Consider the following 54,143-nt stretch of genomic DNA (forward strand, 5'->3'; position numbering starts at 1 on the left):
GAAGTCCCTCGCCGTGACCTCGGGGGATGTGCTGGTGTTCGTGGACGCCGACATCCGGAAATTTCGTGCTTCTCTGGTATTCGGCCTGCTCGGGCCGCTGCTCGCGGACCCCAGCGTGGTCTACACGAAGGGTTGCTATGACCGCCCCTTGCACGGCACCGCCAACGGCGGCGGCCGCGTCACGGAGCTGGTTGCCCGCCCGCTCATCAACCTCCACTGGCCGCAACTGGCCGGTTTCGTCCAGCCCCTGGCCGGGGAGTACGCCGGCCGCCGCTCGGCCCTGGAACGCGTGCCGTTCCTGACCGGTTACGGCGTGGAGCTGGGGCTGCTGATCGACCTGCTCGACCTGGCCGGGCTGGACGCGTTCGCCCAGGTGGACCTGGGCTCGCGCGAGCACGCCCCGCAGTCGACCGAGGCGCTCGGGAGGATGGCGTCCCAGATCATGCTGGCCGCCTGGTCACGTCTGCTGCGTCAGGGCAAGATCGAGACCAGCCACGAACCGTCCGTCCGGCTGGCACAGTTCCGGAGGGGGGTGGACGGGCACGACATCCTGCTGCGCGACATCGGGATCGGCGAACGCCCGCCCATGATCACCGTGGCTCCTTGAAGCCGGACGCGACGAAGGCGGCGACCTGGTCGCGCATGGCCTCGTGGTCGTCCGCCGCGTCGCCCAGGATGATGCGCCCGAGCTGGCGCATCATCGAGGGGAACAGCGCCAGCCCGGTCATCATGAACACCATCCGGGCCACCTCCGGCGACGGCTCCACGCCCAGGCCCTCCGCCAGCGAGGCCGTCTTGCGGCGGCAGCGCTCCACCCGTACCTCCTGCCCGGCCGGCAGGCCCTCCTGGTCCCGGTAGTTGAGCGCCTCCCACATCAGCAGCCGCACCAGCTCGGGATGTGAGTGGTAGTAGTCCGTCAGCCGGGCCACGTAGTCGGCGGGATCGGCGCCAGGGAGGGCGATCTGCGTCGTCAGGTCGTCGAGCGCCTCCTTGATGACCTCGTCGAACAGCTTCTCCTTGCTGCCGAAGTGCCCGTAGATGCGCTCTTTGTTGACGCCGGCGCGCTCGGCGATGCGATCCACGCGGGCGCCCGCCACGCCGTACGCGGCGAACTCCTCCCGCGCGGCCTCCAGCAGGGCGGCGCGCGTGGCGGCGGTCGAGACCTTGGGTGCCATGCCGCCCATGATAGCCACCAACCAGTTGGTTGCAATCCAACTGAGTAGTTGACATCCAACTAGTTGGTTGGCTACCGTCCCGACACATGACGACCACCTTTTCCCTCGCGCCGCACCACCTCGCGGCGACCTCGCCGGCGCGCCTGCCGTTCGGGCGCACGCTGGCGGCCTTCACCCTCACCGCCGTGCTGGTCAGCGGCCAGCTGTACATCGTGATCCCGCTCCTGCACGACATGGCCACCGGCTGGGGCGCCTCGGCCGGCGGGCTGACCTGGCTGGTGACCGCGTTCGGCATCGGGTACGGGGCCGGTTTCCTGATCTTCGGCCCGCTGTCCGACCGGTACGGGCGTCGCAGGCTGCTGATGATCGGACTGCCCCTGGCCGCGCTCACCTCGGCGGCGGTGGCGTTGAGCCCGAACCCCGAGGTGGCGATGGCGTTGCGGGCGGTGCAGGGGCTGGCGGTGGCGATGTTCCCGCCCGCGGCCCTGGCGTACCTGGCCGAACGGGTCGAACCGCGCCGCCGCGTGGGCGCGATCGCGGCGATCACCGGCGCGTTCCTCGCCTCGGCCGTGCTGCTCCAGGTCGCCGCCCAGTTGCTGGTGGACGTGATCGGCTGGCGTGGGCTGTTCCTGCTGTCGGCGGCCGGGTTCGTGCTGGCGTTCCTGGGCGTGCGGGCCGTCGCGCTGCCCGACCTGCCGCGCGAGGGCGGCGGCTCGGCCCTGTCGGTCTACCGGGCGGTGCCGGGCCTGCTGTTCCACCGCGTCCTCGGCCTCCGGTACGTGGCCACGGTCATGCTGATGGCGGGATTCGTGGCCGTTTACACCGGTCTGCAGATCTACGGCGTGGCCTCGTCCTCCGAACTTCTCGCACTCCGCGCGGCCGGGCTCCCGTCGATCGTGCTGGTGCCGCTGCTCATGCCCTGGCTGGCCCGGATCCACGCGACGATCAGGGCGGCGGCGTTCCTGGCGGCCGGAGCCCTCGCCCTCGCCGCCGTCGGCCTCACCGGTACGGCCGTGCTGGTGCTGCTGCTGGCCGTCTACGTCGCCGCCATCACCGGCGGCCTGCCCAGCCTGAACGAGGCGATCTCCGCCGGCGCCGGACCGGCGCGGGGGACGGCGCTGTCGCTGTTCTCCTTCGCGCTCGCGGTCGGCGGCAGCGTCGGCCCGCAGCTGGCCGCCGCGTTCGGAGGATTCACCCCGCTCCTGTACGGCCTCGCGATCGGCATGGCGCTGGCGGCCCTCGCCGCACTGCTCTCCGGGGTATTCCATCGTGTAGCTACTGACCGGTAAGGTGTCCTGTTACCACTGGTAACATCGGGTCGAGGAGAGTGCGCACATGACCGGCTTCTGCCCGGAGCCCAGCGACGACGTGGTCGAGGTACGCGACTGGGTGCACGCGTTCGCCCGCGACGTGATCCGCCCGGCGGGCGCCGAATGGGATGAACGCGAGGAAACCCCCTGGCCGGTCATCCAGGAGGCCGCCAAGATAGGCCTCTACTCCCTCGACTTCTTCGCCACCCAGTGGTTCGAGGAGAGCGGGCTCGCGCTGCCCGTGGCGTTCGAGGAGATCTTCTGGGGCGACGCGGGCATCGGCCTGGCCATCGTCGGCACCGGCCTGGCCGCCGCCGCCCTCGCCGCGAACGGCACCCCCGACCAGATGGGGGAGTGGCTGCCGCAGATGTTCGGCACGGAGAACGACGTCAAGCTGGGCGCCTTCTGCGCCTCCGAGCCCGACGCCGGCTCCGACGTCGGCGCCATCCGCACCCGCGCCGTCCACGACGGCGGCGACTGGGTGCTGGACGGCGTCAAGACCTGGGCCACGAACGGCGGCATCGCGAACGTCCACGTGGTCGTCGCCTCGGTCGACCCCTCACTCGGCACCCGGGGCCAGGCATCGTTCGTCATCCCGCCCGGCACTCCCGGGCTGTCCATGGGCCAGAAGTTCCGCAAGCACGGGATCCGCGCCTCCCACACGGCCGAGGTGATCCTGGACGGCGTCCGCGTACCGGGCTCCTGCCTGCTCGGCGGCAAGGAGAAGCTGGACGCCCGGCTGTCCCGCGTACGCAACGGGGAGCGGGCGGGGGAGCAAGCGGCGATGCGCACGTTCGAGACCACCCGCCCGTCGGTCGCCGCCATGGCCGTCGGCATCGCGCGCGCGGCCTTCGAGTACGCCAGGGACTACGCCCGCGAGCGCGAGCAGTTCGGCCGCAAGATCGGCGAGAACCAGGCGATCGCCTTCCTCCTCGCCGAGATGGCGACCCGGGTGGACATGGCCCGCCTGCTGACCTGGCGGGCCGCCTGGATGGCCCGCAACGGCAGGCAGTTCTCGCAGGCGGAGGGCTCGATGTCGAAGCTGGTGGCGGGGGAGACGGCGGTGTGGGTGACGGAACAGGCGATCCAGATCCTGGGCGGCGCCGGATACACCAGAGAGCACCCGGTGGAGCGCTTCCACCGGGACGCCAAGATTTACACCATCTTCGAAGGGACGTCGGAGATCCAGCGGTTGATCATCGGCCGCGCCGTGACCGGCCTGCAGGTTCGCTGAAGCGGTTTTTGGAGATCGATCAGCGCCCTGTTCTTCTGGCGTCGGAGCGCAAAGGCGACGGAACGTCAGGCAGGGCACTCACGGTCGCACCAGCCCTGAGGCGGGGGAGGCCATGCGGGAGAGCGCTCGGGGCCGGGCCTTCAGCGAGGTGATCCGCCATGGCATACACCGTGCCAGTGCCGTGTCCGCCGTGCCGGGCGGCCGTGACCCCGGCGCGGGCGTCGGGGTGGACCGTCCGGAGTTCGTGGGTGTTCGTCACCGGGTCGCCGGTCGTGGCGTCAGGTTCATGCGGATCCCGTCCGCGGCCCACAGCACGAACCGTTCGACGGGGACGACGTCGTGTCCGGAGGCCGGCTGGAAGCGGAATCTTCTCAGGAGGATCGCCAGCACCAGTTCGGCCTCCACCATGGCCAGGCTCGCGCCTTCGCAGCTGCGCGGCCCGAGGCCGAACGGGATGTAGGCGTAACGAGGCCGGCCGGCGACCTGGTCGGGGGTGAAACGGCCAGGGTCGAACGTCTCGGGATCGGGCCAGTGCCGCGGGTTCATGTGGACGGCCCAGAACGGATAGAAGATGGTCGTCCCGGCGGGGATCTCGTAGCCGGCTAAAACGAGATCTTCGGTGGTCTCGCGAGCCCCGTACGGACCCGGCGGATACAGGCGCATCGATTCCTTGAGCGCCATCTGAAGACGGGGCAGCCGTTTGAGGTCGGCGTACTCAGGTGCGACACGATCGGACAGGACCTCGTCGATCTCCGCCGTGACCCGCTCAGCCTCGGCGGGGTGCCGAGAGAGCAGGTAGAGGGTCCACGAGACCGCCACGCCGGTCGTGTGATGGGCGGCAAGCATGATCATCAATACGGTGTCCCGCACGCGGGCCGGGCTCATCCCCGCCGCTACCAACGCCGCGGCCAGGGCGTTGCCGTCCTGCTGGGCCGAAGCGAGCACGTCGTTCACGGTTGCGCGCAGGTAGGCCAGGGCCTCCTGGGCACGCTTCCGTCTCTGCTCCTCGGTTCCCGGGTCGGCCGGTTGGTACTGGCGGCCCAGGTACTCCGTGAGCACGATCTCGAAGGCCGTCACGACCTCGTCCGGGTCGTGGACGCCGTTGCCGAGGGCGTACTGGCAGATCATCCGGAGCGACAGCGCGCTCAGGTCTTTTTGCAACTCGACCGGTCCCTCGCCGGCCTGTGCCGCCCACCGGTCCGCCAGCCCGCCGGCAAGCGCGGTCAAGCCGGGGAAGTGGGCCTCGTGGGAGCGGCGGCCGGCCAGTACGGACAGGACCGCCCGGCGCCACGGCGTGTGCTCGTCCGCGGGCAGGGTCTGCAGGTTGCCGGCCTCGCACAGCGGGGCCAGGAACTCGAACAGCTCCTCCGGCCGTTTGTTGACCCCGGCGGTGGCCTCGAGCAGCACCGGGTCCGCGATGGAGATCGCTGAGTCCGTGCCGGGCAGCTCGAAGCGTACGACCGGCCCGTATTCGGCGTGCAGTCGCAGTTGGTAGGCGTGCAGGCCGCCCGCGGTAGCGATGTCATGCAGCCCGCCGTCACCTCGTACGGGTGGTCCTGGAATCACCGACACGTTCCCTCCATGGGCATACGGATCTCTTCCACGTATCTCTCGTGAGTGGCTGCTTGGCAAGGTGCCGAGCACCCGCGGCAGCCTCCGATGACCGTCACCGCCTCGGGTCTGACCCGCTCACCCGCAGGTGGAGGGACTCGTTCAGTGATCAAGGACGAGGGCGGAGGCTCACAGCGGCAGCTCCAGCGTGACGGTCGTCCCGTTGCCGACCGATGAGGCGATGTCGTACCGCCCTCCCAACGCGGCGGCCCGGGCGTGAAGCTCGCTCCGGTCGATGACCTCGTGCGAGCCGAGCCCCGGCCCGTCGTCGCAGACGGTCAGCCTCAACGTGACCCCCGCGGTCAGCGCCATCGAGACGTACGTGGCCTGCTCGACGGCCGAGAACGCGTCGACCAGTACCGCGAAGGCGAGGAGGGCCGCTTCGTGGGGAACCGCCCCCTCCGGCAACGCCCACACCTCCACCGGAATCCTCGCCTGCTTGCCCCAATCGGCCACGAACGCCTTCACCGACTCCCGCAGGCCTGTGACAGGCGATGGCCCAATGATCACATCCGGTACCACGATCATGACACCCCCTCCTTACGGCACCAGCGTCGTGGAGGGGTCTTGGAGCCACATGGTGATGGGATGAGAGTCCCATGAATTCGTGTCAGCGTCCTGCGGCCGGCCGAGGGCCTGATGGACGGCTTGCGACGTCCTCCGGCCGAGGTGGGCCGAAGCCGTCGGGCACGTCGCAAAGGCGGACCCGCCGCAGGGCTTGGGCGAGAGAACCCCGTCGCGACGGAGAAGCACCACGGGACGCACAGACGCCCGGCGGGCGCGGACCCCATACGTCCCGTGGAGCAAGACTTCCGCGCGGTCAGTCGTTGTCCAGCGGCTCCAGCACGAACACCGGGATCTCCCGGTCCGTCTTCTTCTGGTAGTCGGCGTACGGCGGATACGCCGCCACCGCACGCTCCCACCACTCCGCCTTCTCCGCGCCAGTCACCTCACGGGCCTTCATGTCCTGCCTGGCAGGGCCGTCCTGAAGTTCCACATGGGGGTGGGCCTTGACGTTGAAGTACCAGACGGGGTGCTCGGGAGCGCCGCCCTGCGAGGCGACCACGGCGTATCGCCCATCGTGCTCCACGCGCATCAGCGGCGTCTTGCGGATCTTGCTGCTCCTGGCACCCAGGGTGGTCAGCAAAATGACGGGCATTCCCGTATCTCTCAGGGTCGTTCCCTTGGTGCCGCCGGAGCTCTCGTACAGCTCCACTTGCTCGCGCACCCACGGCGTCGGGCTGGGTTCGTACTCACCCGCAAGAGGCATGGCATCCATCCCTTGATCGGCCAACTCACGTTCAGGACGCTCCAACACCCGGCCCGTGCGTTTTCATCCACGCCTCCGTCTCGCTTGCCAGGCGCTGGGGTGCGCGCTTTCACGTCCGGCCGAAGTAGGGTGTTCGGCTCCGCAGGGTCCTGGCGGTGGCGGGGCTGATCAATTCAGTTACGGAATCACGTCGGCCACTATCTTGGTGGCGGCCTTGCGGCACGTGGAGAGCCGGCCGCTGATGTTCGCCTGGGCGGCCGAGTTGCTGGTGCACAGCCATCCGCCGACGGTCGCGACTCCGGCGCTGCCCTGTTTGGGGGTGTCTCGCCGGTAGTAGGTGCGGAAGGTCCGCAGGGCGGTGCCGCAGTCGGCGCGGCCCTCGGCGACCGCGACCGCGGCCATGGGTCCGCCGCCGGCCGGCTGAATCTCGCCGCACACGGTGCCGGGCCGGGCGAGCGCGGGTCTGCGCGAGGGCCGAGGCGTCGACGCCTCGGTCTCGGAGGGCTGGGTCTCGGGTGCCTTGGACTCCGGCACCGGCCTCCCGGATGCCGGCGGTGGCGAGGTGGCGGGAGAGGACGGCGCCGTCAGGGGTTCGGGTCCGCCCCCGCAGGCAGTGAGGGACAGCAGCAGCGCCGAAACGCAGGCGGTGACAAGTGGACGCACCAGCACGACTCTCCGTGGCTCGACTCAAGATTCGTCCAGTCTTTCACTACACGAGGAACCGGCCGACCCGTACGAGCGGCGTGCGGGTTGACGGGCCGGCTCGATGTGTGCTCCTGCGTGGCACACCGGATATGAGCCCTGAGCCGGGAGTGTCGGCGATCAGGAGTGTCCGTATCCGGCAGCCAGGGCCACGCTGCGATCGTTGAGGTATCGACGTTGAGGGCGGGGATCGGACGGCGTGGCGTCAACGAGGTGGGCTCGCACGAAGTGCGCTAGGACGCGTCGGCTTTGACTCTGGGTTGGTTCACGCGAGCAGGAGGGTGGCCAGCGCCGGGCCGAAGGCGCCGCCGAGCTGGTAGCAGTGGTGTTCCAGCAGTCGGGGCACGGTGTAGAGCAGGGCGAAGTAGGAGGTGGACAGCGTGCCCGCCGTCGCCGCGGCGGTCACGAACGCCTGTGAACGCACCACCGGTCGAGGGATGAACCCGGCAGGCTTCTTGCGGACGTGGAGGGTCAGCAGCCCGCCTGCCACCGCCGCGGCGGCGATGGCCGCCGACTCCAGGTGCGGGATCAGGACGAACCGCCACGGGGTCTCCAACGTCTTCTACGTCTACCTCCGCGACCGCGACGGCCACCGGGTGGAGATCTACACCTCCGACGCCGCGACCCCTCACCGACACGGTGCTCGACGAGTCGGCCGTCACCGTGGGCGCCGACGGCCTCGGCTGACCGGACGGGTTACGCGACGGGGAAGGGAGGCTGGCTCGGGCCCATGCGGTAGATCATGAGCTGGGACTTGCCGCTGAACGACAGGCCCTTCGCGGTGGGCTCCACGGCGACGGCCAGCCACTGGCCGTCCGGTGACCAGGCCATGGCCTCGACCCAGGTGGTGAGCTGGCGACCCATGATGATCTTCATGTCGGAGGTCCGCCACACGCAGAGCTCGTGCGGCCGTCTGTCGTCGCGGATGTCCAGATAGGGCAGCTTGCGGCTGAAGCTGCCCACCGCCAAGTAGGCGCCGTCCGGGCCGGCGGCGAGCTGGAAGAGGCGTTTGGATGCCCCCATGACCTTGTCCACGACCTGGCCCGTCGCCGGGTCGAGGACGTAGAGGTTCTCCTGGGCCCCGAGGAACAGCCGGCTGCCGTCGCCCGCGAAGGACTCGCACTGGATCGGGTCCCAGCTGCCGCCCGCGACCGAGGACGGGATGGGTGGCCGGTCGGGAGCGCAGATGTCGGACCCGCCGTCGTTGTTGCCGTAGTTGCTGGTCCAGTAGCCACCGTCGCGCGAGCGTACGCGGCCGGCCTGGAACGGGGCTTCGACCTCGGCACGGGCGTCCACGTCGTAGGCCCACTGCGTCCGGTCGTCGTCGTCCGCTCTCGAGCAGTAGTTCTTGAGGGTGATGACGGGTTCGCCGGGCACCCACGCCATCAGGGGCACGATCCACTCATCCCCTGTCGAAAGGTGGACGACCCGCGACCAGTCGGCGGTGTCGTACACCCAGACCCGGCCCTCGTTGCTGCACAGGCCCAGGTAGCGGCCGTCGTCGGAGAACTCCACCCCGCTGACGTGGTCGTACTCGATCTCTCCCTTCGTCACGTCGAACGGGCTCACCGTGACGACCGGCTCGCTGAGGTCCGGGATGTGCGGCGCGTCCTCGGTGGTCCACACGTCCGCGTTGTACGGGAACGCCGTCGTCCCCCAGGACTCTCCCTCGCTGAACGAATCGATCCAGCGCCGGTCGGTGACGTACACGTCGTAGTCGAACTGGACCAGCAGGTCCTCGTCCTGCCAGCCGCCGCCGCGCTCGTAGTAGAAGTCGTGCAGGTCCTTCCACTGCTCCGGGGTCGGGGGATGGTTGCGCGTGTCGAGTCGTTCGACGCGTGAGACGAAGCGCCGGGTGTTGGCGTCGACCCACTCGCCGTTGAGGCGCGTGTCGACGTCGATCAGGTCATGGAGGGGTCCTCGCTCCCAGAGGAGCGAGAAGAAGAAGCTGGGATCGTCCGGTTCGGGACCGTACATCTGGCTGCCGGTGTCGTAGTAGACGACGAAGATCCGGAACCTGATCCGCAGCTCCTCGGGATCAACGGCCAGGACGCGCGCGCCATAGATATCGGTCGACATCGGCCTCTTCCTCAGCAAAGCTTGATCAACAGAATGTGTCAGATGATCGCACAGGCCGAGGACATTTCCCGGGGAATGCGCTCGAAGCAGGCCGGAGGTAGAGCCCCCGGACACCGCCGCCGAACCGTGCGGCGAGTATTCGTTGCCGTGCCGCCGACGCCCATCGGCCGTTAAGCCGGGCGGGTCCGCCGCTATGGTGGAGCGAATCGGACAGCTATCCGGTATCGGGGCCCAAACGGTTGCCCGGTCGGCAAGGGGTCGGATGCGGGCCCGAAGGAGGACGAGTGGAGCCGAACAAGGACGCGCCTCAGCGCTCGGACGCGCAGCGCAACCGCGAGCGCATCCTGGAAGTGGCGCTGGCCGAGCTCACCCGCTCCGCGGACGTCCCGCTGAGCGTGATCGCCAAGAAGGCGGGCGTCGGGCAGGGCACGTTCTACCGCAACTTTCCCAGCCGTGAGGCGCTCGTCCTGGAGGTTCACCGCCACGAGGTGCAGCAGCTCACCGACAGCGCATCCGAACTGCTGAAGAGCCGCGAACCCGACCAGGCCCTGCGTGAGTGGATGGACCGCCTCGCCCACTTCGCCATGGCCAAGACCGGTCTGGCCGACGCGCTGCGCCAGGCCACCGGCGCGACGGGAGCCCCCGCGAAGCCGGGATATTCGCTGGTGATCGCCGCGATCGAACTCCTGCTCAATGCCAACCATGAGGCCGGCACCATCCGCCCGTGCGTGACCGCCGACGACTTCCTCCTCGCCATCGCCGGCCTCTGGCAGATCGACCCCCAGGGCGAGTGGCAGCCCCAGGCCACCCGGCTCCTGGATCTCATCATGGACGGTCTGCGCGCCCGTGCCCCCGGGCGGCGGTGAGGGCCGCCCGGAGCCGTCCTTGCTAAATGGACAGCTGTCCGATACGTTGACCCGGTAGTGGACAGCTGTCCATTTAGCTCTGTCGGTGGCGGCATGCATGCGCGAAAGGCGTTCCTCCGCACCTTGCCTGCCGCATGCACACGGAAGATTTCCCTCGCCATGAAATTGCTCGTCCTCGGTGCGACCGGGCCCACCGGTCGCCATGTCGTCGACCTGGCCCTGCGATCCGGCGACTCGGTCACGGCCCTCGTACGCAACCCGGCGGCCCTGGGCGACCTGGCCGCGCAGGTGACGCTGGTCACCGGCGACGCCACCTCGCAGCGTGACGTCGCCACCGCCATGTTCGGACAGGACGCCGTCGTCTCCGCTCTCGGCAGAGGCAATTCGGTGACCGCCGACGACCTCTTCACCCGCTCCTCCGCGGCCCTGATCGGTGCGGCCAAGGAGGCGGGCGTCTCCCGCCTGGTGTGGCTGTCGTCGTTCGGCGTCGGCCACACCTTCGACTGGTCGAGCACCAAGCAGAAACTGATCTACCGCACGCTGCTGCGGTCGATCTACGCGGACAAGAAGATCGCGGACGAGCGCATCCGTTCCAGCGGGCTGGACTGGACCGTGGTCTATCCGACCAGGCTGACCCACGGCCCCGCCAAGGGCTCGTACCGGGCGGACGACCGGCTGCCGATGAAAGGCAACCCGACGATCAGCCGCGCGGACGTCGCCGCGTTCATGCATCAGGCGGCGCACGGCCGCGAGTGGGTCCACCGCAGCGCCGTGATCACCAACTGACGGCGTCCCCGTTCCTGGCCCGTTCCCGGCCCGGTGCGCGGCCTGATCCGCCGCCGGCATCACATCACGAGGAGAGACATGACCGACCAGTTCCGCCTCGGCGGCGACCTGACGATCGACCGGCTCGGCTTCGGCGCCATGCGCCTGCCCCAGGCCGGTTGGGCAGGACCGGCCCGCGACCCGGAGACCGGCCGCGCCGTCCTGCGCCGTGCCGTCGAGCTCGGTGTCGACCACATCGACACCGCCGACTTCTACCGCAGCCAGGACGGCTCCGTACGCGCCAACACGCTGATCCGCGAGGCCCTGGCCCCGTACCCGGACAACCTGGTCATCGCCACCAAGGTCGGCCCGATCTTCGGTCCCGGCGGTCCCCGCCAGGGCGGCGCCGCCGATCTCCGGCCGCAGGTCGAAGCCAACCTCGAGAGCCTGGGCCTGGACCGCCTCGACCTGGTCTACCTGCGCATCGGCATGATGGAGCCGCCGCACGGCGAGGCGCTCGCCGAACGCTTCGAGGCGCTCGCCGCACTGCGCGAGGAGGGGCTGATCCGCCACCTGGGCCTCAGCAACGTCGACACCGGCCATCTCGCCGAGGCCCGCACGATCGCCCCTGTCGCGGCCGTCCAGAACGACTTCCACATCGCCAACCGTGACGAGACGGCCGTCCTGGACGCCTGCGCGCAGGCCGGCATCGCCTTCGTCCCCTTCTTCCCCCTCGGCGGCGGCAATACCGACATCGACAACCCCGGACCGGCCAAGGTCGCCGAACGGCACGGCGCCACCGCCCACCAGATCGCCCTGGCCTGGCTGCTGGCCCTGTCCCCGGTCGCCCTGGCCATCCCGGGCACCGGCTCCGCGGCCCACCTGGAGGAGAACCTGGCCGCCCGGTCGATCGCCCTCACCGAGGAGGATCTCGCCGACCTCGCCTGAGCCCGGTTCCACGCGGAATGGCCCACGGCAGGGGGAGCGGGCACGTCCGTGCCGAGCGGTCAGGGCCGCATGGCGTCGCGGACTTCGGCGGTGTCGACATACTGCTCGAAGCGGACGATCTTGCCGCCGCGGACGGTGAAGTGATGGGCCACGCGAACGTCGAGCGGCTTGCCGGTGGCCTTGTTCCTGGCGGTGTAGCGGGCCAGGACGACGACGTTCTCGCCGTCGACGACATAGGTGTCGTCGTGGGCCGTCCAGTCGTCCCACTCGTCGGCGAGCTTCTCCATCACATTCGAGGTCACCCCCTCGGGAGTGCGATAGGTGCCCGCGAGGGGGAAGCCTGCCATCTCGGTCCATTCCACATCCGGAGCGAGCGTGGCCCGCAGGGCCCGCAGGTCACCGGCCGCGGAGGCGAGGTACTGGCGGCGTACCACGTCGGCGGGCGCGGCGGAGGTGGCGAAATCCACGTTCTGGCTCGTCATGCCGCTCAGCCCCAGGTCATCTCGCCCTTGGCGACCTTCGCCCCGATCTGCGCCGCGATCAGCATGCCGTGACCGGGGTGGCGGGTCACGAGCGCCCGGGTCAGCGCGGCACCGTCGGCCGCCTTGGCCAGCTCCTCCTCGAAGGCGACCAGGTATTCACGAGTGCCGGCGATGGCGCCGGCGTCGGCGGGCGCGCCGGGGAGCCGGTGGCCGGGCACGACGAGCCGCGGGTCGAGCGCGGCCATCTCGTCCAGTACGGCGATCCAGGCGGCACGCTGCTCGGCCGTCGGGGTGTCGGCGACCCACACGTGCTCGCGGTGGAACAGCAGCACACCGCCGAGGATGGCCTGGTGCTCGGCCTGCCACAGGTAGTGGCGGTCGGGCAGCTGCGCGGGGCCGCCCTTGAGCTCGAAGCGGCGGCCTTCCAGGGTGATGTCACCGGTCAGGGGGGCGATGTCCACCAGCCGGGTGGGCAGGTTCGCCCCGGCGGCCGCCCAGGCCTTGAGCTTGCCCTCGTAGGAGTGGTGGATGTGCTCGATGACCAGCGGGGTGGCCACGAATCTCGCCTCGGGAAAGGCGTCGGCGATGACCTCGGCGCCGAAGTAGAAGTCGGGGTCGCCGTGGCTGAGGAACACGGTGGTCAGCTTCTTGCCGGAGTCGAGGATCTCGGCGGCCAGCCGGTGGCCGTCGGCCCGGGTGAAGCCGGCGTCGACCAGCAGGGCGTCGCTGTCACCGGTGACCAAGGTGGCGGTCTTGTTCTTGCTGCCGACGGGGAAGTCCAGGTCGAGAATCTTGAAGGTGAGCGTGCTCATGGGGGTCTCCTTCTGATCAGAATCGGGGTGTGCGGGAGGCGCGCAGAGCCGCCAGTCGCTCGTCCACCTGGTCGGCGGTGGCCTGTCCGCGGGCCAAGGCGGTGACGGTGTCGCCGTCGACGGCCAGCAGGGTGGGGTAGGCGTCCACGCCCAGCTGGGCCGCGCGGCGGAAGTCGGCTTCGGCGGCGGCGTGCGCCTGCGGCGCCTGGAAGGCGGCGGCGACGGTGTCGGCGTCGAGGCCGGCCGCCTCGGCGACCGTCCGGTAGGTGTCCGGTTCGGACAGGCTGTGCCCGTCGATGTAGAAGGCGTTCTGGAGTGCCGCGGCCAGTTCCGCCGCCCGCTCGGGGACGGCCTGGCGCAGGGCGGCCACGCCCCGGGCGGCGGCCTCGGAGTCCATCACGAAAGCGCCGCCGGCGATCAGCCGCTCGTAGCCCTCGCCGAACTCGGCGCCGGTCAGTTCGCTGATCCTGGCATTCGCGCCCCGGATGTAGCCGAACCTGCCGATCGGCACCCGGCCGGTTCCGGTGAACAGGCCACCGGAGACGACCTCCACGGGGATGTCCGGATGCCTGGCGGTGATCTCCAGCAGGGTGCGGGAGAACCCGTGTGACCAGCCGCAGTACGCGTCGAAGACGTAAACGAGTCTCATGGGAACCTCAGGGATGCGGCGCCCGCCCTGCGCGAGCGATTCATCTGAGGTAACAGTATCTGACTTGTCAGATATTTCGTGACCTGTGTGACCTCGGTCTCAGTCGCAAGGCTCAGCGCAGGCGGGGAAGCATGTCCCGGGCCGAGTGGCTGAGCAGCCGCAGGTCCTCGGCGAAACGCTCACGATGGGCGGCGGGGAGCGGCTCGAGGAAAAAGCGCTTGATGTTCTCCAGGTGGATTTCCGACGCGCGCACCGCGGTCTCCTCCCCGAGCGGCGTCAGCCGTACCAGCCGCCCCCGCCGGTCACCGGGATCGCCCGAGCGCTCCACCAGACCGGCCGCCTCCATCCGATCGACCAGCCGCGTCACCCCGCCCGTGGTGAGCACCTGCTCGCGGCTGATCGTCCTCATCGACAGCCCTGGGCCGCCCGCCCGCGCCAGGATGAGAAGCACCTCGTACATCAGATGACTGATGCCGCACTCCTCCTCGATCGCCCTGCCGAGGATGTACCCCAGCCGGTTGGCAGCCCCCTGAAGCCGCCCGAAGGCCAGGATGAGCTCATGGTCGGCCGCCTCCTTCGCCGTCGAGATCCGCCCCTGCTCACCCACAACGCCACCGCCTTTCCTCACGCCGGAACCTACCGCGTCCCTGACGGGTTCTCGGCAGGGCAGTGGCGTCGAGCCGGGACTGGAGGGCCTCGGCCTGCCCGCGGCGCCGGGCCGGCCGGAAAACGGCCGCGGTCAGGCGTACGGTCTCACCGCTCGATCTTCGCCGTCGTCCTGCGGACCGTGACCGGTTCGGCGAGCCGCTGCTCGTCGCAGACCCGCTGCAGCGCGTCGAGGGTTTCGTCGAGTCCGGTGCCCAGCCTGGCGCCCGGGGTGAAGGTGGCAGGCAGGTGGCGCATGCCGTTGATGACGCCGATCGTGTCGTAGTGGACCGTGCCCTCGGCCTCGCATCGATAGTCGGGCATGCGGTCGAGCACCTGCAGCAGCATGCGCTTGAAGACGGCGCGGGCCACGTTCGAGCCGATGCAGCGGTGGATGCCCAGCCCGAAGCTGCTGTGCCGGTTCCCGGTGCGCGCCAGGTCGAGGGTGTCCGGCTCGGGGAAGACCGAGGCGTCCCGATTGGCCATCGCCCACGACAGCCAGAGGCGTTCGCCTTCCTTGAAACGGGTGCCGGCGATCTCGCAGTCGGCGGAGAACGTGCGCCCGTCGCCCGGCGCCGGGGTGAAGAAGCGCAGGAACTCCTCGGTCGCGGAGTTGAGCAGGGTGTCGCGTTCGCGGCTGAGGCGCGCACGCTGGCCGGGATGCTCGGAGAGCCATTCGAGCGCGTGCGCGGTCAGCGCCGTGGTGGTGTCGAAGCCGCCGCCGATGATCAGGACCAGCGATCCGACGAGGTCCTCGAAGACCGGGGGCCGGCCGCCGATGTCGGCCCGGACGAGCGCGTCGATGAGGCCGGGACGGGGGTCGGCGCGGATCTGTTCCAGCTCGGAGATGAGGTCCAGCACCATCTCCATGTGCATCTGGCTGATCCGCGGCAGGTCGGGCGAGTCCGGCGGGGTGTAGACCGCGGCGTGGACGGGCTCGTTGTAGATCGTCCACTTCTTGAGGGGGATGCCCATCATGGCCAGGGTGAGGACGGCGGGCACGACATTGGCCAGGTCGTCGACGAAGTCGATGCGACCCTCCTCGATCTTCTCGTCCAGGCAGGCGCGGATCACCTCGTCCACGAACGGCAGCCAGCGGTTGACCGCGGCCGGAGACAGGTACGGGTTGAGCGCCTGGCGGTAGTGACGCTGCTCCGGCGGGTCCATCTCCAGGAAGCCGGCTCTGCCGAGTATTTCGGGCGTCGGAATCGTGATGCCTCGGTAGCCGCGCCGCTCGCCCTTGACGTCATGGTCGTTGGACAGCACGTCGGCGCGGCGGGCCAGCTCGAACACCTCTTGGTTGCCCGCCGCCACCCAGTGGCCGTCGTAGGTGTCGCTCCAGGCGATGGGGCACCTGGCGTGCATCTCCTGGGTGATGGACTCGAACCGGTGGCGGTATTCGGGGGTGTGCCGGTCGAAGTGGTACCGGCTGCGTTCGCGCTCGTCCTCGCTCACCGCGTCGTCCTCCTTGTCGTCGAGGAGCACCTGGTCAGAAAGCGGAAATCGCCCGTTCCGGACAGGAATTGACGGCCTCGGCCACCCGCGCCTCTTCGTCGACGGGGACGTCCTCGTTCACGACCGAGGAATGGCCGTCGATCTCGTCGAGTTCGAACACGTCGGGGGCGATCATGTTGCAGAGCGTGTGCCCCTGGCACAGGCTCGGGTCGACCCGCACCTTCATGCTGCCGCCTCCTTCGGATCGCGATGACGGTCACCCGGCCCCCGGCACGGCGCGGCTCGCAGACGTGTACGGGGCGGGGCGGACGTGCTGCAACAGGACGAGGACCGCGTCAGGGCGGACGCGCTCAAGCCGCCCTCCGAGGCGGGCGGGGCACACGGAAAGACGTCTGGGTCGTCCATGACGGAACCATCCCGATGGGCCTGGAGCATGGAAACAACTGTGCCGTGCCGAGGCCGTATCTTAACCCGCCCGGGCGTCGACGTCGAAGCCGTCCCCGCCGCTGCTGCCGGCCCGGCCGCGGCGGCGGTGCCGCGCTCGGCTCTCTAGCCACAAAGGGTGACGAACACCACCACCTCTCCTTGAGCGCGGTCATACGGGCCGGCTCTATCTTTGTACTGACTGGTCAGTTTAAAGAAGGTGGTTGCGGTGATCGTTGCGGAAGGGCTGGCGATCGAGGGGGTGTTCCCGGAGGTCTCGTTGAAGGCCGGGGCCGGCACGCTCACGGTGGTCGCGGGTCCGGCGGGAAGCGGGCGGACGAGCCTGCTGTTGACGCTGGCCGGGCGGATGAAGCCCACGAAAGGCGCCCTGAACGTCGCCGGGCACGCCAGGCGCCGCGCCATCCGCAAGGCCGTGGCGCTGGCGCTGGTCGACGGGGTGACGGATCTGGACCGGTCGCTGACGGTGGGGGAGCACCTGCGGGAGCGGCGGCGCCGGCCGTACCAGGAGATTCTCAGGAAGGTCGGGCTGGCGGGCCAGGAACGGGTGCTGGTGCGGGAGCTGGATCGCGAGCAACGCGTGCGGCTGGGACTCGCGCTGGCGCTGCTGGACGAGCCCGAGGTGATCGTGGCTGACAACGTGGACGCGGGTCTGCCCGTCGAGCGGCAGCACGCGCTGTGGGACCTGCTGCGGGATCTGGATCGCGCGGTGGTGGCCTCGTGCGTGACGCCGCCCGCCCGCTTCGACCAGCTGGTGGAGCTGTCATGAAGGGCATGTTGCGGTCGCGGCTGACGAGGGCGGCGCTGGCGGCGGTGGTGGTGCTGCCGCTCCTGTACGCGGGCCTGTATCTGTGGTCGTTCTGGGACCCGCAGGGCAATCTGGACCGCGTGCCGGTCGCCTTGGTCGTCGAGGACCAACCCGCCCAAGCCGGGGGCAAGACCCTGCGCGCGGGCCGCGACCTGGCCGGCGAGCTGCTGAAGCGCGACGTGTTCGGCTGGCACGAGACCACCGCGAGGCAGGCGGCCGACGGGGTCGCGGACGGCACGTTCTACCTGTCGCTGACCGTGCCGGCCGATTTCAGCGCCAAGCTGGCCTCACCCGCCGACGACGACGCCGTCCCGAGCCCGGCGCGGCTCGGGCTGCGCGTGGACACGGGCCGCAGCTACATCATGGGCAGCATCTCGGACGCGGTGTTCAACGAGGTACGGGCGGCGGCCGAGCGCACGGCGATCCACGACTACTTCGACAACGTCTTCGTCTCGATCGGCGACATCCACGACAAGACGGTGGAGGCCGCCGAGGGCGCGGACAAGCTGCACGACGGCGCCGTGCGGCTCGGCGACGGCGTCTCCCGGCTCAGCAGCGGCCTGGGCGCGGCCGAGAACGGAGCCCGGCAGCTCTCCTCCGGACTGAACACCGCCAACACCGCAACGGGCAGGTTGCGTGACGGCTCGGCCCAGGTCACGCAGGGCCTCACGCAGGCACAGCAGGCGATCGGGCAACTGCGCGACGGCCTGAACAAGCTCCACGCGAAAGGAACGTCTCCGCTCAGTTCCGGTGCGAGGGAGGCATACCAGCAGGTTCACGCTCAGACTCGTACGGTCAACCAGCTCGCCGACACGTACGTACCCGTACTGGACGAATGGGGCCCCAAGATCTCCCAGGCCGCCGAGGCGGTCGCCGACGCCGCTGACAAGGTCGCCGCCGGCGGCGGGTCGTCGACCGGCGCGGCACAGGCGAGAGCGGCGGCCGACAGCGCTCGCACGGCGAACGCCCGGGCGGGAAGCGCGGCCGACAGCGCCAGGGAGGCAAGCTCGCAGGCGCAGGCCGCGATCGACCGCCTCGGCGCCGACGCCGACCCCGAGGTGCGCGAACTGCTGCGGAACGCGGCGGCCGCCGCGCGGCGGGCCGCGACCCAGGCGGACCAGGCCCAGGACGCCGCCCGGACCAGCGCCGGAAGCGGTGCGGGAAGCGGGACCGACGCCGCCGCTGACCTGAGGAACCAGGCGCGGGAGCTGGCTAAGCAGGCTCGCGAGATCGCGGCTGTGGCGCCTCGGCTCGGTTCCGGGCTGGACCGGGCCAGAGACCAGTTCAACGCCCTGGACGCGGGCCTGGGCAAGCTGGCCGACGGCGCCGCGAAGGTGAACTCCAGCCTGGGCACGGCCGCGACCGGCGCGAACCGGCTCTACCAGGGCGCGGCCAAGCTGGCCGACGGTTCCCGCCAGGTCACGAACGGCATCGGACGCCTGGGCGGCGGGCTGGTCAGGCTGAGCGACGGCGCGAGCGAGCTGAGCACCGGCGTGGACCGGCTCCACGACGGCGCGGGCCAGGCGGACAAGGGCGCGACCAAGCTCGCCCAGGGATCGAAGGAGCTGGCAGGCGGGCTCGGCGACGGCGCCGCCCGGATACCGGACTACGACGGCAAGCAGCGCGACGACCGCGCGGACGTGATGAGCGACCCGGTCCGGCTGGCCAAGACCGTCGACAACGAGGTGCCCAACTACGGCACCGGCTTCGCGCCGTTCTTCCTGCCGCTGGCACTCTGGGTCGGTGCGATGATCACGTACATGGTGCTGAAGCCGCTGAACCAGCGGCGGCTGGCGGGCACGACGGGCGCGGTGCGGATCGCGCTGGCGGGCTGGCTGCCGGCGGCGGCGCTCGGGGCGGCGCAGGTGGGCGTGCTGGTGGCGGTCCTGCGGTTCGGGCTCGGGCTGGAGGCCGTGCACTGGGCCGGGCTCACCGGGCTGCTGCTGCTCGCGACCGCCGCGTTCATGGCGGTCGTGCAGGCCGTGAACGCGCTGCTCGGCCCGCCCGGACGGGTCGCGGCGCTGGCGCTGCTGATGCTGCAGCTCACCTCGGCGGCCGGGACGTATCCCATCGAGACGTCGCCCGGGTTCTTCCAGACGATCTCGCCGTGGCTGCCGATGAGCTGGGTGGTGTCGGCGCTGCGCAGGCTGATCAGCGGTGGCGATCCCACCGTGGTGTGGCAGGCTTGCGGCGTGCTGTCGGCTTTCCTCGTACTCGGGCTCGCGCTCACCACGCTCGCCGTGGAGCGCGGCCGCACCTGGTCCGTCAAGCACCTGCACCCGGAGCTGGCGCTGTGAGCGAACGGAACGAGCGCACCTCCAGGCGCGGGAACAGGCAGGACACCCGGCAGAAGGTGTTCAGGGCGGCTGTGGAGCTGATCGCCGAGCATGGGTACGCGGCCACCACGGTCGACGCCATCGCCGAGCGGGCAGGAGTGGCCAAGGGCACCGTGTTCTACAACTTCGGCAGCAAGGAGGGGCTGTTCGAGGCGCTGCTGGAGCACTCGATCAACCTGCTCGCCGAGGCGCTGGCCGGCGCCGACACCGGGGAGAGCGCGCTGGACGCGCTCGACTCGGTGGTGCTCGGCCAGCTCAGGTTCTTCGAGGAGCACGGGGCCTTCGCCCGGGTGCTGCTGGCCGAGATGTGGCGGACGGCGTGGCAGGAGGCAGTGGCGCGGCTGCGCCAGAGCGCGCTCGGCGTTTACGCGAACGTGCTGCGCCGGGCCGCCGCGAACGGCGAGGTCCGGGCGGACCTGGACGTGGAGACGGCGGCGACGGCCGTGTTCGGCATGGTCCTGACGGTCGCCATCGAGCGCCGTGCCCTGTATCCGGACCGGCCGCTGGAGCGGACGCACGCGACACTGGTCGAACTCCTGCACGGCCGCATCAGGTAGGCCTCACCGCCCGTCGGTCACGGGCAGTCCACCTTGGCTCCGGGGGGCTGTCAGCAAGGCCGGGATGTCGGCTACCGAGATGATCTGTCTTTCGCCGATGAAGCTGCCGGCGACGAACACTCCCGCCTCGTGGGCGGGACGGCCTCGGTGGCTGGCGGACGCGTCTTCGATCAGCCAGGGCGTCAGGTTGAGCTCGAACGCCCCGAGCGCGGTCGCCAGCACGCAGTTCTCCGTGGCGATCCCGCACAGGTAGATGTCCTGCCAGCCATGCCCGGCGATCAGAGCCGCTCCGTCGGCGTCGGCGAACAGGCTGTAGCCGTTCTTGTCGATGACGGCTGTCGCCTGCTGCGCGTGCGTCCGCAGCTCGTCGACGACGTCGATCTGCGGCGGCTCCATGCATTCCGTCCAGCCGAGCAGCCGCTCGTACGGCGAGCCCGGACGGTTGACGTAGCGGGTGAACACCACCTCGTTCCCGGCAGACCGCCAGCGGGTGATGAGGTCCGCGATGACCGGGACGATATGGGCGGAAACATCGCGAACGAAGTAGTTCTGCAGGTCGATGACCACAAGCACGGCTTCACCTGAACGGATCGTCACGCTACCAGGGTCGGGCTTGATGCCCCGGACGCGCCATCACCCTCGCTGTGACTGTCCGCGCCGGCGGACGTTCACACCGAACACGTCGGCGTACTTGAAGGGCATGTCCGGCTGGGGTTCCGCCGGCCACGAGCTGATCAGGTAGTGCTCAACCGGGGTGGCTGCCGAACCGTCCGGATCCGTGTCACGCCCGCGTGCGTGCACCCGAAGCCGGTAGAAGCCCTTCCCCTGCCAGGCGAGGTTGGGCAGGCGGGGGAGGTCCCCGTCGAGGCCGCAAACGATGAGTGATCCGCTCGTGGATTCGATGGAGACCTCGACGATCTCCTCCCAGCTGTCCAGGTCGAGAGGCGGAGGCCCCTCGGTCAGCCGCACCGTGACGTCGACGGCGCCGATGGAGATGCCCGTGAGAATCGTCGCGCCATCCGGCTCATCCGCCACTGCGATCAAGCCGTTGTCCCAGCGTTCCGGAAACTCGGGACCCAGCTCGTTCGCGTCTCGGAGCTGCAGCTGGTGGTAGGACAGCCAGACGTTCGCCCGATAGGACGACGACGCGGTGCCGGTCATGGGACAAGATCCTTCTCGAAGAACACGTCCTTGTCCAGCCGCCGTCGGGTCGGGCTCGACGCCTGCGGCGCGGGCCGCACCGGCACGCCCGCCGAGATCGCCGAAGTGGTGGCGTTCCTGACCGGCCCGGGATCGCTGTACATCACCGGCACCGACATCCTCATCGACGGCGGCCAGGCCGCCTGGCTGCGCTGGCACCGGCCACGACAGCCGTCCTCCACGACGTAGGCTCCGACGCCGGCCCGCCGCACGTCCGGATCCCTTCGCCGTCCGAGCTGCGGCTGGAGCAGGCCATGTTGCCGCGGAATGCGTTCTTCGCCCGGATCGACCACATTCCGTGGCAGCAGGCCGCAGGTCGCAACGCGAGCCGACGTCCCCCGCTCGGGCGAGCGTCGGCGTGGTGAGGTGTGGAGCACGTGATCGTGGGGCATCGGGTCCGGGTGGATGTGGTCACGGTGTCCTCCTGGAGGGAGCTGGATGACGCGATCAGCGAGGCCGGCCGCGGCGACGGGCCGGCGCACGCGCACTCCACGCTGGTCTTCCGCGGCCTGGCCCGGAGCCTCGGCCAGCGCGATTTCGCGACCGCGTCGTGGCCCGAGAAGGACGCCGTGCTGCTCGCGGTGGACTGCGCGGGCGCGCACCGGCTGCTGCCGGAGTCGCTGCGCCGGGGCCTCGAAGAGGAGGGAGCGCTCCTGTTCACCACGGAGATGCTCGCCAAACGTGCCCCCGATCTCGCGTGCTTCGACCGGTTGGGCGGGGAGGAGCCGTTCCTGGCGTTCTTCGAGCCGCCGTCGTTGGATGAGCGCGTCGTCAATCAGTCGTCGGTGCTGTCGGTGTTCCCAGACCCGACGTTCCAGCTGGAGCAGTGGCTTGAGGAGCATCCGGCCCTGTGGCGCGGATGGGTGGTCCCAGCCGCGGTGAAGGCGGAGATCAGGCAGCGCCTTGATCAGGCGAACATCACCGAGCGGGTGCTCCTGCCCGGGCTCGACGGGCTCGCGGACTGGCTGCGGCGCTACTACTCTCCCGGCTCCATCCGGTACGGCGAGGCCGACGGCGGCGCCACCATGGCCGAGTGAGCTGTTTCTCGATCGGCATCGAGGGCAACGGATGTCCATGGTTGTTCGTGATGTCATGCGAGGCGCTGTGGGAGGTGCCGTCGCCACCGCGGCGATGAGCGTCGTGATGCTCGCCGGGAGCCGCGCGGGATTGATGAGTGGCCAACCGCCCAAACACATTGTCCGAGCGGCGTTACCTGGTCACAAACGCCGGCGCAAGCCCGGCGAGGGCGCGCTTGGAGCGCTGGCTCATCTGGGTTTCGGTGTCACGGCGGGTGCCTTGTTCGGCCTGATGGCCAGGGGACGCCGGACGCCGTCCACCTTCGGCGTCGGTTACGCGCTGACCATCTGGATCTCCAGTTATGAGGGCTGGATTCCGAGTCTGGACATCCTTCCGCCGATCTCGGAAGACCGGCCGGGGCGTCCGGCCGTGATGGCCGCCGGGCATGTCGTGTACGGGACAGTGCTCGCCCTGACGCTGAACCGGCTCAACACCCGTTCGAGCCGACCACGATGAACGTTGATCGTTTGCCGGACTGATCCCTTGAGTCCGTTTGTGCCTCTTCGCCCTCTCCAGCCCGCAACGACCTGGGCTTAGCTGCCGGACGTGGTGCACAGGCCCGAAGGGAGCGGATGGTCCCGCTGATCAACAACGCGGGAGGAACGCCGCGCTGGTTCGTCGAGGACGAAGACTACGACGATGGAGTGGAACCTGCGGCCTGCCGCTGGGACGTTCTGCCCTGTGAGGAGGGGTCCGATGCGGGATACGACTGCGGCGTGCGAACGGATGGCGAGGAAGGCCCTCGGCTTGACCGATCTGCGGCCCGGCCAGTTGCGCGCGATGACCGCGCTGGCCGAGGGCAGGGACACGCTGGTGGTGATGCCGACCGGCAGCGGCAAGTCGGCGATCTATCAGGTGCCGGCGTTGCTGCTGCGGGGGCCGACCCTCGTGGTGTCGCCGCTGATCGCCCTGCAGCGCGACCAGGTCGAGGCCCTGCGCGACCACGACCAGGCAGCGGTGAGCCTGGACGCGGGAACGCGGGAACGTAAGCGCGGTGACCTTCGAGGCGCTGCGGGCGGGGGAGACGGAGTTCCTGTTCTGCGCGCCCGAGCAGCTGGCCCGCTCTGACGTCCTCCGTGTGCTGGCGGCCGCGGGCCCATCGCTCATGGTGGTCGACGAGGCCCACTGCGTCTCGGCGTGGGGGCACGACTTCCGTCCCGACTACCTGCGGCTCGGATCGGTGGCCGAGGCCCTGGGCCGTCCGGTGATCGCCGCGCTGACGGCGACCGCGGCGCCGCCGGTGCGGGCCGAGATCGCCGAGCGGCTGGGCATGCGGAAACCGGTGGAGATCGTCCAGGGGTTCGACCGGCCCAACATCTGGCTGGAGGTACGCCGGGTGCTCGACGGCCCCGCCCCTGAGATCGTGGCCGCCGTCGCGGCGGAGCCGATGCCCGGCATCGTCTACACGGCGTCACGCAAGCAGACCGGCCGCCTCACCGGGCTGCTGGCCGAGGCGGGCATACGGGTGGCGGCCTACCACGCCGGCCTGCGTCGCGCCGAACGTGACGAGGTGCATGGCCGGTTCATGGGCGGCGACCTGGACGTCGTGGTCGCCACCAGCGCCTTCGGCATGGGCATCGACAAGCCGGACGTGCGTTTCGTCTTCCACGCCGAGATCCCAGGGTCGCCGGACGCGTACTACCAGGAGGTCGGCCGGGCGGGCAGGGACGGCGAGGCGGCCCGGGCGATGCTGTTCTACCGGCCCGAGGACCTGGCACTTCAACGCTACTTCACCGGCGGGCTGTCGGACGCGGAGACGCTAGCACTGGTCGCCGAGACCGGCGACTGCCGGCGACGTTTCCTGCTCGGCTACTTCGGTGAGGAACTGGCCGAACCGTGCGGCAACTGTGACACGTGCCGCGCCGGAACCGCCGAGGTGCCGCAGGAGGAGGCCGGTCCGTTCCCGCTGCACGCCCGGGTGGAACACCGGGCCTGGGGGTCCGGGCAGGTCATCCGGCGCGGTGAGGACCGGCTGACGGTGCTCTTCGAGGAGGCGGGCTACCGCGAGCTCGAACTCGACGTGGTGCTCGAACAGCGCCTCCTCACCGAATGCCCGGCCCCTTCCTGACCCCGTCCACCCCCGGTCCCGGCCCGCGCGGGAGCCGCCGAGGTGACCGTCTGGACGGCGCTCCCGGACGAGGCCGTTGAGGGTCTCACTTGAGCGCGCCCAGGGTGATGCCGCTCGTGACATAGCGCTGGAAGATCAGGAAGACGATGACGATCGGGAACGTCGCGATGACGAGGCCGGCGAAGAAGGCCCCCTGGTCGCTGACGAACTGGCCCTGGAAGGAGAGCAGGCCGACCGACAGCGTGCGGTTCTGCGGGCGGGTCAGCAGGACCACTCCGAACTGGACCTCGCTCCACACGAAGATGAGCCCGAGCAGCGTGACCGAGACGAAACCGCCCTTGCTGATCGGCAGGACCACGCGGAGCAGCGCGGCCAGCTCCCCGTAACCGTCGATCTTGGCTGCTTCGAGCAGTTCCCGCGGTACGGCGGCGAACACCGACCGCATGATGAGGGCGATGGTGGGCGTCATGAACGCCGCATAGACCAGCGAGATGCCCGGCACGCTGTTGAGCATCTGATACCTGCCCAGCAGCTCGAACGTCGGGATCAGCGCGACGACCAGCGGGACGCTCAGGGCGAGGACCATGACGCGGCTGACCGCGTTCGACAGGCCCCTGGTCGCGCGGGCCAGACCGTAACCGGCGAGGCTGCCGCAGGTCACGCCGATGGCCAGGCTGCAGAGTGCCACCAGCAGGCTGTTGATGATGTACGTCGACAGCGGCGCGCCACCGACCACGCCCCGCCAGGCGTCGGCGTAGTTCGACAGCACCCACTGGCCGCCCAGCCCCAGCGGGTGGGCGTAGATGTCGCTGGTCGGGTGGAGCGACAGCAGCAGCATCGACACGAACGGCACGACCGTGATCGCCGTCCAGACCAGCAGGAGCGCGTAGCCGACGTACCAGAGCGGCCCGCGCCGCCAGGCCGATCGTCGCGGGCCACGCCGTACGGCCGGCCGCGTTCGGCTCGGAGTCCGCGGCGCCGTCATCGCGCGTCCAGGGTCTGCTGGCGGAAGATCCGCATGACCATGATCCCGATGACGGCGACGATCAGCGTCGTGACGACCGCGGTGGCCGAGCCGTAGCCGTAGTCCTGGTCGACGAAGGACTGCTTGTAGACCAGCACCGGGAGGATGCTCGTGGAGTTGCCCGGGCCGCCCCGGGTCATCGCGTAGATGATGCCGAAGGCGTTGAAGGAGAAGACCGAGGTCAACGTCGTGATCGTGCCCAGCATCGGCACGATGTTCGGCAAGGTGATCCGGAACAGCCGTCCGGCCGCTCCGACGCCGTCGAGCGTGGCCGCCTCGTGCACCTCCTGGGGGATGGCCTCCATCGCGCCCAGCAGGATCAGCATCGCGTACCCGGTCTGCGTCCACACCGCGGCGAAGATCGCCGCGTACAGCGCCGTCGAGGACGACGCCAGCCAGGCGTGCCCGTCTCCGAGCCCGAGCAGGCCGAGCACCGAGTTGACCACCCCGGTCGTGGGCTGGAACGCGTTCGACCAGAAGATGCCCGCGATGCTGACCGGGATGATCACCGGCAGGAACCAGACGACCTTGAAGATCCGGGCGCCGGGCACCTTGCGGCTGATCGCGTTGGCCAGGAGACAGCCGAAGGTCACGGTGAACACCACGGTCCCGACGAAGAACTGCAGGCTGGTCCCGATGGACTGCCAGACCAGCGAATCGCGCAGCAGCCGCCGGTAGTTGTCCAGGCCGTGATAGGCGACCGCGCCGATGCCGTCCCAGGAACCGAGGCTGATGCGCACGGATCCGGCGATCGGGTAGGCGACGAGCACGAGCAGCAGGACCAATGCCGGGACCATCATCACGATCGGGAAGATCCGTGGCCTCCGGCGAGGCCGCGCCGTGGCGGCCGTCGCCAGAACGGCTTTGTCGGCGGTCATCAGTCCGACGCCCCCGACACCTTGCCGGACTGCAGGTCCTCCAGCGCGGACTGGTACTGCTGCGCCGCCTCCTGCGGAGTCAGCTTGCCGGCCACGAGCTTCTGCAGCACCGGCACCGAGAACGCCTGCCCGAGGGTGGACGGCACGGTGGAGTCCCAGATGTTGACCAATCCGACGGACCGCGACAGCTCCAGCTGCTGCTGCACCAGGTCGCCGAGGTTCGACAGGCTTGAAGCCGGAATCGAGGAGAACACCGGGAGCGAACCGGTGGCTGCGATGACGCTGACCTGGTACTTGTCGGTCATGAAGAACTGAAGGAACTTCTTGGCCAGATCCGGGTTCGCCGCCTTGGCCGGGACCACCAGGGTGTCACCGTTGAAGGCGTCGAACGGCGTCTTCCGGCCCGGGGTGAGCGGCGGCAGCAGGAACCAGCCCATCTCGAACGACGGCTTGGCCTCCTTCAGGCTCGCGTAGGTGTAGTTGCCACCCTGCAGCATCGCGAGTTTTCCGCTGGTGAACAGCCCCTGGGCCTGGTCGGTGTCCATGCCGAGCATCCCGTTCTGGTAGATGCCCTTCTTCTGCCAGTCCTGGATCGTCTGCAGCACCTTCACGAAGCCGGGGTCGGTGTACTTGACGTCCGTGGGAGACCCGGGCTTGAAGTTCGTGAGCATGGCGTCGTAGTCGTCGGCCGACACCGCGGTGGGCAGCAGCGCGTCCAGCGTGTGCCCCAGGTCGTACGGGCTCGAACCGCCCACGCCGAATCCTTCGTAACCGGCGGCCTTGACCTTGCCCACCATGGACTCGAAGTCGGCGACGGAGGCGATCTGGTGGTCGGGCGGGTCGGGGATGCCGGCCTTCGCGAAGGCCGCCTTGTTGTAGTAGACGGGGTTGATCAGCAGTTGCTCGTAGAGGACGCCGTAGTGGTGCCCGTCGGTCGTGTAGTAGTCGACCTGGCTCTTGGAGTATTTGTCCGCCAGGCCCGCGGCCTTCCAGACGTCGTCCAGCGGGGCCAGCTGCTTGTTCTTCAGCAGCGCCGACCAGATACCCGTGCTGCGCTGGAGGTAGCCGATGTCCGGGGTGCCGGTCGAGCTGAGCAGCGCCACGTTGGGGCCGCGGGAGCTGCCGGAGTCGACGCCCTCGAAGGTGACCACCGTGCCCGGGTTGGCCTTCTCGAAGTCCTTGCCGACCTGCTCCATGGCGCTGGCCAGCGGTCCGGTGGGGATCTGGACCCGGAGCGACTTGCCGTCACCGCCGCCTGGTCCGGTGCCGGTGCCGCACGCGATGCCGACGGCCGCGAGCAGGACGCCTGCGAGGGCCGGCCTGGCCGCCTTCAGAGTTCTAGAGAGTCGCACGGGACCCGTCCTTCCAGGGAGCTGACAGCTCAATGGCGATGACGTCGATGAGCGCGCCGGTCGGCGGTGGCACGGAGATGAACAGCTCGCCGAGCGGCTCGTCGTCCGCGCCGTTGGCCTTGTGCACTTCTTCGTTGACGCTGTACTGCAGCGGTTGCTCGGTGCCGAGCAGGCGAACGCCGACGACCGAGCCGATGGGAACGTTCCTGACGATGAGAACGTCCTGCGGCTGCAGCAGCAGGTGGAGGTAGACGTTGTTGCCGCGCTGCGTGGCCGGGCCGTGGAAGTCGAGGCGTTCCGGCGCGGGCGCGGCCCCGACGATGCTCTCGCCATGGCCGGCGAGCCAGCCGCCGAGCTGCTTGAGCGTGGCGACCTCGGTCGGCACCAGCGACCCGTCACCTCGCGGCCCGATGTTGAGCAGGAGGTTGCCGCCCCGGGAGACGACCTCGCTCAGGTAGGAGGCGAGCAGCCGCGGGCTCTTGTAGTCGAGGTCGTCGGGCCGGTAGGCCCAGCTCTCGCTCATGGTGAGGCACAGCTCCCACGGTCCGCCCGGTGGCCGGCGCGGCATGCCCTGCTCCGGTGTCGCGTAGTCGCCCTGGCCCGGCAGCCGGTCATTGATGATCACGTCCGGCTGCAGGGACTTGATCAGCTCGCGCAGCTCGGCGGCGTGCCATTCCTCCGCGGTGCGTTCCCACTCCCCGTCGAACCACAGCAGGTCGATGGTCCCGTACTCGGTGAGCAGCTCGGTGAGCTGTCCCTTGACGTAATCGAGATATCGAGCCCATTGCTCAGGTGAGGGCCGCCGGTACCGTTCGTGCGGGTAGGGGCGATCGGCGTCGGTGAACGCCGGATAGTCGGGATGGTTCCAGTCGAGCAGCGAGTAGTAGACGCCGACGCGCAGGCCCTCGGCGCGCAGCGCGTCGAAGAACTCCCGGGTGATGTCACGTCCGTACGGCGACGCCGCGATGGAGAACTCCGACTGCTTCGTGTGGTACATCGAGTACCCGGCGTGGTGGCGGACGGTGAAGACCACGTAGCGGGCCCCCGCGTCACGGGCGAGCCGCGCCACGCCGCGCGGATCCCAGCGCCGCGGGTCGAACGTGGCCGCGCTCGACTGGTACTGCGTGGTTGTCATGTCGGCTTCGGGTTCTGTCCGGCCCGGAAGGATCGAATGGCCGACCAGGGGCCAGCCGATCTCCACGCCTTGCTGACTCGCATGGTCCCAGTGCACGAACAGGCCGAAACCCGCGTCGCAGAACCAGTCGGGAATGGTCACGCGCTCATCCTTCTGCGTCGAGCGGGCTCGCTCAGATCGGATACGATACGATTTGGATGAGAATGCAGGGCGTTTCGGGCATGTGTCAACCATGAGTGGCGAAGATGTCCGGGACCTTAGGCGTCCGCGGCGGCATCGGACGGAGGGGCGATGAGTGACTCAGTGACAGGCGCGTCCAGCGGCTCGGGCTCCGACGAGCCTGCCAAGGTCAGCGTCCGCGAATCGGTCTTCCAGGCGCTGAAGGCCCGGCTCATGGATCACGACCTGGAGCCCGGGACGAAGCTGTCGATCGACGGGCTCGCCCGCGAACTCGACGTGTCGCAGACGCCGGTCCGCGAAGCGCTCGCGCGCTGCGAGTCGGAGGGGCTCGTCGTCCGCCGGCCGAACGCCGGCTATCTGGTGGCTCCCTTGCTCGACCGGGCCGCCCTCGACGACCTGTACGACGTGCGCCTGCTCCTCGAACCGTCCGCTGCCGCGCGTGCCGCACGGTACGCCACGGACGCCGAGGTGAGCGCCATGCGGGAGGCGCTGGAGCAGATGATGTCACCGCTGCTCGGCGACACCTACGAGGCGTACCGTGGCTTCGCGGAACTGGACGCCCTGTTTCACAACGCGATCGCCGAGGCCAGTCGCAGCCCGCTCATCGCCGACACGCTGCGCAGGTTCCGCGCGCACACCCATGGTTACCGCCTCTACTTCCGCCACGGGATCGCCACTCACGCCGCCGACGAGCACCGCGCGGTGCTCGACGCCATCTGCCGCAAGGATCCCGAGGCCGCGGCGAGCGCCATGACCGCCCACCTCGAGGCGTCGCGATCACGCCTGACGAGCGCCTACAGAGCTTGACCCGGCCTCCCCGGCTGCTCGGCTGGTGCTCATGCTCGCCGCCCGCACCAGCAGCAATGGAGCAGAATCCAACGAACCCGCCCTGCCCGTCGCACCACCGCGGCTCTCAATCGACAACTTGGTATGGTGCCCAGGTTGCGCCGCGTGGAGAGGGAGAGGGGCAAGCGACGATGCAGGCGTCAGAGGTCCCGCGTGCCGTGGCCGCGGCCATGTCGATCGTCTCATCACTTGGCCTGACAGCCGACGACGCGATCGTTCTTCATGACTCGAACAAGCTCACTCTGCGTCTGCTGCCGTGTGACGTCCTGGCCCGGGTGGCACCTGTAGCGCATCAGGTCGCACAGTTCGAAGTCGAGCTTGCTCAGCGGCTCGCCGAATTCGGGTGCCCGGTGGCTGCTCTCGAGCCACGAGTGGAGCCACGCGTCCATGAGCGTGACGGCTTCGTGGTCACGCTGTGGACCTACTACGAGCCTGTGACATCTCAAGAGGTCTCACCGGCCGACTACGCCCATGCGCTCGAGCGGCTGCATGCCGGCATGCGCAAGCTCGATGTCCCGACGCCGCACTTCACGGATCGAGTCGAGCAGGCTCAACGACTCGTGGCGAACCGCGACCGCACTCCGGCGCTCGCCGACGCGGACCGGGAGCTGCTCGGCGACACGTTACGAAGCCTGAGACGAGTGATCAGTGAGCGCGGCGGCGCCGAGCAGCTGGTGCACGGCGAGCCCCACCCGGGCAACCTGCTCGCCACGAAGAACGGGCTGCTGTTCATCGACCTGGAGACGTGTTGCCGTGGGCCTGTCGAATTCGACCTCGCCCATGCGCCCGAAGAAGTCGGCGAGCACTATCCGGGTGTCGATCAAGACTTGCTACGCGAGTGTCGGATCCTCGTGCTGGCGATGATCACAACGTGGCGCTGGGACCGAGACGACCAACTCCCGAACGGGCGCCGGCTGGGCACAGAGTGGCTCAGCCAGATCAGAGCAGCGCTCGATCGCGAAGGGCTGGATACCCGTGGCTGATCGCGGGCCTTCGAGCTCGTCGGCGCGGACGAGCACCACTACAGCGCACTCGGCCTGATCGAGACCTACGCCATCCCCGTACCGACCGGCCAAGCGCTCGCGACATTTCAGCGGCGCGAGGGAACCCCGTACGAGCAGACCGCGGCACGCACCCGCACGCCCGTGGGGACCTCTCGCGCAGCAACCGGCCGCCACTCGACGTGGGTGTTTCCCGGCCGAGCCGGGTGATGACGCGGTCGATCGCCGACGACGTGGGCGCGGAGCTCGCGGCAGCGCATCCCTCAGTTGAGGGGATGGCTGAACACAACACCCCTGATGTGGGGGATGGGAGTGGATCGCTCCATCCGGCACCGTCGATCGGGTCATTGACCCCTTCGGAAGGACGGTGGAGATGCCTCTACCCCTGGAACACCCACTGCTGGACGGCGCGCTGGTCCTGCCCGGCGATCCGGGCTGGGACGCCGCCCGCTCGGCCTGTCAACTGACCGTGGACCAGCGCCCCGCCGCGCTCGTGCTCGCCCGTACGGCCGGCGACGTGGCCACCACGCTGGAGGCGGCCCGTACGGCAGGGCTGCGGGTGGCCCCGCAGGGCAGCGGCCACAACGCCACAACTGATCGGCCGGCCACGTCAGGTGGCGTCTGGCGGAGGTCCTGGCCGATGTCGCCACCGCACACGGTCGGCGACGAGCGGTACGGGCGGCGGCGTGTCAACGCAGCACGCGCCGCGCGCCGGCCACCAGTGCGATGAGGGCGGCGGCGGTGAGCGCACGGCGGACCGCGGTCTTGCGCTTGCCGTGCCAGCCGCCCCCGACCACGCCGGGGCCCGGGTCCGGCTCGTACAGGTTGCCGTGCGTGGACAGCGCGGGTTCCGTGCGGGACAGGTGGGCCCGGTCCACCTGCGCCGCCATCATGCGTTCGGTCAGCCCCGGGGCCAGTTTGGACTGCATGACCAGGTTGCGGCCCATGGTCCCGACGATCACTTCCCGGCGCGGCGAGCGCACGAGGTTGACGATGGCGCGGGCGACCCGCTCGGCCGGATACACCGGCGGCATCGCCACGACCTTGCGGCCGGTGTGGTTGGCCGCGTGCTGGAACAGCGGCGTGTCGATGGTGGCCGGCATGACCGTGCACACCTTCACCCTGCCCGCGCCATCCAGCCGCAGCTCCTGGCGCAGGCTCGCGCTGAGCGCCCGGATGGCGTACTTCGACATGCCGTACGCGTGCGCGTACGGCTGGGACACCACCCCGACCACTGACGACACGTTCACCAGGACTCCCTGGCCCCGGTCGCGAAGGTAGGGCAGGGCCGCGCGGGCGCCGTGGACGGACCCCATGACGTTGACGTCCAGCACCCGCCGGAACTCCTCGAGCGGCACCTCGCTGAAGGGGCCGAACTGCGTGACGGCGGCGCAGTTGACCCACACGTCGATGCGGCCGAACCGGGCCACAGCCCGGCCCGCCAGCTCCTTCACGGCGTGCGCGTCGCTGACGTCGGTCGGCACGGCCAGGGCCTTGCCGCCGCGCTTCTCGCACTCCCGCGCCGCCTCCTCCAGGGCTTCGCGACGCCGGGCGGCCAGCACGACCGCGGCCCCTTTGGCGGCGAAGGCCAGGGCCGTGGCACGGCCGATCCCGCTGGACGCGCCCGTGATCACGACGACCTTGTCCTTGACTCTCATGAGCAGCGACACCTACCCGGCGGCCACCGGCTAAACGGGCAGGTGGTGGGCTCGGCCCTGCCCGGGTCAGCCCTGCTTGCCCATGGCCTGGCGGATGACGTCGCGCACCCGGTCCATCATCGCGATGGGGGTTCCCATGAGCAGGTTCTTGGTCGCCGATTCGGTGCCGGGGTGCGGGTGGGTGGGAGCCATCGCCTCCGCGGCCTTGACGCCGAGGGCCATGCTCCGGCGCTCGGCCTCGGTGGTGTGGCCGCGCAGTTGGGTGAACTCGTAGCGTTCCTCGCTGCGGGCGTGGGCTTCGACGGCGGCACGCAGTACGGCGAGCTTCTCGGCGAAGTCCGGGGCATTGGGCCCGGCCTGGTCCATCTGCTGCAGGAGCTCCTTGGCGTGGTTCTCCTCGGCCAGGCGGTCGTCGACGACGGCGTCACCGCCGTCGATCTTGAGGCGGGCGTAAGGGTGGACGATCTCTTCCTCGGCCGTCTCGTGCACGGCCAGCAGCCGTACCAGCCGGGTGAACGCCTCGCCCCGCTGGTCCGGCGTGGCCTGCTCGACCTCGTCGAACAGGTCCCTGATCATCGCGTGCTGAGCAAGAAGCAGGTCGATGACGTCGCTCTCGCCCATCGTCTCGGGCATCGTCCTCTGGGTGGTCATGATCGGTCTCCTCTCGGACACCGCCGGTGCCTACCCGTGACATCGCTGGTCACGCGTGGCCTTACCGAGTCCGGAGCGTTCCACGGTGAGCCGCAGAGATTGCCCCCGGAGCCCTCGGGTAGGCCCGGCTTGCGGATACCGCCGCCCGGATTTGGCCGCCGTCGACAAGGAGCACGAGGCAGATGACCTTCAACCCGTTGCGGGAGCGGGGTATCCCGCTGGACAAGCAGTTGCGGAACTGGCGCGAGCTGAACGTGACTCCGATCGACCCCGACCACGCCGATCCGTACACCCGATGCCGGATCATCACGATGAACGGGATCGAGACCGAGGCGATCTTCTTCAGCCACCAGCTCGCCCGCCACTGCCCCGACCTCGAGCTCAAACAGCAGCTGGCGCGGGTGCGCTACATCGAGGCGCAGCAGCAAAAAGCGGTCAACTGGCTGCTGCCCGGCCTGGCCTCGGTCCTGGAGACCACCCTGGCCTACGAGCAGGTCGCCGTGGACCTGACCGCCTGGGTCGCCCGGATGGAGCCGGACAAATACCTGAAGCAGGCCTACCAGTTCGGCGTCCTGGAAGACTTCGACCACCTCTACCGGTACGCGAACCTGTACGAGATGATCGAACACCGCAAGGCCGAGAAGATCGTCGACGCGCTCACCGAGGTCATGCCCGGCCGCCCCACCTACCTGCACCACCGCGACCCGGTGGACAACGTGCGCGAGCCCTACGACCGCACCAACACCGCCCCCATCAGCAAGCTGCACGCGCTCACCATCATGGCCGCCGAGCAGCAGACCATGAACTTCTACATGAACGTCGGCCCCATGTACATGGAGCCGATCGCCCGACAGCTGTATCAGGAGATCGGCCTCATCGAGGAGGAACACGTCACCCACTACGAGTCGCTCGTCGATCCGGGCGAGAACTGGTGGGAGATGCTGCTCAACCACGAGTACAACGAGTGCTACCTGTACCACTCGTTCATGCAGACCGAGTCCGACCCCAAGGTGAAGAACATCTGGGAGCTGCACCTGAACATGGAGCTGGAGCACCTGCGGCTGGCCGCCGAGCTGTTCAAGAAGCACGACGGCCGCGACCCGGAGCAGGTGTGCGCCCCCGAGCTGCCCGCCCCGGTCACCTTCGAGCCGAACAAGGCCTACCTGCGCGAGCTGATCGCCACCCAGATCGACTACACCACCCTGGGGACCGGCTACGTCCAGGAGGCCCACGAACGCTTCGAGAAGATGCAGGACGCGCTCATGGGCGGCGACAAGGCGCCGTCCGAGCTGGTCATCGAGGACAACCGGGCCAAGTCCGGCCAGGAGTACCGCCTGCAGACCGAAGGCGAGCACCCCGTCCGCAGCCTCGCCTTCCACCGCTGAGGAGGCTTCAGCATGGGTCACCACCACACCCCCTGCACGCCTGGTCCGGCGCGGCAGCTCTTCGAGATCACCGCCCTGGACGCGGCGGACGAGCGGTGGCACACCATCGGGTGGGGGATCGACCAGGCGCAGGCCGAGACCGTCGCGCAGGACTGCGTCACCCGCCCGGTCTCCCCCTACCGGGCGGCCCGCATCCGCCACGACGGCCGCCTCATCGCCGAGCACCACCGCCTCGCTCGATGAAGGCGCTGCCGCCCCCGCGCGTGGCGGTGCCGGTGATGTACCACCGTTGGGCGCACATGACGTTCCTGCACTGGCGATACCCTGCCCAGGCGGTGCGGGAGCTGGTGCCGCACGCGCTCACGGTCGAGACCTTCGACGGGTCGGCATGGGTGGGGCTGACTCCGTTCCTCATGACCGACGTACGCGTGCCGGGCCTTCCCGCGCTTCCGTGGTTGTCCAGCTTTCCCGAGACCAACTGCCGCACCTATGTGCGCGACCCGCGGGGCCGCTCGGGCATCTGGTTCCTGTCGCTGGACGCGGGAAGGCTCGCGGCCGCTCTCGGCGGCCGTACCGGGTACTGGCTTCCGTACCACTGGTCGGACATGTCCGTACGGGCCGACGACGGCCGCCGTCGATACCGCTGCCGCAGACGGTGGCCGGGGCCGCAAGGGACGCGCTGCGACGCGGAGCTGGAAGCGGGCGCCCCACTGACCGGGAGCGACGAGCTCGCGCACTTCCTGACCGCCCGCTACCGCCTGTTCACCATGGTGGCGGGACGGCTGGCCGCGGCCGACGTGGAACACCCTGCCTGGCCGCTGCAGCACACGGAGCTGATCAGCCTCGACCAGGACATGCTCCGAGCCGCAGGCCTCCCCGACCCCGTCGACGCCCCAGTCCTCCACGCCTCACCCGGTGTCGACGTGCGCGTGGGGATGTGGACCTGGTGATCCTCTGATGACGTAGGCACGCCGCCTGCCGACTCACCTCCTGGCCGAGGTCATCGACCCGGATGATGCCGTGTGAGCAATCTGACATGCCCGAGTCAGTGGCATGGATCCCATAATGATCATGCCTGTAACGATCTTCATGCCCGGAGACGAATGTGCAAAAATCGGCATTAACCCTGGTCTCGGCCGCCGTGCTCGCTTTAGCCGGCACCGGGGTCGCGGTCATAGCGCAACCGACCCCCGCCGCCGCTGCCCGTAAAGAAGTGCAATGCACCGGAACGGACGACGCCGCGACCATCAACAACGCCATCAGCGCCTCGAAGGCGGGCGACGAGATCGTGATCCTGGGGCGCTCGGTGACGGCGGACGAGCCGGCCGTGTGCGTCATCAACAAGACCATCGTGCTGCGCGGAGATCGTACGTATCGCGGTGACTCGCGTACCGGCCTGCGGATCAAGCAGGCGGACGGGGCAAACCTGCCCGCCTTGCTGGCCTCGGACACGTGGGACGCGAACCAGGCCTACTCGGGCAACCCCATTCGCGTCGAGCGGCTCACCCTGGACGGCAACCGCGCCAAGAACACCACCGGGACCGTCGGCCTGATGCTGCGCTCCTGGGGCAGCAGGATCTCCGACATCCAGATCGAGGAGACCTCCTCGGACGCCGTCCGCCTCAGCAACCCGTCGAAGAACGGGACGACCATCGACGCCGACGACAACACGATGGTGAACGGGGTGATCAGCGACGTCTACATCACCGGCTCAGGCGGCGCGGGCGTCAAGGTGCTCGACCCGTCGGGCGGCGTGATCACCGACTGGACGTTCACCCGCTCATGGGTGCGCGACAGCGGCACCAGCGCCGTCGAATCGGACAACGCCGCCGGCTGGCTGCTCAGCGACCTGCACCTGTACGGCAACGCGAACAGCGCCCTCGACCTCAACCGCTGCTTCGGCACTTCGATCCAGGGCAACTACATCGAGGACTTCGGCTACAAGGACACCACGGAACAGGCGTGGTTGTACGGCATCCGCTGCGTCCTGCAGCCGGGGGCGACCACGACGATCGCCAACAACAAGATCCACAACTTCCGTGACGGGGACAAGACGCCGCCGACGGGCCCCTATTACTTCTCCATCGCCCTGGACGGGGTGACCTCGGGCGACGGGAACGCGGTGGTCACCGGCAACGCCATCCTGGGCAACGGCACCGCCGACCAGACAGGTCTGCACTACGAGAAGAAGAGCGGCGCTTCGCTGACCGTCACCTCCACCGGCAACCTCGTCAAGAACGTGCCCAAGCCCCTCGTCAAGGTGCCGGATGACGCCACGGTCCAGGTGGGCGCGGGCCTCTGACCGCCTCGGCGGGTCAGGAACTCTTCCGCCCGGCCGGGCCGCTGAGCTGGGCATGGGCGGCCGATCGGCTGCGTTCCCGGTACTCGGTGGGCGTCAGCCCGACCAGCGTACGGAAGCGGCGGGCGAAGTACGTCGGGTCGTCCCAGCCGACGGCCGCGCCGACCCGGGCGGTCGGCAGGGTCGAGTGTGCCAGCAACGTGGCGGCGCGCTCGGCCCGCAGCCGGGCCAGGAAGCCGAGCGGCGTCAGCCCGACGTACCGCCTGAACAGCCGTCCGAGATAGGCGGGATCCAGGTTGACGGTCCGGGCGAGATCGTCCAGCCGCCACGGGTCGGCGGGCGCTGCCTCGAGTCGGGCGATGACGGCGGCGACCGCGGGGTGGACGGTGGACTCGAGCGGCTGCCGTCCGGGGTCGCGGCCGTCGGCCAGGACGCCGAGCACGGTGACCAGCCGGCCCAGCACCCGGCCCGGACGGCTCCGATCGGCTGCGAGGTCCCGTTCGAGCAGGCCGATCTCCGCGATGGCCTCTTCGGCGGCGGCCGGATCGACGGCCGTGACCGCCACGCCGTGCGTGCCGGATGCCACCGGATCGGTCCACAGCATCCGGCGCAGCATCGGGATGTCGTACAGCGCCGCCAGTTCGCCCCGCAGCGCCTGGGCGGACAGGCAGAAGTTCGCCACGGTCAGGTCGGCGCAGCCGCGGAACCCGTGCCAGGCACCGGGGCGGAGCACGATGACCTGCCCGCGCCGCAGCGGCTGCTCGCCCTGGCTGGTCACGTGCCGGCCGTGACCGGTCCCGATCACGGCGATCTCGAGGAAGTCGTGCGCGTGCGGCTCGACGTCGGGGTTCAGGTGGTTGACGCCTGCCATGACCGGGCCCCCGGCGAACAGCGCGTGCTCGTGCAGCATGGCAGGCATGTCGGGATCGTACGACTAATCGCCGGGATCGGCCTAGCCCGTGACGGCACGCCTCGACGAGGCTTGCGGTATCCCAACGGCAAGAATCCTGGAGGTCAGCGATGGCAACGACCACGACCGAGCAGTCCATCAGCGACGTCGGCGCCGATGGCCGGGTGCCGGACGAACTGGTGGCGGCGTACCGCGAACACGGTTTCGTCCGAGTACGAGGCGTGCTCGAGCCCGACCAGGTCGAGCGGTTCCGGGCCGGCGCCGAGGCGTTCCTGGAGGCGCATCGCGCGGAGAGCCTGGAGAAGCAGGGCACCTTCAGCCAGCTGGTCAACGTCTGGCAGCGCGACCGGACGCTGCGGGAGCTCACGTTCGACGCGCGGATCGGCCGGATCGCCGAACAGCTCGCCGGGTTCTCGCTGCGGCTCTGGCACGACCAGATGCTGGTCAAGGAGCCGCACAACAACGCCGCCACGGAGTTCCACCAGGATCGTCCGTACTGGCCGCACACGGGCGACCGGCTCCCGCTGTCGGTGTGGATAGCGCTGGTCGACGTCCCTCCGGAGCGGGGCTGCATGACGTTCCTGCCGGGCACCCAGGATCGCGCCGGCCTGCGCCCGCAGGACCTCCACGAAGAGGAAGACCTGTTCGAGGCGGACCCGTCCCTGCGCTGGATCCCCCGCGTCACCGTGCCGCTCCGCGCCGGCGACTGCACCTTCCACAGCGGCTACACCGGCCACATGGCGCTGCCCAACCGCACCGACCAGGCCCGGCTCGCGCACGTCACCATCTACATGGACGAGGCGACCCGCTACAGCGGGGCCGAGCACGTCGTGACCGACCCACTCGGACTCACCGCGGGCGACCGGTTGGACGGCGACACCTTCCCCCGCCCCTGGGCCTAGCCGACCGGCGTACAGCGGCCCTCCGGGAAATCAGGAGGGCCGCCCCGCTCGGTACGGTGCCCGGGATTGCGCTTTGGTCGCCGGGCGTCACACTGGTCGTCATGATGCGATCTTGCGCGGTCATGGTCCTCCTGGGGCTGGTGGCCGGTGCCGCACTGATCTCCTTCATCGTGTGGCCGGGCTGGGCGACGGTGCTGCCGCTCGCCGCGATCATCGGCCTGGGCTGGCTCCTGCCATCGATCTGGAAGCGGCGGGGCATCCGCAAGCTCGCCGCCACGGCCGACTCCCTGCGGGCCCGCTCCCAGGCCGACCGCGAGCGCTACCTGCCCCAGCTGACCATCGCCCTGGACCAGCATGCCAAGGCCCTGCTCGGCATGGGCCGGGTCGAACAGGCACTGAAGGTGAGCGCCGAACGGATCGAGCATCATCGCAGCCTGCTGGACGGTGACCCCGACCGCCGCCGCGAGCATCTCGACGACTTCGCCGAGGCACTTGACGCTCACCGGGGTATGCTCCAGCTGGCCGAACGGCCGCAGGAGGCGCTTGAGGTGAACGCCGAGGCTCTGCGGATCCGCAGGGAGGGCCTCGGCGAGTGGCGGGGCGGCCCCGACCACGAGCGTGACGTGGCTCTGACGCTGGCCACCCGGGCAAGCCTGCTCAGTGTCGCCGAGCGGCACGACGAGGCCCTGGCGGCGAGCCAGGAGGCCCTGACGGCGTTGCGTACGATCAGCGCGCGCGACGACTACCGCTACCTGCCCGCCCTGGCCGGCGTCCTGGACATCCGCGCCACCTGCGAACTTGCCGCCGGTCGAGAGCAGGACGCACTCGCGGACGCCCAGGAGGCGGTCGAGTGCTGCGAGCGGCTGATCAACGTGTACCGCGGTGAGTATCTTCAACTCCTGGCCCGCGTTACCGGCACCCACGCGAAGATTCTTTGCCGGACGGATCCTGACGAGGCGATCTCCGGCAGTGTGCGGATGGTTCAGGTGACACGGTCAGCGGCCAGGCAGGACGCCCTGTCCTACACTCCGGCGCTGCTCTCGGCGCTCACGGCACACGCGCAAGTGCTGAGCGCCGCCGGCCGGACGCGCGACGGCCGCCGCGTCGCGCGCAAGGCGATCTCCCTGTCCCGCCGCGCGGTTCCAGAGCTGCTCGTTCAGACGCGACAGCAGCTGGCCGGCCTGCTCCGCAACGGAAGTGCCTCCTGACCCCGAGACGATCGACGTCGAGTCAGGCGGCAAGAGCGATCGACAGGCTCGCTCCGGTCTGCGCCTGGCCGCCGGTGGAGTGGCGGGGAGTCTCCCGCCGCAACGCACCGCACCGATACCCAGCAGGCAACCGCCACTGAGAGCGATCGCACACCGGAGCGCGGACCGCGCCGGAGGACGTCGAACTGGACGGCCGCATCAGGGCCGGCGAGACCGTCACGCCGGCAGTGCAGGCCGCCGACCGCGACCCGGAGAAGTACCGCATCGCGAGCCCGGCGAGGGGCTTGCGGCAGAGGGGCCGTCGCGATGTCAGGCGCGGCGGATCGTGATGTCGCCGTCGTGGCTGCGGGCGCGGATCTCGACCGCCTCGTCGAACCCTTCCGGGCTCTCGCGGGCGTCGAGGGAGTTGAGCAACCTGCCGTTGGCCGTGCTCACGTCGAGGAACGCCGCGGTGCCCTGCCGGATGCCGACCTCGAGGTCGCCGGTCGTGCTCGTCAGGACGACCGAGCCGCGCGCGACCTCGCCGATCCGCACGCTGCCGTGCACGTTCTTCGCCTCGACGCCGCCGTGGGCGCGCCCGACCTGCATGTCGCCGTTGGTGCCGATCAGCCGCAGGTCGCCCGTCACCTCGCCGATGTAGCACTCCCCGTCGTCGTTCCTGATCGACGCGGGACCGTCCACCTCCTGGATCCTGATCTCGCCGGACGCGGTGGAGACCTCGGCCCGGCCGGTGGCGCTCTCGACGGCGATCTCGCCGCTGTCGCTGGTCAGCTGGATCGCGCCGGCCTGGTCGAGCCGGATGTCGCCGTGGTCGGTCCGCAGCCGGCAGTCTCCCAACCGGCCCGTGCAGTGGAACTCGCCCGCTATCGTCGAGCTCTGTACGTGCGAGCCCGACGGCAGCTCGATCGTCACGCGGACCGACTCCCCCCAGTCGCCGAACAGGCCGGCCAGCGCCGACAGGCCCCAGCCCTGGCGCCGCGCCCCTGCTCCGGCGCCCGCATGACGGGACTGGACGGACTCCTGGTGTGCGCCTTTGACGACCAGCTTGCCGGCCGCGTAGCCGATCTGGACCGCGGCCGCCCCGTCCTCGCCGTCGCCCGGCCGCGCGTCCACCACCGTGGTGGTGCGGTCGCTCGCGATGATCATTACCTCGGCGCCGGGCAGGTCGATGCTGACCGAGATCGGGTCGGGTGTGTCGAATGTCGGCATGAAGCCCTCCTCGTGGTTGTGTGCGTGCGGGCCTCAGCCGACCCAGCCGGTGTAGCTGCGCCCGCTCGCCGAGCCGCGCCCCGCCGGCCGGCGGCCGCCGGACTCCACCGTGGCTGCGACGGCGCGGACCAGCCAGGTGTTGACCGACAGGCCCTCCCGGCGGGCGGCCTCCTCGACCTGGACCTTCAGGTGCTCGGGGAGCCGAAGGCTGATGCGGGCGGTGCCGCCGTCCTGGGCGCCCGGCGGGTCCGCGGGCTGGACCTCCGCACCGGACGGCCCGCCGTCGTCGAGGGCGTCGGACGAGTGCCCCGCCGGGGAACGCGTCAGGACGAAGTCGGGATCGCCGCGGCGCAGGCGGACCTCCACCGAACCGGGTGCCAGCTCGCGCGTGATCTCGTCGGCGGCCGCCGACAGGACCTCCAGCAGGATGAGCCGGACGGATGACTCGAGCGGTGAGAGCAGTCGCTCGGCGAGGGCGCGCGCGTGCTCGCCCCCTGCTTCCGCGGCGACCGCGAGGTCCCTGTGGAGCCTGTCGACGTACGGCTTGAGATCCATGGCGTCATTATGACGCCAAAATGACGCCAGCGCCAGGTGTCACCCGGCCGCGGCGCGCAGGCGGCTTTTCTGGATCTTGTTCGAGCCGGTGCGGGGCAGGTCGTCCACGACGTCGAGGTACACGGGGAGCTTGTACTTGGCCAGCCGCCCCGCCAGGAACGCCCGCAGCTCGCCGATGGTCAGCTCGCCCCCGGGTACGATGATCACGAATGCCCGGCCGACCTCCCCCCACGTGGCGTCCGGCACGCCGATCACCGCGACCTCGGCGACCGCGGGGTGCTCGTAGACGGCCGCCTCGACCTCGGCCGGGTAGACGTTCTCGCCGCCGGAGATGTACATGTCCTTGACCCGGTCGACGATGTGGAAGTGCCCGTCGGGGTCCACGTACGCGATGTCGCCGGAGTGGAACCACCGGCCCTCGGAGAAGGCCCGCGCGGTGGCGGCGGGGTCGTCCCAGTAGCCGGGGGTCACGTTCGGGCCCTGGATGATCACTTCGCCGGGTTCGCCAGGGGCGGTGTCGGTCAGATCGGGGCGGACACAGCGGACATTGGTGAAGAAGACCGGGACCCCGGCGGATCCGGCCTTGCGTTCGCTCTCGCCCGCCTCCAGGAACGTGGCGCCCGGCGCGGTCTCGGTGAGGCCGTAACCCTGGCAGAAGGTCAGGCCGCGTTCCTGGTAGGCATGGATCAGCGCGGGCGGGACCGCCGCGCCGCCCGCCATCAGGCAGCGTACGGACGACAGGTCGGCGCCCGCCCACCGGGGCGACCGCGCCAGCGCGGCGAACATCGTGGTCACGCCGAACATCCAGGTGACGCGGTGCTCGGCGATGAGGTCGAAGCAGGCGTCCACGCTCCAGGACGGCATGATGACCGAGCATCCGCCCTTGAGGAACGTGGGCAGCAGGCACTGGTTGAGCGCCGCCACGTGGAACAGCGGCGCGCTGACCAGCGTCACCTCGTCGGCGGCGACGTCCACCCCGACCAGGAGGTTGTAGCAGTTCCAGATCAGGTTGCCGTGCGTCAGCGTGGCGCCCTTGGGCCGGCCCGTGGTGCCGGAGGTGTACAGGACGCAGGCCACGTCGTCCAGGCCGACCGGCACGTCGACGGGCGTGGGGTCGCCGGCGGCGAGCCAGCCCTCGTAGTCGGGGCCCAGCGCCACCACCGTGCGTACGGCCTGCCCAAAGGCGTGTTCGGGGGCGTGGACGAGCACCGTCGCCCCGCTGTGGGCCAGCAGGTAGTCGATCTCCGGCGCGGCGAGCCGGAAGTTCAGCGGCACGAAGATGCCGCCGAGCATGTGCGTGGCGAACATCGTCTCCACGAACGCCGGGTGGTTCTGCCCCAGGTAGGCGACCCGGTCTCCCTTGCGCACCCCGGCCGCGCGCAGCTGACCGGCCAGCCGGGTGGCGCGGTCGAACACCTCCGCGTACGTCGTCGCGCGGCCGCGGAAGACGAAGGCAGTGCGGTCCGGCGACATCGCGGCCCGCCTGGCCGGCCACCCGCCGAGCCCTGCGTTCAACACCGTCCCGTCACCTCAGGCGTAGTGGCGGTAGACGGCGCGGGCGACGCAGGCGGGCTTGCCGACGCCGTCGATCTCGACGGTGAAGTCGCAGAGCATCTGCACGCCGTCGCCGGGCACGTCCTCGACCTCGGTGACCTTCGCGGCCAGGCGGACCTTGGCGCCGACGCGTACCGGGCTGGGGAAGCGGACCTTCTCCAGCCCGTAGTTGATGCTCATCTTCACGCCCTGGATGTCGAGCACCTCGTTGAACAGCGGGATGACCAGGGCCAGGGTGAGATAGCCGTGGGCGATGGTGCCGCCGAAGGGGCCGTCCTGCGCCCGCCGGGTGTCCACGTGGATCCATTGGTGGTCGTTCGTGGCGTCCGCGAAGGTGTTCACCCGCTCCTGGGTGATCTCCAGCCAGGCGCTGTGGCCCAGGTCGCGGCCGGCCAGGGCCTTGATCTCCGCGAGTCCGTTCACCGTGGTCATGAGGTCTCCTTGTCGAGGCCGAGCAGGCGGGCGGCGTTGTCCTTGAGGATCTTGGGGCGGACCTCGGGCTTGATGTCGAGCTTGGCGAAGTCGGCCAGCCAGCGGTCCGGGGTGATGACGGGGTAGTCGGAGCCGAAGAGCACCTTGTCCTGGAGCAGGCTGTTGGCGTACCGGACGAGCTGGGGCGGGAAGTACTTCGGCGACCATCCGGACAGGTCGATGTGGACGTACGGCTTGTGCGTGGCGACGGCGAGCGCCTCGTCCTGCCAGGGGAAGGACGGGTGGGCCAGGATGACGCGCAGCTCAGGGAAGTCCACGGCCACGTCGTCGACCAGCATCGGGTTGGAGTACTTGAGCCGGATGCCGCCCCCGCCGGGCACGCCCGCGCCGATGCCGGTCTGCCCGGTGTGGAAGAGGGCGGGCACGCCGAGCTCCTCGATGACCTCGTACAGGGGGTAGGCCATCGGGTCGTTCGGGGCGAACCCCTGGATGCTGGGGTGGAACTTGAAGCCGCGCACCCCGTGCCGCTCCACCAGGCGGCGGGCCTCCCGCGCCCCCGCCCTGCCCTTGTGCGGGTCGACGCTGGCGAAGGGGATCAGCACGTCGGCGTGTTCGGCGCAGCTCTCGGCGATCTCCTCGTTGGCGATGCGCGGGTGGCCGGTGGCGTGCTCGGCGTCCACGGTGAACACCACCGCGGCCATCTTCCGTTCCCGGTAGTAGGCGGCCATCTGCGGGACGGTGGGGCGCTCGTGCGAGCCGAAGTACTCCTCGGACGCGCCGAACAACGCCGGGCTCAGCGAGCCGTGGCCGTCCTTGGAGATCTCGGCATGGGTGTGGACGTCGATCGCGACCAGCTCGTCGAGGTTCACCGTCAGGCTCCCTTGGGGGCGGGGATGCCGTAGGTCTCGGGCTCGGCGCCGACGCCCGTGTGCCACTGCCCGGCGATCGCCTCGGCGCTCCAGCCGCCGTCGGCGTACGCCACCGCCTTCTCCTTCGGGTGCGCCCACAGGGCCAGCCGGTCCCCGCCGACGCCGATCGCCTGCCCGGTGACGCCCTTGGAGGCGTCCGAGGCCAGGTACGTGATCAGCCCGGTCACATCCTCGACCGTGCCCAGCCCCTCGTCCCTGCGCAGCCAGCCGGGCAGCGGCTCCCCGGTGCGCTCGGACTCGGCGATGACCGGCGCGAACGCCGGGATGGTCTTGGTCATCTCGGTGGCCGCCACCGGGATCACCGCGTTGACCGTGATGTCGGCCTTGGCCAGCTCCATCGCCCAGGTCCGGGCCATCGCGACGATGCCGGCCTTGGCCGCGGCGTAGTTGGTCTGGCCGAAGTTGCCGCGCTGGCCGGCCGGCGAGCCGACGAGGATCAGCCGCCCGCCCGTGCCCTGCTCGCGCATCCGCACCGCCGCCGCGCGGGCGCAGGTGAACGTGCCCCGCAGGTGCACGTTGACGACGTCGTCGAAGTCCTCGTCGGACATCTTCCACAGCACCCGGTCGCGCAGGATGCCCGCGTTCGTGATCAGCACGTCGAGGTGCCCGAGCTCCCGTACGCTCGCCTCGATCAGGTGGTCGGCCGCCGCCGTGCCGCCGACCGCGGCGGCCACGCCGACGGCCCGGCCGCCCGCCGAGGTGATCTTCGCCACCGCGGCGTCCACCGCCTCCTGGTCGACGTCGTTCACCACCACCGCGGCGCCCGCCGCGGCCAGGGCTTCGGCGTAGGCCAGGCCGAGGCCGCGCCCGCTGCCGGTGACGATCGCCACTTTGCCGGTCAGATCCATGCGGAACACCTCTCAGAACGTGATCACGGGTTTGATCGCCTTGCCCGCGGCCATGTCCTGCGCGGCGCGATCGATGTCGTCGAACGGGTAGTGGCTGATCAGCTTCCGCACCGGCAGCCGGCCGGCGCGGACGAGCCGGACCAGGGCGGGAATGACGGCCCGGGTCTCGGCGTCGCCGAGGGTCAGGCCGGTCACGCGCCTGCCCGGCAGCATGGCGTTGACGTCCAGGGCCAGCTCGGTGCCGAACGGCGGCGCGCCGACCAGGACGAGCGTGCCGCGGGCGGCGAGCGCGTCGGCGCCCTTGCGGGCCACGGCGACGCTGCCGGTGGTCTCCACGATGCCGTCGGCGCCTCCGCCGGACAGCTCCATGACGGCCTCGGCGACGTCGGCCCGGCTCGCGTCCACGGTGTGGGTGGCGCCGAGCTCGCGGGCCAGCTCCAGGCGTTCGGAGATCCTGTCGACGGCGATGATGGCCGTCGCGGGACTCAGCGCCGCCGCCATCACGGCCGACAGCCCGACCGAACCGGCGCCGAGGACGACCACGGTGTCCCCGAGCCGGGGACGGAGCACGTTCCAGACGGCTCCCACGCCGGTCAGCACGCCGCAGCCCAGCGGCGCGACCGTCTCCAGCGGCACCTCGGGATCGACCTTGACCAGGCTGCGCTCGTCCACCAGCGCCCGCCGCGCGAAGGACGACTGCCCGAAGAAGTGACCGCCGATCGGCGCGCCGGCGCGGGTGATGGTGCTGCTGCCGTCGGCCCGCCGGCCACCGATGAGGTTCAGCGGCAGCCAGGAGGCGCAGTAGGCCGGGTGGCCGCCGCGGCAGTTGGCGCAGGCGCCGCAGGAGGTGAAGGACAGGACGACGTGGTCGCCCGGCGCGACCGCCGTGACCGCCGGGCCGACCGCCTCGACGACCCCCGCGCCCTCGTGGCCCAGCACGCCGGGCAGGGGGAACGGCAGCCCGCCCGAGGCCACCGACAGGTCGGTGTGGCACAGGCCGGCGGCGACCATGCGGACGACGGCCTCGTCGTGGCGCGGCTCGTCGAGCTCGACGTCGGTGAGGGTGAAGGGCGCCGCGCCTGACTCGACGACGGCCGCCGTGGTCGTGACCATGATGAACTCCTCAGCCGAGGGAGACGACGACGGACTTGGTCCTGGTGTACGAGGCCAGCGCCTCCGGGCCGGACTCGCGGCCGAACCCGGAGTCCTTCACCCCGCCGAAGGGCACCGCCGGGTCGAGCATCGCCCAGTCGTTCACCCAGACGATGCCCGCCTGGAGCCTGGCCGCGACGCGGTGCGCACGGGCGACGTCGCCGGTCTGGATGCCCGCCGCCAGGCCGTAGCGGATGCCGTTGGCCAGCGCGATCGCCTCGTCCTCCGAGTCGAACGGCTGGACGGTGAGGACGGGACCGAAGATCTCCTCCCGCACGGCCCGCGAGTCGTCCGGCAGGTCGGCGATGACGGTCGGTCTGTAGTAGTAGCCGCCGTTCAGGTCGAGCCGTTCGCCGCCGCACACGACGCGGCCGCCCTCCTGCCGGGCCAGCGCGACGTACTCCTCGACCTTCTTCAGGTGCCGGTCGGCGGCCATCGGCCCGACGACCGTCGCGGGATCGCGCGGATCGCCCACCGGGACCCCCGGGACGGCCTGGGCCAGGATCCCGACGATCGTGTCATGGAGCGGCCGGGCCACCAGCAGTCGCGGCCCGGCCATGCAGAACTGGCCGGTGTTGAACACGAAGCCCTTGATGATCGCGCCGATCGCCTTCTCCACGTCGGCGTCCTCGAACACGATGTGCGCGGCGTTGCCGCCGAGCTCCATCGTGACCGGCTTGAGCGCCTCGCCCGCCACGGCGGCGGCGTGCCGGCCGACGGCGGTCGACCCGGTGAAGGCGACCTTGTCGATGCCCGGGTGCCGGAGCAGCGCCTCGCCGGCCACCGGCCCCGTGCCGGTGACGACGTTGACCACGCCGTCCGGTACGCCCGCCGCCTGGAACAGCTCCGCCATGAACAGGGCGGTGAGCGGCGTGTCGTCTGCGGGCTTGTGCACCACGGTGTTCCCGGCCGCCAGCGCGGGGGCGAGCTTCGTGCTGGACAGGATCAGCGGGAAGTTGAACGGGGTGATCGCGGCGACCACGCCCACGGGCTCGCGGCGGGTGTAGGCGAAGGCGTTCATGGGCGTGGCGCGGGTGGCGCCGTCGAGGGTCTGCGCCAGCCCGGCGTAGAACTCGTAGTGCTCGATCGCGGTCTGCACGTCCACGGGGCCGCACAGGGCGACGGGCTTGCCGACGTCGAGGCTCTCCAGCCGGGCGAGCTCGCCGGCGTTCTCCCGCATGAGGTCGGCGATCTTGTTGAGCATCCGGGACCGCTCCCGCGCGCTCGTCGTGCTCCAGGTGCCGTGGTCGAACGCCTCGCGGGCGGCCGTCACGGCCGCGTCGACGTCGGTCTCGTCCGCCGCGGCCACGGTGCCGGCCACCCGGCCGGTGGACGGGTCGATCACGTCGGTCCGGCCGCCCTTGGCCGCCTCGCGCCACTGGCCGCCGATGAACAGCCGGCCTTCCTCGAACTCGGGATCGCTCATGGTCGCGCTTCTCTCTCACGGATTCCGCCCATGGCGGGGCCTCGGAGTGGCCTCGGCCACACGGCAGAAAACCGGGTACGCCGAGGACAAGCCGCCTTCGATTGACAGGAAACCTGTCGATGGGCAGTCTTGTTGCCAACAGGTTTCCTGTCAATGGCCTAGCCTGGATCTCCCCGATGACGACTCAGGAGCAGGTGGATGACCGCAACGGCGGAACAGCAGGCGGGAGCGGCCGCGGACAAGGCGCCGCCGTCGCTGCTCTACATGGTCAAACAGGTGGAGCTCGTCGTCCGCTCACGCCTCGACGAGCTGGTGCGGCCGGCCGGCATCACCGTGACGCAGTACACCGCGCTCACCGTGCTGGAGCGGCACGACGGGCTGTCGGCCGCCCAGCTGGCCCGCGACTCGTTCGTCACCGCCCAGTCCGTGGCCGACCTGGTGCGCGCCCTGGAGGAGCGCGGGCTCATCCGGCGCGAGCGCAACCCGGCCAACCGCCGCGAGCTGCACATCCTCCTCACCGACGCGGGGCGCGAACTCCTGGCCCGCCTCGCCGGGCCCGTACGCTCGCTCGAGGAGCTCATGATCGCCGACCTGTCCTCGCGGCAGGTGGGCCAGCTCCGCCACGCCCTCTCCAAGGCGTGGCGGGCTCTCCTGTGAAGCTCTTCGGCGATGGTGTCAACCGTAGGTCGGACATGAAAGACAGACCTCAGGTGGACGCGGCGGGATGGGTGTTTCCCCAACAATGGCCGGGTGACGTTGGGGATGTCGTTGCCAGAGATCGTTGTGGTGCTGGGCACCGTGCTGCTGGTGGTCGCACATCGGCTTCCGTCCCGTGCCCGCCGGCCGGTCGCGATCGGCGCGGCGGCGGTTGTGCTGCTCTCCGCGACGGCGCTGGTCCTGGCCGGGGTGCGCTGGCAGTTCGTGCCGGTTCTCGCGGGCGCCGCCATCCTGCTGCCGGTCAGCTTGCCCGTGCTGCTGGGCCGGCCCGCGTGGCGGGTTCCGTGGTGGCTGGCGTTGCCGGGCTGGGCGGTGTGCGCCGGCCTCGTCGCCGCGGGGCCGGTGGCCTCGTGGGCGTTTCCGGTGCCCGTCTTCCCCGAGCCGTCGGGCCGGTTCCCGGTCGGCACCCTCGTGCTGGAGTGGACCGATCCGGGCCGTCCGGAGCCCGCGACGCCCGACCCGGATGACCGGCGCACGGTGGTCGTCCAGTTCTGGTACCCGGCGCAGGGGAGTGCCGCGGGCGCCGCGCGGTCCGTGTACCTCGGACGCACGGAGCGGGAGGCGCGCGTCGTCTCCGGCGCCGCGGCGGACTACCTCGGGGCGCCCGCGTTCCTGCTCGACGGCGCCTCGACCGCGCGCACCCGCTCGGTGCCGGGTGCCGCCGTGGCCGGCGGACGGTTCCCCGTGGTGCTGTTCTCGCCGGGGCTCGGGGGAGTGCGCACCCAGAACACCGCCTGGGCGGAAGAGCTTGCCAGTCTCGGCTACGTCGTGGTGGCCCTCGACCATCCGTACGACTCCGCCGCCGTCGTGCTCGCCGACGGCCGGACGGTCCGCACCCGGGTCGCCGCGACCGGCGACGATCGTGAGGACGAGCGGCGGGCGGCCGGCTGGACGGCGGTCCGCGCCGACGACCTCGGCTTCGTCCTGACCCAGCTGGGCCGTCTTGACCGAGGTGAGATCGCGGGTCCGTTGACCGGTCGCCTCGACACCGCTCGGGCCGCGGTGACCGGCCACTCGATCGGCGGGGCCGCCGCGTTGCGGGCGGCCCGTCAGGACTCCCGGTTCGCGGCGGTCATCGACCTGGACGGCGCTCCCCACGACCCCGAGCCGCGGCCCTTCCGCCAGCCGGTGCTCGCGCTCACCCACCCGGTGGACCCGGCGGACAACCCGACCTACATTCCTCGCCTCACGCAGGTGCTCGAGCTCAGCACCGCCACGAGTTACCGGCTCACCGTCCCCGGGACGGCGCATCTGACGTTCACGGACGCGCCGCTCTACCTTCCGCCCGTGCCCGCGCTGGCCGGGTCGCTGGGGCGTACCGAGGGGCTGCGCATCACGGCTGCCACCAGCGCCGCGTTCCTCGACGCGACCTTAGGCGGCAAGCCGGGCGACCTCGCCGCGCGGCTGTCGCCGTACGGCGACCTCACCGTCCACCACGCGGACAGCGAGGTACGATCCGGCGGGTGAACGGGAAGCGCTGGACCGACTACCTCTACGAGCGCCACCCGCCGGCCCGGCTGCACGCGTGGGCGCGCGAGCTGGTCTACTTCCGGTTCTGCCGCGCGTACGGCGGACACGCCAACGACGGCGACCAACTGCTGGCCGGCCTGCGCGTCGAGACGCAGGACGACCTCGTGCGGACGCTGTCGGCGCTCGGCGTGCCCGTGACGCGGCTCGGCCCCGGCCACCCGCGGCCGGTTCCCGGCGTCGCCTACACCGCGGCCGAGTTCGCCCGCTTCCCGGTCGCCATGCCGCGCTTCCCGGGGGTCGGGCAGCCGGGGCACGTGGAGATCGCCGGGCAGCGTGCCCATGTCTGGTCGCACGGGGATCGGCTGGACATCAGCGTGGCGGACGCCGTCGACCCCTACAGCGTCACCGAGGCCGCGGTCGCTTCGGCCAAGGCGATCGAGGCGCTGCTGGCACCGATCACGGGCCAGGTCGTGGACCCGCCGCAGGACGACAGGAACTGCGTCTGCCCGCGCTACTACCCGGACCTCTGGCCCAATCGGCGGGGGTGACGCAACGGCGATCCGAGGCGCGCCGTCGGGCCGGTCGGTTGGCGGTCTGCGTCGTGATGTGGGGCCGGCGGTCCGGGGTGCGCTGTCGGGCCGGTTGGCTGGCGGTCCGGGGTGCGCTGTTGGGGGGTCAGCTGGCGATGCGGGTTGTGCTCGGGCGTTCGTGGAAGGTTCGGCGGTAGGCGGTGGGGGAGACGCCGACGATCCGGGCGAAGTGTGCTCGCAGGCTGGCCGGGCCGCCGAAGCCGCAGCTGTCGGCGATCCATCCGATCGGCCGGTCGCTGGTCTCCAGGAACTGCTGGGCCCGGCGTACCCGCTGCTGCAGCAGCCAGCGCAACGGCGACATCCCGAGCGCCTCGGCGAACCGGCGTTCGACGGTGCGCACGCTGACATTGGCCTGGGCGGCCAGGTCGGCGATGGACAGCGGCAGATGCAGGTGCTCGGTCGCCCAGTCCAGCAGGGCGGCCAGCCAGTCGTCGCGGACCACGGGCGAGGCGGGGCGGTGGTACTGGGCCTGCCCGCCGTCCCGGTGCGGCGGGGTGACGAGGCGGCGGGCCAGCTCGGCGGCCACCGCGGCGCCGTGGTCGACCCGTACGACATGCAGGCAGGCGTCGATGCCGGCCACCGTCCCCGCGGAGGTGATGACGTTGGCGTCCTCCACGTAGAGCACGGATGGGTCGACTCGGACGGCGGGATAGCGGCGGCTCAGCTCCTCGGCGTGCAGCCAGTGCGTGGTGGCCCGGCGCCCGTCGAGCACCCCGGCGGCGGCCAGGACGAAGGCGCCGGAACAGATGGACAGGATCCGGATCCCGCGCCCGTACGCCTCCCGGACGACGTCCACCAGCTCCGCCGGCGGGTCGTCGTGCACGTTCGTGCAGGCCGGGATGACGAGAGTGTCGGCCGAGTCCAGATCCCACCCGCCACTAACCGGGGCGAGGGTGAATCCGGGGCTCAGCCGCACCGGCGCGTCCCCGACCGGGACCGCCGCGAACTGGTACCACGGATCGGCCAGGTGCGGTCGGTCGACGCCGAAGACCTGGCACGGGACGGCTGCTTCGAAGATCGGCATGTCGTCGGTGACGGCCATGACGACGCGATGGGCGCGCATGTCGCGAATCTAGCGCAGGTTGACGTACGCGACGGTGGCTCCCGGCGGCCCCGCTCAGCATGATCGGAGGCAGTTCTTTTACGGCTGAAGGAGACCTGATGACGGAGATCGACAACCGGCCCGGAAGCGCGAAGCCGGTGGTGGCGGTGTTCGGCGCCTACGGGCACACCGCCCGGTTCGTGACGGCGGAGCTGCTGGAGCGCGGTTGGACGCCGGTGCTGTCGGGGCGGGACGCGGTGAAGCTGGAGGCGGCGGCCGCCGCGCACCCCGGCGTGGAGTGGAGGGTCGCCTCGGTCGACGACCCGGCCTCGCTCGACCGCGCGATCGACGGCGCGGCAGCGGTGATCAACTGTGCCGGGCCGTTCGGCGACACCGCGCCGCCGCTGATCGAGGCCGCGCTGCGCGCCGGGATCCACTACCTGGACGTCACCGGCGAGACCCTGGTCGCGATGAGCACTTTCGACACCTACCGGGACGACCCGCGGGTGAAGGAGGCGGGCATCGTGGTGGCACCGGTGATGGCGTTCTACGGCGCGCTGGGCGACCTGCTCGCGACCGTCGCGATGGGCGACTGGCCGGCGGCCGACGACATCTCGATCGCGGTGGCCCTGGACAGCTGGCACCCGACCCCGGGCACCCTGCTGGCCGGACAGCGCCGGGCCGGGCGGCGGGTGGTCTTCTCGGACCACCACCTGCACGTCGTCGCGGCCGACGAGCCGCAGCCGAAGGGGACCTGGACGTTCTCCGACCCGTTCGGCACGCAGGACGTCGTGGGGCAGTTCTCCAGCGCCGACGTGGTCACCGTCTCCCGCCACCTGGACACCCCGCGGATCGACGCCTTCCTGAACGTCGCCCCGCTGAAGGACCTCAGCGACCCCGAGACCAAGGGGCCGCAGGCGGCCGACGCCGACGGGCGATCGGACCAGGTCTTCCTGGTCGAGGTCGTCGTCCGCCGGGGGGACGAGCGGCGACGGGTGTCGGCGCGCGGCCGCGACATCTACGCCATCACCGCGCCGATCGTGGTGGAGGCCGCCGAGCGGATCCTGACCGGCCGCGGCCGGGCCACCGGGGTCGTCACCGCCGGGGAGATCTTCGATGTCGAGGACTTCCTGCGGTCCCTGCCGCTGGACGAGCTGTCGCTGGGCGGCGAGTGAAAAGGTCCCGCCCTATTGGGAACGCCGTGGCAATCGACGTACGACGACGCCGACGAATCTCCCCATCGGGACGTATCCGTGGTGTCGTGAATCGTAAGAACGCGTGAGATTGTCGCCCAGGACCAGCAGATTCCCGGGCGGTACGGCGGTTTCCGCGAGCCCGGGGAATTCGACGGGCCGCACCGGGTCGCCGGGCACCGCCACCGCCCGTTTGATGATGAAATCCGGCTCTTCCCATTGAACGTGGGCCGGTATTCGGTCCCGTTCGATGAGCACCACCTGGCCCCGCCGTACCCGGGCGAACGGCACGCGCCGGACCAGCACCCGGTCGCCGGACTCGTACGCCGGCTCCATGCTCGGACCGCTCACGGTGACGAGCAGGTGCTGCCTGCGCACCCACAGCAGGCAGGCACCTCCGAGCAGGGCCAGGACGACGATCACCACGTCACGGGCAGTCGGTCCCGAGGCTCGCGCACCCGCAGCGGTGCCCGCTGATGCAGTCGTAGCACAGCTTGCCCCGGTAGTTGCGGTTGCCGATCCAGATGCAGCAGGGAATGCATTCGCAGTTGCACCGATCGATGGCGGACGCCGTCGCCTGCGGGACGACTTTCTGGAGAAGCCGATCGCTCAATTGCTCCAGCAGTGCTTTCACGATCACCTCCGGTGTGGGGTTGTTTCGGATATTGTCGCCGTTCGGGCTTTCCGGAGCCTGTCGTGGTTCTGTCGATCGACGACAGACGCGCGACAGGTCCGGGAAAGCAGCGGAGGTCATAATTCCTGGGAAATTCTCAAATGCGGTCAGCGTGAAGGGAATATCGCCCATGGTGTTCATCTCGGTGGCAGTGATCCTCGTCGGGGCACTGTGCCTGCTCGACCTGCTGCTGACGTTCGGCGTCATCCGCCGGCTCCGCGCGCACACCGCCGAGCTGGAGCGGCTCGGCAACAACGGGGTGTGGACGAGCGACCTCATCCCCGCCCCGGGCTACAAGGTCGGCGACCTCGCCGTGTCGACGATCGACGGCGAGCCGGTCTCCGCCGGGACGTTCACGGAGCAGACCCTCGTGGCGTTCTTCGCGCAAGGGTGCTCGGCCTGCGAGGACAAGCTTCCGGGGTTCGTGAGCCAGG

The 54,143-nt window shown here is 70.3% G+C and carries 61 protein-coding genes (2 of these 61 only partly in view); 28 read left to right on the forward strand and 33 right to left on the reverse strand.

Going from position 1 to position 54,143, the window contains the following annotated elements:
• Positions 1 to 607, forward strand: the 3' portion of a protein-coding gene (locus ACIBI9_RS05455; protein ID WP_397220694.1) for a glucosyl-3-phosphoglycerate synthase. It extends 320 nt beyond the left edge of the window; only the last 607 of its 927 coding nucleotides appear in the window; its start codon lies beyond the left edge, outside the window; its stop codon occupies positions 605 to 607.
• Here the strand turns inward: ACIBI9_RS05455 and ACIBI9_RS05460 are convergent.
• The gene (locus tag ACIBI9_RS05460; protein WP_397220695.1) at positions 591 to 1,175 is read right to left on the reverse strand and encodes a TetR/AcrR family transcriptional regulator; all 585 of its coding nucleotides are present in this window, start codon (positions 1,173 to 1,175) and stop codon (positions 591 to 593) included. The genes ACIBI9_RS05455 and ACIBI9_RS05460 overlap by 17 nt on opposite strands.
• Positions 1,176 to 1,261: 86 nt before the next feature.
• Between ACIBI9_RS05460 and ACIBI9_RS05465 the strand changes: the two genes are divergently transcribed.
• Positions 1,262 to 2,464: an MFS transporter gene (locus tag ACIBI9_RS05465; protein ID WP_397220696.1), complete on the forward strand. Its 1,203-nt coding sequence runs from the start codon at positions 1,262 to 1,264 to the stop codon at positions 2,462 to 2,464.
• Positions 2,465 to 2,510: 46 nt separating this feature from the next.
• Positions 2,511 to 3,719, forward strand: coding sequence for an acyl-CoA dehydrogenase family protein (locus tag ACIBI9_RS05470; RefSeq protein WP_364848546.1), 1,209 nt, complete (start codon positions 2,511 to 2,513; stop codon positions 3,717 to 3,719).
• Positions 3,720 to 3,974: 255 nt separating this feature from the next.
• On the opposite strand, the gene ACIBI9_RS05475 is transcribed toward ACIBI9_RS05470, so the two are convergent.
• From ACIBI9_RS05475 to ACIBI9_RS05500, 6 genes are all read right to left on the reverse strand, one after another.
• A complete protein-coding gene (locus ACIBI9_RS05475; RefSeq protein ID WP_397220697.1) occupies positions 3,975 to 5,291 on the reverse strand; it encodes a cytochrome P450 in 1,317 nt (438 codons plus the stop codon).
• A gap of 168 nt (positions 5,292 to 5,459) precedes the next feature.
• Positions 5,460 to 5,858, reverse strand: a complete 399-nt coding sequence (locus ACIBI9_RS05480) for a hypothetical protein (RefSeq protein WP_397220698.1) — start codon at positions 5,856 to 5,858, stop codon at positions 5,460 to 5,462.
• 292 nt (positions 5,859 to 6,150) lie between these two features.
• Positions 6,151 to 6,600, reverse strand: coding sequence for a nitroreductase family deazaflavin-dependent oxidoreductase (locus ACIBI9_RS05485; RefSeq protein ID WP_397220699.1), 450 nt, complete (start codon positions 6,598 to 6,600; stop codon positions 6,151 to 6,153).
• Positions 6,601 to 6,777: 177 nt separating this feature from the next.
• The gene (locus tag ACIBI9_RS05490; protein WP_397220700.1) at positions 6,778 to 7,263 is read right to left on the reverse strand and encodes a hypothetical protein; all 486 of its coding nucleotides are present in this window, start codon (positions 7,261 to 7,263) and stop codon (positions 6,778 to 6,780) included.
• A gap of 304 nt (positions 7,264 to 7,567) precedes the next feature.
• Complete coding sequence (locus tag ACIBI9_RS05495) at positions 7,568 to 7,858, reverse strand: hypothetical protein (protein ID WP_397220701.1); 291 nt, start codon at positions 7,856 to 7,858, stop codon at positions 7,568 to 7,570.
• A gap of 140 nt (positions 7,859 to 7,998) precedes the next feature.
• On the reverse strand, positions 7,999 to 9,381 hold the full coding sequence (locus tag ACIBI9_RS05500) for a WD40 repeat domain-containing protein (RefSeq protein WP_397220702.1): 1,383 nt from the start codon (positions 9,379 to 9,381) through the stop codon (positions 7,999 to 8,001).
• Between the two features lie 284 nt (positions 9,382 to 9,665).
• On the opposite strand from ACIBI9_RS05500, the gene ACIBI9_RS05505 reads away from it, so the two are divergent.
• The 3 genes from ACIBI9_RS05505 (at position 9,666) to ACIBI9_RS05515 (ending at position 11,960) form a co-directional block, all read left to right on the forward strand.
• Positions 9,666 to 10,247, forward strand: a complete 582-nt coding sequence (locus ACIBI9_RS05505) for a TetR/AcrR family transcriptional regulator (protein WP_397220703.1) — start codon at positions 9,666 to 9,668, stop codon at positions 10,245 to 10,247.
• Between the two features lie 159 nt (positions 10,248 to 10,406).
• Positions 10,407 to 11,033 (forward strand): NAD(P)-dependent oxidoreductase, encoded by a 627-nt coding sequence (locus tag ACIBI9_RS05510; protein WP_397220704.1) that lies wholly within the window; start codon positions 10,407 to 10,409, stop codon positions 11,031 to 11,033.
• A gap of 78 nt (positions 11,034 to 11,111) precedes the next feature.
• Positions 11,112 to 11,960, forward strand: a complete 849-nt coding sequence (locus ACIBI9_RS05515; RefSeq protein WP_397220705.1) for an aldo/keto reductase — start codon at positions 11,112 to 11,114, stop codon at positions 11,958 to 11,960.
• Positions 11,961 to 12,019: 59 nt separating this feature from the next.
• Here ACIBI9_RS05515 and ACIBI9_RS05520 read toward each other — a convergent pair whose 3' ends face one another.
• The 6 genes from ACIBI9_RS05520 to ACIBI9_RS05545 form a co-directional block, all read right to left on the reverse strand.
• Positions 12,020 to 12,442, reverse strand: coding sequence for a nuclear transport factor 2 family protein (locus ACIBI9_RS05520; protein WP_397220706.1), 423 nt, complete (start codon positions 12,440 to 12,442; stop codon positions 12,020 to 12,022).
• 5 nt (positions 12,443 to 12,447) lie between these two features.
• The gene (locus ACIBI9_RS05525) at positions 12,448 to 13,254 is read right to left on the reverse strand and encodes an MBL fold metallo-hydrolase (protein WP_397220707.1); all 807 of its coding nucleotides are present in this window, start codon (positions 13,252 to 13,254) and stop codon (positions 12,448 to 12,450) included.
• 16 nt (positions 13,255 to 13,270) lie between these two features.
• Positions 13,271 to 13,903, reverse strand: a complete 633-nt coding sequence (locus ACIBI9_RS05530) for a DsbA family protein (protein ID WP_397220708.1) — start codon at positions 13,901 to 13,903, stop codon at positions 13,271 to 13,273.
• 112 nt (positions 13,904 to 14,015) lie between these two features.
• Positions 14,016 to 14,510, reverse strand: coding sequence for a MarR family winged helix-turn-helix transcriptional regulator (locus ACIBI9_RS05535; RefSeq protein WP_397220709.1), 495 nt, complete (start codon positions 14,508 to 14,510; stop codon positions 14,016 to 14,018).
• A gap of 146 nt (positions 14,511 to 14,656) precedes the next feature.
• A complete protein-coding gene (locus ACIBI9_RS05540) occupies positions 14,657 to 16,033 on the reverse strand; it encodes a cytochrome P450 (protein ID WP_397220710.1) in 1,377 nt (458 codons plus the stop codon).
• 4 nt (positions 16,034 to 16,037) lie between these two features.
• Positions 16,038 to 16,229, reverse strand: a complete 192-nt coding sequence (locus ACIBI9_RS05545; RefSeq protein ID WP_397220711.1) for a ferredoxin — start codon at positions 16,227 to 16,229, stop codon at positions 16,038 to 16,040.
• Between the two features lie 426 nt (positions 16,230 to 16,655).
• Between ACIBI9_RS05545 and ACIBI9_RS05550 the strand changes: the two genes are divergently transcribed.
• The 3 genes from ACIBI9_RS05550 to ACIBI9_RS05560 are packed head-to-tail and all read left to right on the forward strand — an operon-like array spanning position 16,656 to position 20,145.
• Positions 16,656 to 17,213: an ATP-binding cassette domain-containing protein gene (locus ACIBI9_RS05550; protein ID WP_397220712.1), complete on the forward strand. Its 558-nt coding sequence runs from the start codon at positions 16,656 to 16,658 to the stop codon at positions 17,211 to 17,213.
• Positions 17,210 to 19,549 carry a YhgE/Pip family protein gene (locus ACIBI9_RS05555; RefSeq protein ID WP_397220713.1) on the forward strand — a complete coding sequence of 780 codons (2,340 nt, stop codon included), beginning with the start codon at positions 17,210 to 17,212 and terminating at the stop codon, positions 19,547 to 19,549. Before ACIBI9_RS05550 ends, ACIBI9_RS05555 begins: the two co-directional genes overlap by 4 nt.
• The gene (locus tag ACIBI9_RS05560; protein ID WP_397220714.1) at positions 19,546 to 20,145 is read left to right on the forward strand and encodes a TetR/AcrR family transcriptional regulator; all 600 of its coding nucleotides are present in this window, start codon (positions 19,546 to 19,548) and stop codon (positions 20,143 to 20,145) included. The genes ACIBI9_RS05555 and ACIBI9_RS05560 overlap by 4 nt, the downstream gene beginning before the upstream one ends.
• Positions 20,146 to 20,148: 3 nt before the next feature.
• Here ACIBI9_RS05560 and ACIBI9_RS05565 read toward each other — a convergent pair whose 3' ends face one another.
• Both ACIBI9_RS05565 and ACIBI9_RS05570 read right to left on the reverse strand, forming a co-directional pair.
• Positions 20,149 to 20,742, reverse strand: coding sequence for a cysteine hydrolase (locus ACIBI9_RS05565; protein ID WP_397220715.1), 594 nt, complete (start codon positions 20,740 to 20,742; stop codon positions 20,149 to 20,151).
• Between the two features lie 36 nt (positions 20,743 to 20,778).
• Entirely contained in the window at positions 20,779 to 21,306 is a 528-nt protein-coding gene (locus ACIBI9_RS05570) for a hypothetical protein (protein WP_397220716.1), read from the reverse strand.
• 30 nt (positions 21,307 to 21,336) lie between these two features.
• On the opposite strand from ACIBI9_RS05570, the gene ACIBI9_RS05575 reads away from it, so the two are divergent.
• From ACIBI9_RS05575 to ACIBI9_RS05595, 5 genes are all read left to right on the forward strand, one after another.
• Positions 21,337 to 21,534, forward strand: coding sequence for an SDR family oxidoreductase (locus tag ACIBI9_RS05575; RefSeq protein ID WP_397220717.1), 198 nt, complete (start codon positions 21,337 to 21,339; stop codon positions 21,532 to 21,534).
• Between the two features lie 188 nt (positions 21,535 to 21,722).
• Complete coding sequence (locus tag ACIBI9_RS05580; protein ID WP_397220718.1) at positions 21,723 to 22,382, forward strand: hypothetical protein; 660 nt, start codon at positions 21,723 to 21,725, stop codon at positions 22,380 to 22,382.
• A 31-nt stretch (positions 22,383 to 22,413) separates the two neighbouring features.
• Complete coding sequence (locus ACIBI9_RS05585) at positions 22,414 to 22,878, forward strand: DUF6789 family protein (RefSeq protein WP_397220719.1); 465 nt, start codon at positions 22,414 to 22,416, stop codon at positions 22,876 to 22,878.
• Between the two features lie 240 nt (positions 22,879 to 23,118).
• A complete protein-coding gene (locus tag ACIBI9_RS05590) occupies positions 23,119 to 23,490 on the forward strand; it encodes a DEAD/DEAH box helicase (RefSeq protein ID WP_397220720.1) in 372 nt (123 codons plus the stop codon).
• Entirely contained in the window at positions 23,417 to 24,490 is a 1,074-nt protein-coding gene (locus ACIBI9_RS05595; protein ID WP_397220721.1) for a RecQ family ATP-dependent DNA helicase, read from the forward strand. The genes ACIBI9_RS05590 and ACIBI9_RS05595 overlap by 74 nt, the downstream gene beginning before the upstream one ends.
• 85 nt (positions 24,491 to 24,575) lie before the next feature.
• Here ACIBI9_RS05595 and ACIBI9_RS05600 read toward each other — a convergent pair whose 3' ends face one another.
• Genes ACIBI9_RS05600 through ACIBI9_RS05615 form a run of 4 tightly spaced genes read right to left on the reverse strand, consistent with a single transcriptional unit; the run spans position 24,576 to position 29,113 of the window.
• Positions 24,576 to 25,475, reverse strand: a complete 900-nt coding sequence (locus ACIBI9_RS05600) for a carbohydrate ABC transporter permease (protein ID WP_397220722.1) — start codon at positions 25,473 to 25,475, stop codon at positions 24,576 to 24,578.
• On the reverse strand, positions 25,472 to 26,392 hold the full coding sequence (locus ACIBI9_RS05605) for a carbohydrate ABC transporter permease (protein WP_397220723.1): 921 nt from the start codon (positions 26,390 to 26,392) through the stop codon (positions 25,472 to 25,474). Before ACIBI9_RS05605 ends, ACIBI9_RS05600 begins: the two co-directional genes overlap by 4 nt.
• Positions 26,392 to 27,744, reverse strand: a complete 1,353-nt coding sequence (locus ACIBI9_RS05610) for an ABC transporter substrate-binding protein (RefSeq protein WP_397220724.1) — start codon at positions 27,742 to 27,744, stop codon at positions 26,392 to 26,394. The genes ACIBI9_RS05605 and ACIBI9_RS05610 overlap by 1 nt, the downstream gene beginning before the upstream one ends.
• The gene (locus ACIBI9_RS05615) at positions 27,731 to 29,113 is read right to left on the reverse strand and encodes an alpha-L-fucosidase (RefSeq protein WP_397220725.1); all 1,383 of its coding nucleotides are present in this window, start codon (positions 29,111 to 29,113) and stop codon (positions 27,731 to 27,733) included. Before ACIBI9_RS05615 ends, ACIBI9_RS05610 begins: the two co-directional genes overlap by 14 nt.
• A gap of 57 nt (positions 29,114 to 29,170) precedes the next feature.
• On the opposite strand from ACIBI9_RS05615, the gene ACIBI9_RS05620 reads away from it, so the two are divergent.
• The 3 genes from ACIBI9_RS05620 to ACIBI9_RS05630 all read left to right on the forward strand — a co-directional run bounded on the left by ACIBI9_RS05620 (position 29,171) and on the right by ACIBI9_RS05630 (position 31,636).
• Positions 29,171 to 29,866: a GntR family transcriptional regulator gene (locus ACIBI9_RS05620; protein WP_397220726.1), complete on the forward strand. Its 696-nt coding sequence runs from the start codon at positions 29,171 to 29,173 to the stop codon at positions 29,864 to 29,866.
• Between the two features lie 170 nt (positions 29,867 to 30,036).
• Positions 30,037 to 30,888 (forward strand): phosphotransferase enzyme family protein, encoded by an 852-nt coding sequence (locus ACIBI9_RS05625; protein ID WP_397220727.1) that lies wholly within the window; start codon positions 30,037 to 30,039, stop codon positions 30,886 to 30,888.
• Positions 30,889 to 31,279: 391 nt separating this feature from the next.
• Positions 31,280 to 31,636 carry a hypothetical protein gene (locus ACIBI9_RS05630; protein WP_397220728.1) on the forward strand — a complete coding sequence of 119 codons (357 nt, stop codon included), beginning with the start codon at positions 31,280 to 31,282 and terminating at the stop codon, positions 31,634 to 31,636.
• Here the strand turns inward: ACIBI9_RS05630 and ACIBI9_RS05635 are convergent.
• Together ACIBI9_RS05635 and ACIBI9_RS05640 are read right to left on the reverse strand one after the other, a co-directional pair.
• A complete protein-coding gene (locus ACIBI9_RS05635) occupies positions 31,596 to 32,564 on the reverse strand; it encodes an SDR family oxidoreductase (protein WP_397220729.1) in 969 nt (322 codons plus the stop codon). The two genes, ACIBI9_RS05630 and ACIBI9_RS05635, sit on opposite strands and share 41 nt — an antisense overlap.
• A 66-nt stretch (positions 32,565 to 32,630) precedes the next feature.
• Positions 32,631 to 33,215 (reverse strand): hemerythrin domain-containing protein, encoded by a 585-nt coding sequence (locus ACIBI9_RS05640; RefSeq protein WP_397220730.1) that lies wholly within the window; start codon positions 33,213 to 33,215, stop codon positions 32,631 to 32,633.
• A 182-nt stretch (positions 33,216 to 33,397) separates the two neighbouring features.
• Between ACIBI9_RS05640 and ACIBI9_RS05645 the strand changes: the two genes are divergently transcribed.
• The 4 genes from ACIBI9_RS05645 to ACIBI9_RS05660 all read left to right on the forward strand — a co-directional run bounded on the left by ACIBI9_RS05645 (position 33,398) and on the right by ACIBI9_RS05660 (position 36,902).
• Complete coding sequence (locus ACIBI9_RS05645; protein WP_397220731.1) at positions 33,398 to 34,600, forward strand: hypothetical protein; 1,203 nt, start codon at positions 33,398 to 33,400, stop codon at positions 34,598 to 34,600.
• 12 nt (positions 34,601 to 34,612) lie between these two features.
• Complete coding sequence (locus tag ACIBI9_RS05650; RefSeq protein ID WP_397220732.1) at positions 34,613 to 34,843, forward strand: hypothetical protein; 231 nt, start codon at positions 34,613 to 34,615, stop codon at positions 34,841 to 34,843.
• Positions 34,840 to 35,550: a YqjF family protein gene (locus ACIBI9_RS05655; RefSeq protein WP_397220733.1), complete on the forward strand. Its 711-nt coding sequence runs from the start codon at positions 34,840 to 34,842 to the stop codon at positions 35,548 to 35,550. Before ACIBI9_RS05650 ends, ACIBI9_RS05655 begins: the two co-directional genes overlap by 4 nt.
• Before the next feature lie 263 nt (positions 35,551 to 35,813).
• Positions 35,814 to 36,902, forward strand: a complete 1,089-nt coding sequence (locus ACIBI9_RS05660) for a right-handed parallel beta-helix repeat-containing protein (protein WP_397220734.1) — start codon at positions 35,814 to 35,816, stop codon at positions 36,900 to 36,902.
• A gap of 13 nt (positions 36,903 to 36,915) precedes the next feature.
• Here ACIBI9_RS05660 and ACIBI9_RS05665 read toward each other — a convergent pair whose 3' ends face one another.
• Positions 36,916 to 37,818: an AraC family transcriptional regulator gene (locus tag ACIBI9_RS05665; RefSeq protein ID WP_397220735.1), complete on the reverse strand. Its 903-nt coding sequence runs from the start codon at positions 37,816 to 37,818 to the stop codon at positions 36,916 to 36,918.
• A 101-nt stretch (positions 37,819 to 37,919) separates the two neighbouring features.
• On the opposite strand from ACIBI9_RS05665, the gene ACIBI9_RS05670 reads away from it, so the two are divergent.
• Together ACIBI9_RS05670 and ACIBI9_RS05675 are read left to right on the forward strand one after the other, a co-directional pair.
• Positions 37,920 to 38,711 carry a phytanoyl-CoA dioxygenase family protein gene (locus ACIBI9_RS05670; protein ID WP_397220736.1) on the forward strand — a complete coding sequence of 264 codons (792 nt, stop codon included), beginning with the start codon at positions 37,920 to 37,922 and terminating at the stop codon, positions 38,709 to 38,711.
• A gap of 101 nt (positions 38,712 to 38,812) precedes the next feature.
• The gene (locus ACIBI9_RS05675) at positions 38,813 to 39,919 is read left to right on the forward strand and encodes a hypothetical protein (RefSeq protein ID WP_397220737.1); all 1,107 of its coding nucleotides are present in this window, start codon (positions 38,813 to 38,815) and stop codon (positions 39,917 to 39,919) included.
• A 309-nt stretch (positions 39,920 to 40,228) separates the two neighbouring features.
• Here ACIBI9_RS05675 and ACIBI9_RS05680 read toward each other — a convergent pair whose 3' ends face one another.
• The 8 genes from ACIBI9_RS05680 to ACIBI9_RS05715 are packed head-to-tail and all read right to left on the reverse strand — an operon-like array spanning position 40,229 to position 48,024.
• Positions 40,229 to 41,128, reverse strand: coding sequence for a DUF4097 family beta strand repeat-containing protein (locus tag ACIBI9_RS05680; protein ID WP_397220738.1), 900 nt, complete (start codon positions 41,126 to 41,128; stop codon positions 40,229 to 40,231).
• A 33-nt stretch (positions 41,129 to 41,161) separates the two neighbouring features.
• Positions 41,162 to 41,683: a hypothetical protein gene (locus ACIBI9_RS05685; RefSeq protein WP_397220739.1), complete on the reverse strand. Its 522-nt coding sequence runs from the start codon at positions 41,681 to 41,683 to the stop codon at positions 41,162 to 41,164.
• A gap of 39 nt (positions 41,684 to 41,722) precedes the next feature.
• Positions 41,723 to 43,201, reverse strand: a complete 1,479-nt coding sequence (locus ACIBI9_RS05690) for a long-chain fatty acid--CoA ligase (RefSeq protein ID WP_397220740.1) — start codon at positions 43,199 to 43,201, stop codon at positions 41,723 to 41,725.
• A 12-nt stretch (positions 43,202 to 43,213) separates the two neighbouring features.
• Positions 43,214 to 43,669, reverse strand: coding sequence for a MaoC family dehydratase (locus tag ACIBI9_RS05695; RefSeq protein WP_397220741.1), 456 nt, complete (start codon positions 43,667 to 43,669; stop codon positions 43,214 to 43,216).
• Positions 43,666 to 44,538: an amidohydrolase family protein gene (locus tag ACIBI9_RS05700; protein WP_397220742.1), complete on the reverse strand. Its 873-nt coding sequence runs from the start codon at positions 44,536 to 44,538 to the stop codon at positions 43,666 to 43,668. Before ACIBI9_RS05700 ends, ACIBI9_RS05695 begins: the two co-directional genes overlap by 4 nt.
• Before the next feature lie 2 nt (positions 44,539 to 44,540).
• Positions 44,541 to 45,446 carry an SDR family oxidoreductase gene (locus ACIBI9_RS05705; protein WP_397220743.1) on the reverse strand — a complete coding sequence of 302 codons (906 nt, stop codon included), beginning with the start codon at positions 45,444 to 45,446 and terminating at the stop codon, positions 44,541 to 44,543.
• Between the two features lie 12 nt (positions 45,447 to 45,458).
• Complete coding sequence (locus ACIBI9_RS05710) at positions 45,459 to 46,559, reverse strand: NAD(P)-dependent alcohol dehydrogenase (protein WP_397220744.1); 1,101 nt, start codon at positions 46,557 to 46,559, stop codon at positions 45,459 to 45,461.
• 10 nt (positions 46,560 to 46,569) lie between these two features.
• The gene (locus tag ACIBI9_RS05715; protein ID WP_397220745.1) at positions 46,570 to 48,024 is read right to left on the reverse strand and encodes an aldehyde dehydrogenase family protein; all 1,455 of its coding nucleotides are present in this window, start codon (positions 48,022 to 48,024) and stop codon (positions 46,570 to 46,572) included.
• A 198-nt stretch (positions 48,025 to 48,222) separates the two neighbouring features.
• On the opposite strand from ACIBI9_RS05715, the gene ACIBI9_RS05720 reads away from it, so the two are divergent.
• From ACIBI9_RS05720 to ACIBI9_RS05730, 3 genes are all read left to right on the forward strand, one after another.
• Positions 48,223 to 48,681: a MarR family winged helix-turn-helix transcriptional regulator gene (locus tag ACIBI9_RS05720; protein ID WP_397220746.1), complete on the forward strand. Its 459-nt coding sequence runs from the start codon at positions 48,223 to 48,225 to the stop codon at positions 48,679 to 48,681.
• A gap of 111 nt (positions 48,682 to 48,792) precedes the next feature.
• Positions 48,793 to 50,208, forward strand: coding sequence for an alpha/beta hydrolase family protein (locus ACIBI9_RS05725; protein ID WP_397220747.1), 1,416 nt, complete (start codon positions 48,793 to 48,795; stop codon positions 50,206 to 50,208).
• Positions 50,205 to 50,759, forward strand: a complete 555-nt coding sequence (locus tag ACIBI9_RS05730) for a hypothetical protein (RefSeq protein WP_397220748.1) — start codon at positions 50,205 to 50,207, stop codon at positions 50,757 to 50,759. Before ACIBI9_RS05725 ends, ACIBI9_RS05730 begins: the two co-directional genes overlap by 4 nt.
• 127 nt (positions 50,760 to 50,886) lie before the next feature.
• Here ACIBI9_RS05730 and ACIBI9_RS05735 read toward each other — a convergent pair whose 3' ends face one another.
• The gene (locus ACIBI9_RS05735; RefSeq protein ID WP_397220749.1) at positions 50,887 to 51,864 is read right to left on the reverse strand and encodes a helix-turn-helix domain-containing protein; all 978 of its coding nucleotides are present in this window, start codon (positions 51,862 to 51,864) and stop codon (positions 50,887 to 50,889) included.
• A 98-nt stretch (positions 51,865 to 51,962) separates the two neighbouring features.
• Between ACIBI9_RS05735 and ACIBI9_RS05740 the strand changes: the two genes are divergently transcribed.
• Complete coding sequence (locus tag ACIBI9_RS05740; RefSeq protein ID WP_397220750.1) at positions 51,963 to 53,018, forward strand: saccharopine dehydrogenase family protein; 1,056 nt, start codon at positions 51,963 to 51,965, stop codon at positions 53,016 to 53,018.
• A gap of 12 nt (positions 53,019 to 53,030) precedes the next feature.
• Here the strand turns inward: ACIBI9_RS05740 and ACIBI9_RS05745 are convergent, their stop codons facing one another.
• Positions 53,031 to 53,462 (reverse strand): S26 family signal peptidase, encoded by a 432-nt coding sequence (locus tag ACIBI9_RS05745; protein ID WP_397220751.1) that lies wholly within the window; start codon positions 53,460 to 53,462, stop codon positions 53,031 to 53,033.
• Between the two features lies 1 nt (position 53,463).
• Positions 53,464 to 53,850, reverse strand: coding sequence for a hypothetical protein (locus ACIBI9_RS05750; RefSeq protein WP_397220752.1), 387 nt, complete (start codon positions 53,848 to 53,850; stop codon positions 53,464 to 53,466).
• Between ACIBI9_RS05750 and ACIBI9_RS05755 the strand changes: the two genes are divergently transcribed.
• Positions 53,840 to 54,143 carry the 5' portion of a hypothetical protein gene (locus ACIBI9_RS05755; RefSeq protein ID WP_397220753.1) on the forward strand. 242 nt of this gene lie beyond the right edge of the window, so 304 of the gene's 546 nt are visible here — the first part of the coding sequence; it begins with the start codon at positions 53,840 to 53,842; its stop codon lies beyond the right edge, outside the window. The genes ACIBI9_RS05750 and ACIBI9_RS05755 overlap by 11 nt on opposite strands.

It is taken from the genome of Nonomuraea sp. NPDC050451, assembly GCF_044458585.1.

Bases quoted from the DNA above. Each gene is read 5' to 3' on its own strand.
- ACIBI9_RS05720 (WP_397220746.1), top strand. From the start codon at position 48,223: ATGACCGCAACGGCGGAACAGCAGGCGGGAGCGGCCGCGGACAAGGCG.
- ACIBI9_RS05750 (WP_397220752.1), bottom strand. From the start codon at position 53,850: ATGAACACCATGGGCGATATTCCCTTCACGCTGACCGCATTTGAGAAT.
- ACIBI9_RS05665 (WP_397220735.1), bottom strand. From the start codon at position 37,818: ATGCCTGCCATGCTGCACGAGCACGCGCTGTTCGCCGGGGGCCCGGTC.
- ACIBI9_RS05735 (WP_397220749.1), bottom strand. From the start codon at position 51,864: ATGCGCGCCCATCGCGTCGTCATGGCCGTCACCGACGACATGCCGATC.
- ACIBI9_RS05520 (WP_397220706.1), bottom strand. From the start codon at position 12,442: ATGACGAGCCAGAACGTGGATTTCGCCACCTCCGCCGCGCCCGCCGAC.
- ACIBI9_RS05675 (WP_397220737.1), top strand. From the start codon at position 38,813: ATGATGCGATCTTGCGCGGTCATGGTCCTCCTGGGGCTGGTGGCCGGT.
- ACIBI9_RS05655 (WP_397220733.1), top strand. From the start codon at position 34,840: ATGAAGGCGCTGCCGCCCCCGCGCGTGGCGGTGCCGGTGATGTACCAC.
- ACIBI9_RS05640 (WP_397220730.1), bottom strand. From the start codon at position 33,215: ATGACCACCCAGAGGACGATGCCCGAGACGATGGGCGAGAGCGACGTC.
- ACIBI9_RS05645 (WP_397220731.1), top strand. From the start codon at position 33,398: ATGACCTTCAACCCGTTGCGGGAGCGGGGTATCCCGCTGGACAAGCAG.
- ACIBI9_RS05480 (WP_397220698.1), bottom strand. From the start codon at position 5,858: ATGATCGTGGTACCGGATGTGATCATTGGGCCATCGCCTGTCACAGGC.
- ACIBI9_RS05570 (WP_397220716.1), bottom strand. From the start codon at position 21,306: ATGACCGGCACCGCGTCGTCGTCCTATCGGGCGAACGTCTGGCTGTCC.
- ACIBI9_RS05625 (WP_397220727.1), top strand. From the start codon at position 30,037: ATGCAGGCGTCAGAGGTCCCGCGTGCCGTGGCCGCGGCCATGTCGATC.
- ACIBI9_RS05650 (WP_397220732.1), top strand. From the start codon at position 34,613: ATGGGTCACCACCACACCCCCTGCACGCCTGGTCCGGCGCGGCAGCTC.
- ACIBI9_RS05530 (WP_397220708.1), bottom strand. From the start codon at position 13,903: ATGAGACTCGTTTACGTCTTCGACGCGTACTGCGGCTGGTCACACGGG.
- ACIBI9_RS05460 (WP_397220695.1), bottom strand. From the start codon at position 1,175: ATGGCACCCAAGGTCTCGACCGCCGCCACGCGCGCCGCCCTGCTGGAG.
- ACIBI9_RS05710 (WP_397220744.1), bottom strand. From the start codon at position 46,559: ATGGTCACGACCACGGCGGCCGTCGTCGAGTCAGGCGCGGCGCCCTTC.
- ACIBI9_RS05635 (WP_397220729.1), bottom strand. From the start codon at position 32,564: ATGAGAGTCAAGGACAAGGTCGTCGTGATCACGGGCGCGTCCAGCGGG.
- ACIBI9_RS05600 (WP_397220722.1), bottom strand. From the start codon at position 25,475: ATGACGGCGCCGCGGACTCCGAGCCGAACGCGGCCGGCCGTACGGCGT.
- ACIBI9_RS05680 (WP_397220738.1), bottom strand. From the start codon at position 41,128: ATGCCGACATTCGACACACCCGACCCGATCTCGGTCAGCATCGACCTG.
- ACIBI9_RS05555 (WP_397220713.1), top strand. From the start codon at position 17,210: ATGAAGGGCATGTTGCGGTCGCGGCTGACGAGGGCGGCGCTGGCGGCG.
- ACIBI9_RS05465 (WP_397220696.1), top strand. From the start codon at position 1,262: ATGACGACCACCTTTTCCCTCGCGCCGCACCACCTCGCGGCGACCTCG.
- ACIBI9_RS05630 (WP_397220728.1), top strand. From the start codon at position 31,280: ATGCCTCTACCCCTGGAACACCCACTGCTGGACGGCGCGCTGGTCCTG.
- ACIBI9_RS05615 (WP_397220725.1), bottom strand. From the start codon at position 29,113: ATGGTTGACACATGCCCGAAACGCCCTGCATTCTCATCCAAATCGTAT.
- ACIBI9_RS05685 (WP_397220739.1), bottom strand. From the start codon at position 41,683: ATGGATCTCAAGCCGTACGTCGACAGGCTCCACAGGGACCTCGCGGTC.
- ACIBI9_RS05510 (WP_397220704.1), top strand. From the start codon at position 10,407: ATGAAATTGCTCGTCCTCGGTGCGACCGGGCCCACCGGTCGCCATGTC.
- ACIBI9_RS05620 (WP_397220726.1), top strand. From the start codon at position 29,171: ATGAGTGACTCAGTGACAGGCGCGTCCAGCGGCTCGGGCTCCGACGAG.
- ACIBI9_RS05525 (WP_397220707.1), bottom strand. From the start codon at position 13,254: ATGAGCACGCTCACCTTCAAGATTCTCGACCTGGACTTCCCCGTCGGC.
- ACIBI9_RS05515 (WP_397220705.1), top strand. From the start codon at position 11,112: ATGACCGACCAGTTCCGCCTCGGCGGCGACCTGACGATCGACCGGCTC.
- ACIBI9_RS05585 (WP_397220719.1), top strand. From the start codon at position 22,414: ATGTCCATGGTTGTTCGTGATGTCATGCGAGGCGCTGTGGGAGGTGCC.
- ACIBI9_RS05605 (WP_397220723.1), bottom strand. From the start codon at position 26,392: ATGACCGCCGACAAAGCCGTTCTGGCGACGGCCGCCACGGCGCGGCCT.
- ACIBI9_RS05695 (WP_397220741.1), bottom strand. From the start codon at position 43,669: ATGACCACGGTGAACGGACTCGCGGAGATCAAGGCCCTGGCCGGCCGC.
- ACIBI9_RS05470 (WP_364848546.1), top strand. From the start codon at position 2,511: ATGACCGGCTTCTGCCCGGAGCCCAGCGACGACGTGGTCGAGGTACGC.
- ACIBI9_RS05590 (WP_397220720.1), top strand. From the start codon at position 23,119: ATGCGGGATACGACTGCGGCGTGCGAACGGATGGCGAGGAAGGCCCTC.
- ACIBI9_RS05500 (WP_397220702.1), bottom strand. From the start codon at position 9,381: ATGTCGACCGATATCTATGGCGCGCGCGTCCTGGCCGTTGATCCCGAG.
- ACIBI9_RS05740 (WP_397220750.1), top strand. From the start codon at position 51,963: ATGACGGAGATCGACAACCGGCCCGGAAGCGCGAAGCCGGTGGTGGCG.
- ACIBI9_RS05715 (WP_397220745.1), bottom strand. From the start codon at position 48,024: ATGAGCGATCCCGAGTTCGAGGAAGGCCGGCTGTTCATCGGCGGCCAG.
- ACIBI9_RS05670 (WP_397220736.1), top strand. From the start codon at position 37,920: ATGGCAACGACCACGACCGAGCAGTCCATCAGCGACGTCGGCGCCGAT.
- ACIBI9_RS05705 (WP_397220743.1), bottom strand. From the start codon at position 45,446: ATGGATCTGACCGGCAAAGTGGCGATCGTCACCGGCAGCGGGCGCGGC.
- ACIBI9_RS05545 (WP_397220711.1), bottom strand. From the start codon at position 16,229: ATGAAGGTGCGGGTCGACCCGAGCCTGTGCCAGGGGCACACGCTCTGC.
- ACIBI9_RS05485 (WP_397220699.1), bottom strand. From the start codon at position 6,600: ATGCCTCTTGCGGGTGAGTACGAACCCAGCCCGACGCCGTGGGTGCGC.